Raw genomic sequence first — 57,671 nt, forward strand, 5'->3', positions numbered from 1 at the left:
CCGCCATAAAGCGAATCCGCGCCATCCCCGCCGCTCAGGTTGTCATTGCCCGCTGCCCCGTCCAGCCGGTCATTGCCACCGCCACCATAGGCCGTATCATTGCCGTCCAGCAGCCGGATGATATTGTTCTCGGTGCCCAGCGCACTGATCGAATATTCCTCGAACCCGGTGATCGTGCTGCCGCCCAGCAGGCTCACAACCTGCCCCGGCGCCTTGGCCACGAAATTGCCGGTGAGCCAGGTCATCTCCAGCCGGTCATAACCCACGCCACCGCGCAACGTGTCGCGGCCTTCGTTGAAGGTGAAGGACACGCTATCATTGCCCGTGCCGCCATCCATCAGGTCGCTGCCGGAAGTGTCACTGAGCCGGTCGTCGCCAACATTGCCAAACAGCTTGTCATTGCCCACCCCGCCGACCATCGAGTCGGTATGGATGCCGCCGTTGAGCACGTCGTTGCCTTCGCCGCCATCGGCATAGCCCATATAGTCGTTGGTCAGCGTGTCATTGCCGATGCCGCCGTAAAGCTGGTTATAGCCTTCATCGCCGAACAAGGCGTCATTGCCGTCTTCGCCCTGAAGGAAGTCGTGCCCCTTGCCGCCGCGCACCAGATCATCACCCGTGCCCGCCGCAACGGAATCGTTGCCGCCATTGCCCTGCAGCGTGTCATTGCCGTCGCGGCCCTGGAAATAGTCGTTGTTCATCCCGCCCAGGATGCGGTCGGCCAGTGTGGTTCCGGCGATGTTGAAATTCTCGATCAGCGTCACCGACACATTGCCGGTCAGCTTCTGGGTCACGATCCAGTCCCCGATCGAGATGTTCAGCCCCGCCGCCTGCGCCGCGTAATCCAGCGTCAGCGTATCGGTGCCCGACCCACCATTCATCACATCGCCGGTGAAGCTGCCTGCCGTGGTGCCATAGGCCCCGAACATGTCATTGCTCGAGCCGCCGGTCATCGTGTCCACGCCGTCGCCGCCATAGAAGTAGTCGCCGCCGCTGAACCCGTCCAGCACGTCATCCCCGGCCTCGCCGGTCAGGAAATCGCCCTGAAAGCCACCATAGACAGTATCGTCGCCCTCGCCCGCCAGGATGTTGTCGCCACCCATGTTGCCGTTGACCACGTCGTTCCCGGTCAATGCGGTGATGTAGTCCGAGAACTCGTCGGTGCCATTGATCGTGTCTGGGTCGATGGTGCCCGTGATGAAAGCCATGGCATCCTCCTGCATTGATTTTCTTTGCCCAGCTATGCCGCAAATCCCTGCCTCGCCCCATCACCCGAACAGGTGATACGCTGCATTTTAGGGCCGATTCGTGTCCTGCCGCTTGGGGTGGGCGGGCATGGGTCTTGTGTGGGGGATAACAGGGCGTCTTGGGAATGGGTGTGACGGATATGCGCAACGCCGCGCCTTCCGGCGGCGCGGCTGCGGGTGCGCGACGCCTGCCGGGTGTGTTCAACCCGGTGGTGCGGCTGTCTGTTGCCCTTCTGGCGGTACTGCTGGCCATGGGGCTGGTGTTCGTCCTGCGGCTTGCCCAGCCCGATCTGAGCGCCGGACAGATCGACATGGCGCGCCCCGGGCCGGTCACCCTGCAGCATGGCGGGCAAAGCCTGCGCCTCCTGTCCCTTGCCCCCGCCCTTGGCGGCAAGGGGGCCGGGGTGGCCATTCCCGCCGATCTGGCGATCGAAGACCCTGACATGCTGCCCTCTTACGCCGCGCGGCGGGCTTTTCTGCAGGCGCAGGCCATGGCCATGGCGCTGCTGCGCGATGCGGGCGCGCGCGGGATGCCACTGCGCGCCACGGTCCAGCCCGCCGAAGGTGGCCCCCCCTTCACCCTGCTGCTGCCGGTCGCGGCGCACAGCCGCCTTGCCGACCTGCCGCGCGATTTCTGGGTGCAGATCGGCTGCGGCCTGACCGTGCTGCTGATCGCCGCCTTCTTCTTTGCGCTGCGCCCGGGCACCGCCCGGCGCCGCAGCGCCCCCGAAGGGTTGAGCGGCTTCGTGCTTGCCGGTCTGGGCGTGGGGGGCGCGGGCTTTTGCGCCGCGATCTATTCCTCGCGCGCGCTGGTGATGGAACCGGGCCTGATCTTCGCCGCATCGCTCGGCAACCACGCCTTCACCTTCCTGTTCGGCTCGGGGATGATGGCACTGTTTGCGCGCTATCCCCGCCCGGTGCTGCGCTGGCGTTACGTCCTGCTGTCCAGTGCCGCATTGCTGGTGTCGATCCTGCTTTACCGGCTGGAACTGGCGCCACATAGCCTGATCCGCCCGCAAAACATCACCGGCGTCATCTTCCTGATCATTGTCGCGCTGATCCTGCTGCAACTGCGCGCCACCCGCCGCAACCCCGCTGACCGCGCCGCCCTGCGCTGGCTGGGCCTGTCGTTCCTGCTGGGCTCCGGCGTATTCGTGATGCTGGTGGCCCTGCCCGTCGTGTTCGAACAGGAAAGCATCCTGTCGCAAGGCATGTCGTTCATCCCACTTTGCGCGATTTATGTCGGCACCGCTTTGGCCTTCGCGCGCTACCGGCTGTTCGATCTGGATCGCTGGGCCTGGCGCATCCTGTTCCATATGGGGGTGATCTGCCTGCTGGTCTGCGTCGATCTGCTGGTGATGGTCACGCTCAGCCTGTCCAGCCCGGTGGCCATGGCCTTTGCGGTGCTGACGGTGGGCCTGCTGTATTTCCCGCTGCGCGACCATGTGTTCGAACGCTGGCTGGCGCCGCGCCGCCCCGATATGGCGGCGATCTATGCCGGCACCGTCTCCATCGCCTTCCAGATCGGCCCCGCCGCCAAGGCCGAGGCGTGGCGCAGCCTGCTCATGCGCCTGTTCGCGCCGCTGCAGATGGACCCCGTACCCGATGCCCCCCCCGCCCCCGTGCTGGGCGACGAAGGCCTGTCGCTGACCCTGCCCGCCCAGAACGGCGCCCCTGCGCTGCGTCTGGCCTTTGCAGGCGGCGGGCGGCGGCTGTTCAACGGCGCCGATCTGGCGCTGCTGACGCAGGTGCACGCCCTGCTGCGCGCCGCCGAGGCCGACCGCACGGCCTATGAGGCCGCGCTGCATCAGGAACGCCGCCGCATCGCCCGCGATCTGCATGACGATGTGGGGGCCAACCTTCTGTCGGCGCTACACAGCCGCGACGATGCCAAACGGCAGGATTTTCTGGTCGAGGCGCTGGCCGATCTGCGCCAGATCGCCTCGGGCCTTGCCGGGCGCCCCGTCACGCTGGAAAGCCAGATTGCCGAAATGCGCGCCGAGAGCCACAACCGGGCCGAAGCGCAGGGCCGCACCCTGATCTGGCCTCTGGGCAGCGCCGATGCCAGCGCCGACCAGCTGGGCTACGAAGTGCAGCGCAACCTGACCGCCCTCCACCGCGAGGCGTTGTCGAACGCGCTGGCGCATGGCGGGCCGGGGGCGATCACCATCCATGCCGATCTGGACGGGGACAGCCTGATCTACCGGATGGAAAACCCGCTGGGGCCAACCCCGCCCACCGCCGCCCCGCGTCGCGGCAATGGCCTTGGCAACATGGCCGCCCGCGCCGAGGCGCTGGGGGGCCGGGTCACCGCGCGCCGCGACGAAACAGCGCAGCGCCATATCCTGACGCTGCGGATACCCCTGCACGCGAGCCCCACCCCCACCATCGCCCCCGCGCCCTTCATCGCCGCTTGACCTGCCAGAACCGGACCCGCCCGTCAGATGACCAGCCCTCCCCCCCAAGCCCAGCCCCAGCCCGTCACCGCCCCCGTGCGCGACTGCGCCGCCCTGCGCGCGCTGATCCTTGACGACAACCGCGAAACCCGCAACTGGATCGCCGAAACGCTGGGCAGCGCACTGGCCGGGGCACAGATCGACACCGCCACCACTTGTGCCGAAGCGCGCGCCTTGCTGGCCGATCCCGCCCGCCATTATGACTTCGCGCTGATCGACCTCGATCTGCCCGATGGCAACGGGGTGGACATCATCCGCGCCCTTGTGCAGAACCGCCCCGATACCCTGCCCGTGGTCATCACCATCTTTGAAGACGACGCCTCGCTGTTCGAGGCCCTGGCCGCCGGGGCGATGGGCTATATCCTGAAAGGTGTGAAAACCGCGAACCTGATCGAACAGTTCCGCCGCATCGAACAGGGCGAGCCGCCCATCTCGCCGCGCATCGCGCAGCGGATCCTGGCGCATTTCAAGACACAGCCCCCCCGCCAGCCTCCCCTGGCAGAACCCTGCCTGACCCAGCGCGAGCTGGAAGTGCTGCGCCTGCTGGGCAAGGGCCTGACCGTGGCCGACATCGCGCAAAACCTTGGCATTTCCGCCAATACCTGCGCCACGCATACCAAGTCGATCTATCGCAAGCTCAATATCTCCACCCGCGCCGAGGCGGCGCTAGCCGCTGACCGCCGCGGGCTGATCTGACGGCTTGCCCTTCGCCGCAGCCTCCATCAAGCCGCGCCGGGCCGTGCTTTCCTCCACTGCGCGGCGCAGCGTCTCGTTGCCCTGCAACAGGTCCAGAAAGCGCTGCTCGTCCAGCCGCAACAGCGTGCAATGGGTGATCGCCGTCACCTGCGCCCGGCGTGGGCGGCGGGTCAGGATGCCAAGCTGGCCAAACAGTTCGCCCCGGCCCAACCGCTGCAACTGCCCGGCAAACTCCACCTCCACCGCGCCCGAGGCGAGGAAGAACACATGCCGCGCCGGGTCGCCCTTGCGGATCAGCACTTCGCCCGGCTGGGCATAGACCGTCGAAATCCGCCTCTGGACCATGCGCAACTGCCCGGCATCCAGCCCCGCCAGCGCCGGCATCTGCCGCAACATCTCGCTCTTCTGCACCGCCAGATCCAGCTTCGGGCGCTGTTCCAGCCGCCGCCGCGCCCCGGCCAGCGACTGGCGCAGGGTGACATGCAGTTCCTTGCCGATCAGCCCGTCGGCCAGCAGCGTGTCATATTCCCGTTCCTCGATGCGCAGCGCCAGACGGCGGATGAACCGGCGCTGCATCTCCTCGGCATAGCCCGGATATTGCAGCCGCAGCCCCTCGACCGCCTGTTCCACCTCGTTCTCGCGCACCGCCAGCACCTGATGCAGGATTTCGGCCACGCGGCGGCCATGGATGCGGCGGATCTTGCCGTCGATATGCGCGTGCAGATCGGCCAGGATCAGCCGCTGGTTCAGCAGGATTTCAAAGCGGTTGGCCGTCATCACCGACAGGGGCCGTGACAGGCGCAGCCGGTTGTGCAACGTCACCGCCACGCGGTAGAACCGCCCGTAGCCAAGGCTGCGGATCGCGCCGCGCCGATAGCCATGCCGCCCGCCCAGCCGCGTCGCTTCGACCAGCCGCCCGACATCTGTCAGCATCTGTTCCGCCCGCCCCGACGAGATCTGCTGTTCGCGGAACGCCTCCAACACCAGATCATGCTCGTGCCCGGCCAACGCCAGCAGGCCCAGCGTGATGCGGTCCTTCTCGCGGATGCCCTTGCCCTCGTCCGCCAGCGCCACCGCCTGATCCAGCCGCTGACCAAAGACCTTGGCCTCGGCGCGCACGATGTCATGGCTCAGCGCGTGGTCCTTCACCGCCTCGGCCACCTCTTCGCGCACATTCTGCAAAGCCACGGCGATCACTTGCCGCGACAGCGCCAGATCCAGCGGCGCCAGCCGGGTCAGCCCCAGCCGCCGGATCACCCAGCCCAGCGTCGTGCCCTGCGCGAACAGCGTGAACAGGGTGAACCCGGTCGCCAGAATCCCCACCTCGCGCTGCACATCCAGCGGCACGCGGTAGTTTTCCGTCACCGCCAGCGCCAGCGCCAGCGTCACCGCCCCGCGCAAGCCGCCCCACAGGATGGCGATCCGGTAAGGCCGCTCCACCCGCGGCGAGAGTTTCAGCGCCGACAGCAGCGGCAGCACCCCCCACAGCATGACCATCCGCGCGGCAAAGGCCGCCACGATCACCACCGCCACAAGGAAAATGTCCGACAGCCGCGCATTCTGCATCAGCCGGGGGATCAGCAACGAGGCCAGCACGAAGATCAGCGCTCCCGCCCAATGGGCCAGCAGTTCCCATACCTCGCGCAGGTTGGTCCATGTCGCCGGCGCCAGCTTGCCCGGCCCGACCCAGTTCAGCGTCATCCCCGCCACCACCACCGCCACCACGCCCGAGGCACCCAGCACATGATCGGCCAGCAGATACACCCCGTACGGCACCGCGATCGACAGCGACAGTTGCGCCAGCGGAAAGGCCGCCAGCATCACCATCGCCAGCAGCGCCAGCCGCGCCACGATCCAGCCGGTCAGCACCCCGCCCGCAATGGTGCTGGGCAGGCCGATGAACGCATCCTGCAAGGTCGGGTTGGGCACGCCCGCCATGACGAAGGTCAGGAAAAAGCCGAACAGCGCGATGGCGGCGGCGTCGTTCAGCAGGCTTTCGCCCTCGACGATCCGCGCCAGCCGCTGCGGCGTGGCCAGCCCGCGAAAGATCGACACCACCGCCGACGGGTCGGTGGTGGAGACAATGGCGCCCAGCAGGAAACAGGCCAGCAGCCCCATCTCGCTGAACGGCGCCAGCGCGCCCCCCACGAACAGCGTGGCCACCAGCACCGCCGCAACCGCCATGGCCAGGATCGGCACCCAGTCATCCAGCATCCGCCGCAGATCCAGCCCCAGCGCCACCTGAAACACCAGCGTCGGCAGGAAGACATGCAGGAACACCGCCGACCGGATCGGCAGCGACAGCAGCGTCTGCAGATCCTCGCTCAGACTGTCGCCCATGGTGGAGCGCACAACCACCGCCGCCACCCCCAGTGCCGCCCCGGCAACCGCCAGAACCACCGAATACGGCAGGCGCAGACGCTCGGCCACCGGCTCGGCGATGGCGATGAGAATGAACAGCAGGGCTGCGGCGGTGACGAAAAGAACGATATCCATTTCCATAGGATACGCGCCACGCCGCGCAGGCGAAAGACGGCGGGGGGCCGCGCTCACGCAGAATTATGGCCAGTGGGGGAATCTTGCTGGCCAGATCAACCTTCATATGTGATAATAACCCACATATGCAGAAAGAACCGCCCCCGATGGCCCCGCGCAACGCCTATGCCACCCGCCTGCCGGTCGATGACCAGCGCGACCACCTGATGGTTCAGGTGGCCAAGCTCTATTTCGACATGGATCGCACACAGGCGCAGATTGCCGCCGATCTGGGGCTGACGCGCTGGCAGGTCGCCCGCCTGCTGAGTGAGGCGCGCGAGGAAGGCATCGTGCGGATCGAGATCACCCCCCGCGCCGGGCGCCGCACCGGGCTGGAACTGGCGCTGCAACAGCGCTTTGCGCTGCACGAGGCCGTGGTGGTGCCGATGGGCGCCTCCCCCGATCCGGCCTTGCGGCTGGAGGCGGTGGCGCAGGCCGCCGCCAACCATCTGGCCGCGCTCAGCCCCCGCCCGGCGCTCGTCGGGCTCAGTTGGGGGCGCACCATGTCGGCGGTGGCGCGTGCCTTGCCCGCAGGCTGGGCGCCCGGCGCGCATTTCGTGCTGGTCAACGGCTCGATCACCCTGCACGCCACCTCGGCCCGCAATGCCGCCGTGGCCGAGGAATTCGCGCAATCGGCGGGCGGCAGCGCCTCACTGCTGCCGGTCCCCGCGATCCTTGGCCGCGCCGCAACCCGGCTGGCGCTGGAGGATGACCCGGTCGTCGCCCGCGTGCTGGCCCTTGCGCGCGAAGCGCCGGTGGCCTGTTTCGGCATGGGCGGCATGGGGGCCGGTTCGGCCTTCGTCACCTCTGGCTACCTGACCGAGGCGGAAATCGCCCGCTTGCGCGACCTTGGCGCCGTGGGCGACATTCTGGGCCGCTTCGTCGATGCGCAAGGCCGCATCGTCGATGCCGATCTGGATGCCCGCACCATCGGCCTGCCGCTGTCGGCCCTGCAGGCCAAGGCCCACCGCATCGGCATCACCACCGGCCCCGACAAATACGCCATCGCCGCCGCCGCCCTGCGCGCGGGTCTGCTCACCGCATTGGTGACGGACGAGGCGACCGCCCGCACCCTTCTCGATGCGCCCGAACCCGGCGCCAGACAGGACACCGCATGACCCATTCGTTCCCCCGCCCCACCGGCACCGCCTTCACCCCCGACGCGTTCGAGACGCAGACCGTCAACACCCCCGCCGCCGAACGCCGCGCCGCCAGCCTGCCCGCCCGCCGGTCGGTGAAGAAAGACTGGCAGGCCGCCTGGCTGCTGCGCGCCATCACCTGCATCGACCTGACAACCCTTGCGGGCGACGACACGGCGGGCCGGGTGCAGCGGCTGTGCGCCAAGGCCCGCAACCCGGTGCGCGCCGATCTGCTGGCGGCCCTTGGGGTCGAAGGCGTCACGGTGGGCGCCGTCTGCGTCTATCCGACCATGGTGCCCCATGCGGTCAAGGCGCTGGCCGGATCGGGCATCCCGGTCGCCTCGGTCGCCACCGGCTTTCCGGCGGGGCTGACGCCGCTGCCACTGCGGCTGGCGGAAATCAGCTATGCGGTGGATCAGGGCGCGGCGGAAATCGACATCGTGATCACCCGCGAACATGTGCTGACCGGCAACTGGGCCGCGCTTTATGACGAAATCGCCGCCATGCGTGCCGCCTGTGGTGAAGCCCATCTGAAGGCGATCCTCGCCACCGGCGACCTGAAAACCCTGACCAATGTCTACAAGGCCAGCATGGTCGCCATGCAGGCGGGCGCCGATTTCATCAAGACCTCCACCGGCAAGGAAGATGTGAACGCCACCCTGCCCGTCTCGCTCACCATGCTGCGCGCGCTGCGCGACTACCGCGACCGCACCGGCCAATGGGTGGGCTTCAAACCCGCAGGCGGATTGAAAACCGCGAAAGACGCGATGAACTGGCAGATCCTGATGAAAGAGGAACTGGGCACCCGCTGGCTGATGCCCGATCTGTTCCGCATCGGCGCCTCCTCGCTGCTGGGCGACATCGAACGCCAGCTTGAACACCATGTCACGGGCCGCTACTCGGCCGCCAACCGCCACGCGCTGGCCTGAGGACACGTCATGCCCACCATTCAGGACATCATGCAGACCATGGAATACGGCCCCGCCCCCGAAGGCACTGCCGAGGTCACGGCCTGGCTTGCCGCCCATCCGGTGATCCCCCATTACATCAACGGCAAATTCCCCAAACCCGAAGGCCCGCTGGCCGAGGTGCTGAACCCCGCCACCGATGCCGTTCTGGCCCAAGTCGCCCTCGGCACCGAGGCCGAGGTGGAGGCTGCAACCCGCGCCGCCCGCGCCGCCTTTCCCAAATGGTCCGCCCTGCCGGGGCACGCGCGGGCGCAATACCTCTACGCCCTCGCCCGCCACATCCAGAAGCGCGAACGCTTCCTGTCGGTGCTGGAAACCATGGACAACGGCAAGACGATCCGCGAAAGCCGCGACATCGACCTGCCGCTGGTCGCCCGCCACTTCTATCACCACGCCGGCTGGGCCGAACTGCTGGAGACCGAGTTTCCCGCCCATCAGCCGCTCGGCGTCTGCGGCCAGATCATCCCGTGGAACTTCCCGCTGCTGATGCTGGCGTGGAAACTGGCGCCTGCGCTGGCGGCAGGCAATACCGTGGTGCTGAAGCCCGCCGATCTGACCCCGCTTTCCGCCTTTGCCTTCGCGCAGATCTGCGTCGAAGTGGGCCTGCCCCCCGGCGTAGTGAACATCGTGCAGGGCGACGGCGCGACCGGCGCCCGGATCGCGGGCCATCCGCAGATCGACAAGCTGGCCTTCACCGGCTCGACCGAGGTCGGCCGTATCCTGCGCCGCCAGACCGCCGGGTCGGGCAAGAAACTGTCGCTGGAACTTGGCGGCAAATCCCCCTTCATCGTGTTTGAAGATGCCGATCTGGATGCCGCCGTCGAAGGCGTGGTCGATGCGATCTGGTTCAATCAGGGCGAAGTCTGCTGCGCCGGGTCGCGTATCCTCGTGCAAGAGGGCGTCGCCCCCCGCTTCTTCGCCAAGCTGACCGCGCGGATGCAAACCCTGCGCGTCGGCGATCCGCTGGACAAGACGATGGATGTCGGCGCCATCGTCTCGCGCAAGCAACTCGCCCGCATCGACGCCCTGCTGCAGCAGGGCGTGGCCGAGGGCGCGACCTTCCATCGCGCCCCCGCCGCGCTACCCGCGCAAGGCGCCTTCTGCACCCCCGGCTTCTTCACCGGCACCGCCCCCGCCCATACCGTCAGCCAGACCGAGATTTTCGGCCCCGTCGCCACCACGCTCACCTTCCGCACCCCGGACGAGGCGGTCACGCTGGCCAATGACAGCCGCTATGGCCTGTCCGCCTCGATCTGGTCGGAAAACGTCACCCGCGTGATCGACATCGCGGCCAAGGTGAAGGCGGGCGTCGTCTGGATCAACGCCACCAACCTGTTCGACGCAGGCGCCCCCTTCGGCGGCTTCCGCGAAAGCGGCTTCGGGCGCGAAGGCGGGCGCGCGGGGATGCTGGAATACCTCGCCCCCAAGGCCCGGCCCGGCAAACCTCGCCCCGCCCCCGCCCTGCCGCTGACCGTGGCGCCCTGCCCCGATGCAGCGACCCGGCCCGCCATCGACATCACCGCCAAGCTTTACATCGGCGGCAAACAGGCCCGCGCCGACAGTGGCCAAAGCTATACCGTGCTGGGCCGCGCCGGGGCCATCGGTCAGGCGGCCCTTGCCAACCGCAAGGATGCCCGCAACGCGGTGGAGGCTGCGGCCAAGGCCAGCGGCTGGGGCGGCATCACCGCGCATAACCGCGCGCAGGTGCTGTATTTCCTCGCTGAAAACCTCGCCCAGCGGCGCGACGAGGTCACCGCCGCCCTCGCCGCCACCGGCGCCAGCCCGAAGCCGGAGGCAGAGTTAGACGCCAGCCTGCGCCGCATCTTCTGGTATGCCGCACAGGCCGACAAATTCGACGGCGCAGTGACCGCCACCAAATCGAACCACGTCACCCTGACGGTGAACGAGCCCTTCGGCACCCTCGCCGTGATCTGCCCCGACGAAGCGCCGCTGCTCTCGCTGCTGTCGCTGATCCTGCCCGCCCTCGCCATGGGCAACCGCGTGGTGGCGGTGGCCGCGCAGTCCCATCCGCTGATCGCGGCAAAACTGTATCAGGTGCTGGAAACCTCTGATCTGCCTGCCGGTGTCGTCAACCTGCTGACCGGCGAGCGGGATGCCTTGGCGAAAACGCTGGCCGAGCATGATGACGTGGCCGCGCTCTGGTATCACGGCAGCCCTGACGGCGTGGCACTGGTGGAAAGCTCCAGCGCGGGCAACCTCAAACCCGTCTGGGCCGAAGGCACGCTGCGCGACTGGCTTGACCCTGCGCAGGGTCAGGGCGCAGATTTCCTGCGCCGCGCCACGCAGATCAAGACGATCTGGCTGCCCTACGGCGCCTGATCCGATTTTTCGCAGAAAAATCGCCCAAACCCGGCGGCAATTCTTCGCAGAAGGATTGCCGCCGCTCAGGCCGCCTGCTCCAGCACCGCAACCAGATCCGCCACGCCCAGCCCCACCGGATTGCCCTTCATCGACGATGACAGGGCCGAGGCTTCGGCCACCGCGCCAAACGACCCGCGCGCCAGCCCCTGCGCCTCCAGCCCAGGCAACCCTTGGCCCCGCGCCCAATCCGTCAGAACCTGCGGCGCCTCGTCGGCCGTCCCGCCAAACACCCCGGCAATCAGCCCGCACACCGCGTCGATCCGCGCCCGTGCGGCACCGTCCGTCCGGCTGCGGTTCATCGCCAGCACCGGCCCCAGCAGCGCCCCGCAGATCGCGCCATGCGCCGCCCCGGTCTGCCCGCCGATCACCCCCGCCAGCCCATGCACCGCGCCAAGCCCGGCATTGGCCAGCGCCACACCGCCCGTCACCGAACACCAGGCCAGCGCATCGCGCGCGCCCGCATCCTCGCCCGCCATCAGCACCTTCAGCGCCGCCAGCCCCGGCGCGATCACCGGCCAGGTGATTGCATCGGTGAACGGCGTCGCCTTGGCCGAGATATAGGGTTCAATCACCTGCGTCACCGCATCAAGGCCCGAGGCCAGCGTTACCGCCTTCGGGCAGCCATCGGTCAGCGCGGGGTCCACGATCGCCAGCCGCGCCAGCATCCGGTCATCGCGCAGGCTGACCTTGCGCCCTTGGTCCGGCACACCGATCACCGCATTCTTCGTGGCCTCGGCCCCGGTGCCTGCCGTGGTCGGCAGCGCGATGAAGGGCAGCGGCGGCGCGACCAGCGGCAGACCTTTGCCCACCACCTCCAGATGGTCCATCGGCCCGCCCGGCGCCGGGATCAGCGCCGCCAGCGCCTTGGCCAGATCCAGCGCCGCGCCACCGCCGCAGCCCACCACCCATTCCGGGCGCTGCCCCCGCGCCACGTCCAGCGCCGCTTCCAGATCGGCCAGCACCGGCTCGCCCGCGCAAGGCAGCCCGATCACCTCGCAGCCCTGCGCCCGCAACCCCGCCAGCAACCAGCCCGCCCGGGCCGCAGTGGCGCCATGCACCACCACGCCGCGCCCGCCATAGGCCGAAATCAGCCCCGGCGCCGTCAGCGCCTCGCCCCGGCCGAAGACGATCCGCCCCGGCATCGCAATCGAAAACGCCATTCCGCCCCCTAGAACATCATCGTGGCCGCAACGGCCCGCTGCCAGCGCGCATATTTCGCCGCCCGCTCCGCCGCACCCATCGCAGGCTCGAACCGCCGTTCCAAGGCCCATTGCGCGGCAAAGCCTGCAGGCCCCGGGCACAGCCCTGCCTTTTGCCCCGCCAGCCACGCCGCGCCCAACGCCGTGGTTTCCGTCACGCCGGGCCGATCCACCGGCGCACCCAGAATATCGGCCAGAAACTGCATCGCCCAGTCAGAGCGCGCCATGCCGCCATCCACCCGCAACACCGCCGCCCCTGCCGTCCCCCAGTCGGCCTGCATCGCCGCCAGCAGATCGCGGGTCTGATAGCCCACCGTTTCCAGCGCCGCCCGCGCCAGTTCCGCCGGGCCAGAGCCGCGCGTCAGCCCGAACACCGCCCCCCGGCAATCGGGCCGCCAATAGGGCGCGCCCAGCCCGGTAAAGGCGGGCACCAGCACCACGCCCTCCGCCGCCCGTTCGGCCAGCGCCTGCGTCTCGCCCGCCGCCCCGATCACCCCCAACCCGTCGCGCAGCCATTGCACCACCGCGCCCGCGACGAAGATCGCGCCTTCCAGCGCATAGGTCGGCACCCCGTCCAGCTGATAGGCAATCGTCGTCAGCATCCGATGGCTGGATCGCACCGGCGCCGCCCCGGTATTGAGCAGTGCAAAACAGCCCGTGCCATAGGTGGATTTCATCATCCCCGGCGCGAAACAGGCCTGCCCCACCGTCGCCGCCTGCTGATCGCCCGCCACACCAAGGATCGGCAGCGCCTGCCCGAACAGCGCCGCATCGGTCACCCCGAACTCTGCCGCGCAATCCTTCACCTCGGGCAGCACCGCCATCGGCACCCCGAACAGCGCACACAGATCGGCATCCCAGCGCCCGGCGCCGATGTCATACAGCATGGTGCGCGCCGCATTGGTGGCATCGGTCGCATGCACCCGCCCGCCGGTCAGCCGCCAGATCAGAAAACTGTCCACCGTGCCAAAGGCCAACGCGCCCCGTTCGGCCCGCGCCTTGGCGCCCGGCACAGTCTCCAGCAGCCAGCCGAGTTTGGAGGCCGAGAAATACGGGTCCAGCAACAGCCCGGTGCGGGCGGTCACCATCTCCTCCATCCCCTCCGCCTTCATCTGCGCACACCGCTCCGCCGTGCGCCGGTCCTGCCAGACAATCGCGCGGTGCAGCACCTCGCCGGTCGCCCGGTCCCACAGCAGGGTGGTTTCGCGCTGATTGGTGATGCCGATCGCCGCCACCGCCTGCCCGCCCGCCATCGCCTGCCGCCCGCAGGCCAGCACCGATTGCCAGATCTCTTCGGCGTCATGCTCCACCCAGCCCGAGGCCGGAAAGTGCTGCGTCAACTCTCGCTGCGCCACCGATACCACCCGCAGCGCCGCATCGAACAGGATCGCGCGGGTCGATGTCGTGCCCTGATCTATCGCCAGAATATGTGTCATGCCGTCCTCCCTGCCGGGAAGCCTAGTGCCCCGCCATGTAACCTTCCAGTGCCGCCGCCTGTTCCGCCGACACGCGCAGCCCCAGCTTGGACCGGCGCCACAGCACATCCGCCGCCGTCACCGCAAATTCCCGCGTCCTCAGCCAGTCCACCTCGCGCGCGGTCAGCGTCGCGCCGAAATCCGCCCCCAGATCGGCGGCTTGCGCCGCATCGCCCAGCATCTGCGCCGCCTGCGTGCCGTAAGCCCGCACCAGCCGCGCCGCCCAGGCCTCGGTCAGAAACGGATAGCGCGCCCGCAACCCCGCCCGCAGCGCCGCCACCCCGTCCACCGGAAAATCCCCGCCCGGCAGCGCCACCCGCGCCGTCCAATCCCCCTTGGCCTGCGGAAAATACGGCGCGAGCTTGGCCAGCGCGCTTTCCGCCAGCCGCCGATAGGTGGTGATCTTGCCGCCGAACACGTTCAGCAGCGGTGCCCCGCCGGTGTCCAGCCGCAGCACATAATCCCGCGTTGCCGCCGTCGCGGACGAGGCCCCGTCATCATACAGCGGCCGCACCCCCGAATAGGTCCAGACCACATCCGCCGCCGTCACCGGCCGCGCGAAATACTCCGACGCGAAGGCGCACAGGTAATCCCGCTCCTCCTCGGTGCAATAAGCCGTGCCGGGGCCGCCGCGATGGTCCTTGTCGGTGGTGCCGATCAGGGTGAAATCCTGCTCATAGGGAATGGCAAAGATGATCCGCCCATCCTTGCCCTGAAAGAAATAGCAGCGGTCATGGTCATACAGCTTGCGCGTCACGATATGGCTGCCGCGCACCAGCCGCACACCATCTGCCGTGGCGATATGCGCCACATCGCGGATCACCTCGGCCACCCATGGCCCGCCGGCATTGACCAGCGCGCGGGCAAACTGCACCGCCCGCCCCTCCGGCCCTTCGGTTTCCACCTGCCACATCGCCCCCACGCGCGCGGCCCGCACCACCCGCGTCCGGGTCAGGATGCGCGCGCCGCGATCTGCCGCATCGCGGGCATTCAGCGCCACCAGCCGCGCATCCTCCACCCAGCAATCGCTGTATTCAAACGCCTTGCGGAACTTCGGCTGCAACGCCCGCCCCGCCGCATCCTGCGTCAGATCCAGCGTGCGGGTGGCCGGCAGGATCTGGCGCCCGCCCAGCGTGTCATACAGAAACAGCCCCAGCCGGATCAGCCAGGCCGGGCGCCGCCCGCGCATCCACGGCATGCACAGCCCCAGCAGCCGCGACGTGGGCGTGGCGCCTTCAAACCGCATATCTGCATGATAAGGCAGCACAAACCGCATCGGCCAACTGATATGCGGCATGGCGGTCAGCAGGGTTTCGCGTTCCTCCAGCGCCTCGCGCACCAGCCGGAACTCGAAATATTCCAGATAGCGCAGCCCGCCATGAAACAGCTTGGTCGAGGCGGACGAGGTGCCCTGCGCCAGATCGCCCTGTTCCGCCAGCACGACCGACAGCCCCCGCCCCGCCGCATCGCGCGCGATGCCGCAGCCGTTGATCCCGCCGCCGATGATGAACAGATCGGCCACCGCCGCGCTTTCGCTGCCCGCCATGCCTGCACCCTCCACCTGAAGCTGCGGCGATTTTCGGCGTATATGCGCGAAAAGTCAAATTATGGTTTCGTAAATATTCGTTTTCCGTCAAACCAGCCGCTGCATCCAGCCCAGCAGCCGCCGCATCCGCGTGCCATAGGGGGCAAACAGCAGCGGCGCGGGCGACAGCCGGTTGCGCAACACCGCCTTGTCATGGCTGAAATCGCGGAACCCCGCCTCGCCATGCGTGGCGCCAATGCCCGACCCGTTCACCCCGCCGAACGGCAGGTTCGGATGCGCGCTGTGCAGCAGCGTCAGATTGACCCCCACCGCCCCCGAGGAGGTTTCGGCGATCACCCGCTCCACCAGCGCGCGGTCCCGCTCGAACACATACAGCGCCAGCGGCTTGGGCCGGGCATTGATCCGCGCGATCACCGCGCCCAGATCGTCATAGGCGATCAGCGGCAGGATCGGGCCAAAGATCTCTTCCCGGTCCAGCCCGCAATCCGGGGTCAGCGCCTCGATCACCGTCGGCGCGATGCGGCGCCCGCGCATCCCCCCGCCCGCCACGATCCGCGCGCCCTGCGCCAAAGCCTCGCCCAGCAGGCCCGACAGGCGCTGCGCATGGCGCGGGCTGATGACATCCGCCAGATCGGGCGAGGCCAGCCCCGCCGGATAGGCCCGCGCGATCGCCGCCCGCAGCGCCGCCTTGAACGGCGCGGCGACCGCGCTGTGGACAAACACATGGTCGGGCGCGACGCAGGTCTGCCCGGCATTGGTGAACTTGCCGAACACCACCCAGCGCGCCGCCCGCTCCAGATCGGCCCCCGGCCCGATGAGGCAGGGCGATTTGCCGCCCAGCTCCAGCGTGACCGAGGCCAGCACCTTTGCCCCCGCCGCCATGACCAGCCGCCCCACCTCGGGGCTGCCGGTGAAGAAGATATGGTCGAAGGGCAGCGCCAGCAGCCGTTCCGCCACCGTCTTGTCCCCTTCGATCACCGTCACCAGATCGGGCGCAAACACCTCCGCCACCAGATCCGCGATCAGCGCCGAGGTGGCGGGCGTCAGCTCCGACGGTTTCACGATGGCGCTGTTGCCCGCCGCCAGACAGCTGACCAGCGGCGACAGCGCCAGATTGAGCGGATAGTTCCACGGCGCGATGATCAGGCACACGCCCTTCGGCTCGGGCCGCAACTGGGCCGAGGTGCCAAAGGCCGCCAGCGCAGGCCGCACCCGGCGCGGCCGCATCCAGCGCGCCAGATGGCGGTTTGCATGGCTGATTTCCTGCAATACCGGCAGGATCTCGGTCAGCACGGTTTCCGCGGCGGGCTTGCCGAAATCGGCCTGCAACGCCGCGATGATCTGCGCCTCGCGCGCCCGCACCGCCGCCCCCAGCCGGGCCAGCGCCGCGCGCCGGGCCGCCAGCCCGAAGTCCTGCCGCCGCACCGCCTGCGCCGCCCGCTGCCGCGTGAAGGCCGAAAGTTCCAGATCCTGCCGCATCGCATCCTCCGTTTGGACCCGAGTCTAGCCGACCCCGCGCCGCAGCGGCACAAGACGCAACGTCACCCCGCGCCGCCCGGCGATTCTGCCCCACGCAAGCGGAATATTTCACGACAACGCCGCCCCCAGCCCGCTTCCGGGGCCGTCTTTTACAAAACTGTCACACGAATCTTACATAGGGTTCACAGCGCGCGGCTACCCCACCGCCAAGGACGCCCGACGCGTCCCGAAAACGGACTTTGCAGGAGCAACCCATGTCTGCCATGAAACTCACCGCGTCAGTGATCGCCATTGCCGCCGTCTCGGCCACCGCCGCGATGGCCCGCGACAACCTTCAGGTTGCCGGTTCCTCGACCGTGCTGCCCTATGCCACCATCGTGGCCGAAGCCTTCGGCGAAAACTTCGACTTCCCGACCCCGGTCGTGGAAGGTGGCGGTTCGGGCGCTGGCCGCAAGAAACTGTGCGAAGGCGTGGGCGAAAACACCATCGACATCGCCAACTCCTCCTCGCGCATCAAGCAGTCCGACATCGACCTGTGCAAGACCAACGGCGTCGAAGAGATCATGGAAGTCCGCTTCGGCTATGACGGCATCGTCTTCGCCTCGGATATCGCTGGCCCCGATTTCGCCCTGACCCCGGCTGACGTGTTCGGCGCGCTGGGTGCCACCGTTGCCAAGGACGGCGCGCTGGTTGCCAACGCCGCCAAGACCTGGGCCGATGTGAACGCCACCCTGCCCGCGCAGGATATCCTGGCCTTCATCCCGGGCACCAAGCACGGCACCCGCGAAGTGTTCGACGTCAAGCTGCTGGAAGAAGGCTGCAAGGCCACCGGCGCCTATGACCTGTTCCTCGCCGCCTCGACCGGCGCCGATGACGACGCCAAGAAAGAAGAAGCTGTCGACAACTGCCTGAAGGTCCGCACCGACGGCGCCTCGGTCGATATCGACGGTGACTATACCGAAACCCTGTCGCGCATCGCCGCCAACAAGAACGCCGTCGGCGTGTTCGGCCTGTCGTTCTACCAGAACAACACCGACAAGCTGAAGGTCGCCACCATCGACGGCATCGTCCCGACCACCGAAACCATCGCCGCCGGCGACTATCCGGTGTCGCGTCCGCTGTTCTTCTACGTCAAGAAAGCGCATATCGGCGTGATCCCCGGCCTGAAGGAATATATCGAGTTCTTCGTGTCCGACGATATGGCCGGCCCGGACGGCCCGCTGGCCGCCTATGGCCTCGTGTCCGACCCGGAACTGGCCGCGACGCAGGCTGCCGTGGCCGCCGAAACCCCGATGGCACCGCTGAAGTAACCTGACCCCCAGGGGTGGCGCAGCTCCCGCGCCACCCCTTCCCTTTCATACGGACGCGAACATATGAGCGTTGGTCTCCTTTCCCTGATCGTCTTGGGCCTTGCCGTCCTTGGCTACCTTCTCGGGCGCCAACGGGCGCTTTCCGCCGTGAAGGGCGATCCGCGCGCCCTGCATTCGCTGCCGTCCTATTATGGCGCCTCGGTGGCGCTGTTCACCGCCGTGCCCGCACTGCTGGTGATGGTCGTCTGGCTGTTCCTCCAGCCCACGATCCTTGAAACCCGCACCGCCGCGCTGATCCCGCAGGAAAACATCGCCGCTTCCGGTGGCAACATCAGCCTGGTGATGGCCGATGTGCGCCGCATCGCCGAAGGGCTGGATGCCGTCGCCGCCCGCGCCGGGCTGGACGAGGCAGGCATTCAGGCCATGCGCGCCGATCTGAGCGACATGCGCAGCCGTCTGGCCGAAGTGGGCGTGGCACTTGGCGCCAATGTCGATCCCGCCGTGTTCGAGGCGGCAAAGACCTATCGCAGCCTTGGCAACAGCCTGCACAGCGCCATGGCGCTGGTCGTGCTGCTGGCGGCGGCTTTGGGCTTTGCCTTCGCGCTGTGGCGCATTTCGCCGCAACTGCGCGCCCGCAATCTGGTGGAACAGTTCATTCAGGTGCTGCTGATCGCCTCGTCGCTGATCGCCGTCGCCACCACCTTCGGCATCATCGCCTCGCTGGTGGTCGAAAGCTGGCACTTCTTCCGCCTGTATCCCGCTGGCGACTTCTTCTTCTCCACCACCTGGAACCCGCAATTCCGCGGCGGCTCGTCGCTCGGGCTCTGGCCGCTGGTCTGGGGCACGCTGTATGTCAGCTTCATCGCCCTGCTGGTGGCAGCCCCCATTGGCCTGATGGCCGCGATCTACCTGTCGGAATATGCCGGCCCGAAGATGCGCGCCACGGCCAAGCCGCTGCTGGAAATCCTCGCCGGTATCCCCTCCATCGTCTACGGCCTGTTCGCCCTTGTCACCGTCGGCCCCCTGCTGCGCGACTACTTCGCCCAGCCGCTGGGTCTGGGCGACAGTTCGTCCTCGGTGATGACGGCGGGTGTGGTCATGGGCATCATGCTGATCCCCTATGTCTCGTCGCTGTCCGATGACATCATCAACGCCGTGCCGCAGGCCATGCGCGACGGCTCGTTCGGCCTTGGCGCCACGCAGTCGGAAACCGTGAAACGCGTGGTCCTGCCCGCCGCCCTGCCCGGCATCGTCGGCGCCGTGCTGCTGGCCGCCAGCCGCGCCATCGGCGAAACCATGATCGTCGTCATGGGCGCAGGCGCCGCCGCCAAGCTCAGCCTCAACCCGTTCGAGGCGATGACCACCGTCACCGTGAAGATCGTCAGCCAGCTGACCGGCGATACCGAATTCGCCAGCCCCGAAACGCTGGTCGCCTTCGCCCTTGGCCTGACGCTGTTCTGCTTCACCCTCGCCCTCAACGTCCTCGCGCTCGTCATCGTGCGCAAGTATCGGGAGCAATACGAATGACCGACGCGACGCTGCACGGGGGCCACGCCGCCCCAAGGTCGCTGCTGGCCACCGACGCCCGCACCCGCCGCCGCAAGGCCGCCGAAACCCGCTTCCGTCTCTATGGCCTCACCGCGGTCGGCCTCGGCCTCGTGGCGCTGGTCTTCCTGATGTGGTCGATCCTCGGCAACGGCATGGGCGCCTTCCGCCAGACCTATTTCGAGATCCCGGTCGAACTGTCCGAAGCCACGCTCGACAAATCCGGCACCCGCGACCCGGCGGTGATGAAGAAAGTCACCACTGTCGGCTATGGCAAGATCCTGCAAAAGGCGCTGGAGGCGGAACTCGCCGCCCGCAACATCGACACCGGCACGATGAAGGCCAAAGACGTGATGGGCCTGCTGTCCAAGGAAGCCCCCGCCGATCTGCGCAACATGGTGCTGGCCGATCCCGCGCTGGTGGGCCAGACCATCACCTTCGAAGCCTTCGCCACCAGCCGGGTGGACGGATACTTCAAGGGTCGCGTCACCATGGAAAGTGCGGCGCGCGACAGCAACATCTCGCCCGAGCAACTCGCCGTGGCGCAGAAGATGGCCGATGCCGGGCTGATCACCACCCAGTTCAACCTCGGCTTCCTGTCGATGCCCGACGCTTCGGAACTCCGCCCCGAGGCGGCCGGTCTGGGCGTGGCGATCCTCGGCTCGGCCTACATGATGTTCATCGTGCTGCTGCTCGCCCTGCCGATCGGCGTTGCCACCTCGATCTATCTCGAAGAACTGGCGCCGAAGAACAAATGGACCGACATGATCGAGGTGAACATCGCCAACCTCGCCGCCGTGCCCTCCATCGTCTACGGCATCCTCGCGCTGGCGCTGTTCATCAACTTCATGGGCCTGCCGCAATCGGCCCCCATCGTCGGCGGCCTCGTGCTGACGCTGATGACCCTGCCCACCATCATCATCGCCACCCGTGCGGCGCTGAAGGCGGTGCCGCCCTCGATACGCGATGCGGCACTCGGGGTGGGCGCGTCGAAGATGCAGGCGATCTTCCACCACGTCCTGCCGCTGGCCATGCCCGGCATCCTGACCGGCACCATCCTCGGTCTGGCCCGCGCCCTTGGCGAAAGCGCCCCCCTGCTGCTGATCGGCATGGTGGCCTTCGTGAAGGATTTCCCCGCCGCGCCGCCGGAAGGCCTGATGCAGCCCGCGACTGCCCTGCCCGTGCAGGTCTATCAATGGACGCAGCGCTCCGATCCGGCCTTTGTGGAACGGGCCTCCGGTGCCATCATCGTGCTGCTTGCCTTCCTTCTCATCATGAACGCGGTCGCCATCATCCTGCGCCGCCGCTTTGAACGCCGCTGGTAATGAGGCCCGCCATGAACGACATGCGTATTCTGGACCGTGACGTGTCCGCCAACACGACCAAGATCACCGCCCGTGGCGTGCAGGTCTATTACGGCGAAAACCACGCCCTGAAGGATGTCGATGTCGATATCCTCGCAGGGACCGTGACCGCCTTCATCGGCCCCTCGGGCTGCGGCAAATCCACCTTCCTGCGCTGCCTGAACCGCATGAACGACACCGTGGCCTCGGCCCGCGTGCTGGGCGAGATCAAGCTGGACGGCGAAGACATCTATGACAAGCGGGTGGACCCGGTGGTCCTGCGCGCCCGCATCGGCATGGTGTTCCAGAAGCCCAACCCCTTCCCCAAGTCGATCTATGAAAACGTGGCTTACGGCCCGCGCATCCATGGCCTGACCCGCTCGCGCAGCGAGCTGGACGAGGTGGTGGAAACCGCGCTGAAGAAAGCCGCCCTGTGGAACGAGGTGAAGGACCGCCTGCAATCCCCCGGCACCGGCCTGTCGGGCGGCCAGCAGCAGCGCCTCTGCATCGCCCGCGCCATCGCCACCTCGCCCGAGGTGCTGCTGATGGACGAACCCTGCTCGGCGCTCGATCCCATCGCCACCGCCCAGGTCGAAGAACTGATCGACGAGCTGCGCGCGCATTTCTCGGTGGTGATCGTCACCCACTCCATGCAGCAGGCCGCCCGCGTCTCGCAGCGCACTGCCTTCTTCCACCTTGGCCATCTCGTCGAATATGGCGAAACCGGCCAGATCTTCACCAATCCGCGCGACCCGCGCACCGAATCCTACATCACCGGCCGGATCGGCTGAGGAGAAGATGATGATGAATACCGACAAGCACATCGTTTCGTCCTTCGACCGCGATCTGGAAGGCGTGCAGGCGCTGGTGATGAAGATGGGCGGCCTGGTCGAGGCCGCCATGCTGGATGCCGCCCAGGCGCTCGACACCCGCGACGAGGAACTGGCGCAGCGCGTGCGCGCCGGTGACAAGGCCATCGACGCGCTGGAAGAACAGATCCATACCGAATGCGCCCGGCTGATCGCCCTGCGCAGCCCCACCGCCTCGGATCTGCGCACCGTGCTGACGGTGATGCGCATCGCGGGCAATCTGGAACGCTGCGGCGATTACGCCAAGAACCTCGCCAAGCGCGGCACCCTGCTGGCCCAGATGACGCCGATCGAAGGCGCCACCGGCTCGATCCGCCGCATGACCAAGGCGGTGGTGCTGATGCTGAAAGACGCGCTGGACGCCTATATCCAGCGCGATGCCAGCGTCGCCGCCGACGTGCGCCTGCGCGACCGCGAGGTGGACCAGATGTATAACGCGCTGTTCCGCGAATTCCTGACCCATATGCTGGAAGACCCGCGCAACATCACCCCCTGCATGCACCTGCATTTCATCGCCAAGAACATCGAACGCGTCGGCGACCATGCGACCGGCATCGCCGAACAGGTGGTCTATCTGGTGGAAGGCAAACTGCCCGAGGATGACCGCCCGAAGGATTCCGGCGTCACCGCCCTTGCCGCCGCCTCCACCACCGGCACCGGGGCCTGACCCATGGCCTCGCAGGAACAGCCGACCGTGCTGCTGGTGGAAGACGAACCCGCGCAGCGCGAGGTGCTTGCCTATAACCTTGAGGCCGAGGGCTTCGCCGTCACCACCGCAGGCGACGGCGAAGAGGCGTTGATGCTGATCGACGAGGCCGCACCCGACATCATCATCCTCGACTGGATGATGCCCAACCTCTCGGGGATCGAGGTCTGCCGCCGCCTGAAGATGCGCCCGGAAACCCGGGGCATCCCGATCATCCTGCTGTCGGCGCGGGCGGAAGAGGTGGACCGGGTGCGCGGGCTGGAAACCGGCGCGGATGACTATGTGGTCAAACCCTATTCCGTGCTGGAACTGATGGCCCGCGCCCGCGCGCAACTGCGCCGCGTGCGCCCCTCGACCGCAGGCGTGGTGCTGGAATTCAGCGACATCCGGCTGGACCCGGAAACCCACCGCGTCTACCGCGCCAACAATGTGCTGAAACTCGGCCCGACCGAGTTCCGGCTGCTGACCACCTTCATGGAAAAACCGGGCCGGGTGTGGAGCCGTGAGGCGCTGCTGGACCGGGTCTGGGGCCGCGACATCTATGTCGATACCCGCACGGTCGATGTGCATATCGGTCGGTTGCGCAAGGCGCTGTGCCAGTTCGGCGGCGACGACCCGCTGCGCACCGTGCGCGGCGCGGGCTACGCGCTCGGCTGAACCGCAAGGCCGCCCGATCCTTCTGCGAAGGATCGGCACCCCGCCCCGGCGGCAGTTCCCGATCCCCCCAGCCTTTCCCGATCCTGTCGTCGCCGGGGGCTGTCTGCCCCCGCCGCCCCGCCTGCGGCGCGGCGCCCCCGAGGATATTTGAAAACAGAAAATGAAGGGCAGACACGCCGTGCATTTTCTGTTCGGAAATATCCTCGGGGGGAGGCGCGCGCAGCGCGTCGGGGGGCAGACAGCCCCCCGCGACAGCGGCCACAGGGCGCGCCGCCCGGGCAGGGGTCACTGGTGGCGCAGCGCCTCGATCGGGTCCAGCCGGGCGGCGCGTCGGGCCGGGAAATAACCGAAGATCACCCCCACCACCGCCGAGAACAGGAAGGCCAGTGCCACCACGGCGGGTGAGGGGGCAAAGGGGATCGACATGAACCCCGAGGCCAGCGCCGCCAGCGCCAGCCCGACCACGATCCCCAGCACGCCGCCCGCCAGCGACAGCACCACCGCCTCGACCAGAAACTGCGTCAGCACCTGCCCGGAGGTGGCCCCCACCGACAGGCGGATGCCGATCTCGCGGGTGCGTTCGGTCACCGAGACCAGCATGATGTTCATGATGCCGATGCCGCCCACCAGCAGGCTGACCGCCGCGACGGAACTGAGCATCCCGGTCAGGATCGTGCTGATCCCCGACAGGGTGGCCGCGATCTGTTTCAGGTCGGTCACCTGAAAATCCTGTTCCGCCCCCGGCGCGATGCGGCGGCGTTCGCGCATCAGGCTTTCGATCTCTGCCACGCCGCGGGTGGTGGACACGCCATTGCGCAGCCCGATCGAGACGCTGTTCACATCCTGCGATCCGGCCAGCCGCCGCTGCACCGCGCGCACCGGCATCATCACCACATCATCCTGATCCTGCCCGAAGCTGGAGGCGCCCTTGGCCCCCAGCAGCCCGATCACCGTGCAAGAGACGTTCTTCACCCGCAGCGTCTCGCCCGTGGGGTCGGTATTGCCGAAGATCTTCTGCCGCACCGTCTCGCCCAGCAGGCAGACCGCCGATCCGCCGCGTTCCTCTGATTCCGTGAAGGCGCGGCCCTTGCGCAGGGTCCAGCCGCCGAGGCTCAGGTAATCGGCGCTGGTGCCGGTGACCGTGGTGGCGACGTTCAGGTTGCCCGCCACCACCGTCTGGCTGGTGGAAACGACCGGCGCCGCGACTTCGACCACCGGCAGCGCCTTGATCGCCGCCACATCGGTCAGCCGGAAGGCGGGTGCCGCCTCCCGCGTGCCCGGCCCCATGCTCTGCTTGCCGGGCCGCAGGATCAGCAGGTTGGTGCCCAGGCTTTCCACCTGCGCCGTCACCTGCGCCGATGAGCCCTGCCCCACCGTGACCATGGCGATCACCGCCGCCACGCCGATCACCACGCCCAGCACGGTCAGCAAGGACCGCATCACATTGCGCCGGATCGCCTGCACCGCCAGCCGGATGGTTTCCCACAGCATCAGGCCGCCCCCGCCTTGCGTTCATCTTTCGACACGCGCCCATCGACAAACACGATCAGCCGTGTGGCGAATTCGGCCATGTCTTCCTCATGCGTCACCATCACGATGGTGATCCCCTCGCGGTTCAGCGCCACCAGCAACTCCATGATCTCGCGCGAGCGGTGGGTGTCGAGGTTGCCCGTCGGCTCGTCCGCCAGAATGACCAGCGGATCGCCCGCCAGCGCACGGGCGATGGCCACGCGCTGCTGCTGGCCGCCCGACAGTTGCGAAGGTTGATGCGCCTCGCGCCCGGCCAGTCCCACCTTTTCCAGCGCCGCCCGCGCCCGCACCAGCCGTTCTGCCCGGGGCAAACCCTTGTAGATCATCGGCAATTCGACATTTTCCAGCGCCGAGGTGCGCGACAGCAGGTTGAACCCCTGAAACACGAAGCCCAGATAGTGGCGCCGCAGCAGCGCGCGGGCATCCTGCGACACCTGCCCCACCTCCACCCCGTTGAACAGATAGTCGCCCGCGCTCGGCCGATCCAGACAGCCGATGATGTTCATCGCGGTGGATTTGCCCGACCCGGACGGCCCCATGATCGCCACGAACTCGCCCTCGGCAATCGTCAGGCTCACCCCGTCCAGCGCCCGCACCTCGGCCTCGCCCTCGCCGTAAATGCGCGAGACGTTGCGGAATTCGATCAGCGGCGCATCCATCGCTCACTCCGCCCCGGTCTGATCGGTGATCACCAGATCGCCCTCGGCAATCTCGCCCTCGCGCAACTCGGTGCGCTTGCCGTCGCTGTCGCCTGCCACCACCGGCACTTCCACCGGCACGCCGCCGCGCAGCACCCAGACGCTGCTGCCCGCGCTGCCCGACGATTGCGCCCCCGCAGGCGCGCGGGGCATCAGCATCCCCAACAGCCCGCTGCCGGACCGCGATCCCGAGGTGCTGGCCGCCGTCTGCGGCGGCGTATAGCGCAGCGCGGCATTGGGCACGCTCAACGCCGCCTCAACCCGCTTCACGGTAATATCCGCCGTCGCCGTCATGCCGGGGCGCAGCAGGCCTTCCGAGTTGTCGACCCGCAGCACGCCCTTGTAGGTCACCACCCCGTCGGTTTCCTCGGGGGCATAGCGCAACTGGGTGATTTCGGCGGGGAACTTGCGGCCCTGATAGGCCTCGACCGTGAAGTCCGCCTGATTGCCCACCACCACCTGCCCGATATCGGCCTCGTCAATATCCACCTGCAATTCCATCCGGCTCAGATCCTCGGCCAGCGTGAACAGCACCGGCGCCGACAGCGACGAGGCGACGATCTGCCCCGGTTCCGCCGCCCGGTCCAGCACGATGCCACGGATGGGCGAGCGGATCGTGGCGGTTTCCAGATCGGCGCGCTGCAGCGAAAGATTGGCCTCGGCCAGCGTCAGATCGGCCTCGGCGCTTTGCAGCGCCGCCCTGGCCCGCGCATCCGTCGCCGACGCCGTATCAAGGCTGGTCTGGCTGGTGATGCCGCGCCGGTCCAGCTCCACCGCGCGCCGATATTCCGCCGCCGTTTCCTGCACCGTGGCCTGCGCCTGCGCCACCCGCGCCTTCGCCCCGGCCAAAGACGCTTCGGCATTGGCGACCTGCGCCTGCAGCTTGGTCGTATCCAGCTGCGCCAGAACCTGCCCCACCGCCACCGCGTCGTTGTAATCCACCTCTACCGAGGCCAGCGTGCCCGACAGTTCGGACGACACCTCGACCTCGGTCGTCGGCTGCACCGTGCCGGTGGCCGTGACAATCACCACCAGATCGCCCCGCTCCACCGCCTCGGTCGTATAGCTGACCGCGCTGTCCTGCCCGCCCAGCCACAGCCACAGGCCCAGCCCCGCCACCAGCACAAGGCCCAGCGCGGCGATCACCCAGCGGCGCCCGCGCTTCGGGGCAGCCCCCGCCAGCAGTTTCTTCATCGCTTCGGCCTGATCCGCCATGCCCTGCTCCTGTCCTGCGGCACCGGGTTGAATGCCGCGCCCTCTGCCGCCTCTGTCGAATTCTACGCAACCAGCGCGGGTTTCCGTCACCATAAGGCGCAGAAATGATTTGCCCATGACCAAAACCCCGCCCATGCTGCCACCCATTGCCGCAGCCAAAGGCCGGGCCCGCGCCCGATACCGCCATGACCATGGACCACGACCGCGCCTATGCCAATGGCGCCTTCATCGCCGGGGCCGACAGCTATCCACCCCGGTGGGAGGCCGCCGCGCGCGCCTTTCGCGCCGCCCTTGGCCCCTGCGCCCGGCTTGCCCTGCCCTATGGCCCGCAAGACCGCCAGCGGTTCGACCTGTTCCTGCCCGAAACCCAACCGCGCGGGCTGCTGGTCTTCGTCCATGGCGGCTACTGGATGGCCTTCGGGCGCGAAAGCTGGTCGCATCTGGCCGCCGGGGCACTGGCGCGCGGCTGGGCCTGCGCCATGCCCTCCTATACACTGGCCCCCGCCGCAACGATCCCGGCCATGACGCAGGAAATCGCCCACGCCCTTGCCACCGCCAGCGCGCAAATGCCCGGCCTGCCGCTGGTCGTCACCGGCCATTCCGCCGGCGGGCATCTGGCCGCCCGCATGGGCTGCACCGATCTGTCGCTTGCCATACAACCCGCCCGCGTCGTGCCGATCTCGCCCCTGGCCGATCTGACGCCGCTGCTGCACAGCCGGATGAACGACACGCTGGGCCTGACCCCGCAGGACGCCCGCGCCGAAAGCCCGGCGCTGCACGCCCTGCGCCCCGGCACATCCGCCCATATCTGGGTCGGCGGGCAGGAACGCCCCGCCTTTCTGTGGCAGGCCCGCGCCCTTTCGGAAGCGTGGGGCTGCCCGTGGACCGTCGCCCCCGGTCGCCACCATTTCGATGTGATCGACGGGCTGGCCGATCCCGCCTCACCACTCTGCGCCGCCTGTTTCGACGGCATCTGACGCAAAGGCAGATCGGGCGGCAGATTTTCCGCCCTGCCCTGTTGCCAGATCGCCCGCTTTATTATATTCCAAATTATGAATGTGAATGAATGAGGGTCCCATGCCGCTGCGCTCCCTGCTTTCCGCCTCTGTCCTTGCGGCGATCCTTGCCGCACCGCTGGCCGCCCCTTTGGCCGCTGAACCGCTGGCCTATACCGAAATCCGCGACTGGAAGCCGGTCTATGGCCGGATCGAGGCGCGCGATACCCTGCCCGCCCGCGCCCGCATCGGCGGCACACTGATCGCGTTGTCGGTGTCGGAAGGTGACAGCGTGCAGGCCGGGCAGGAACTGGGCCGCATCGTCGATGACAAGCTGGCCTTCCAGCTTTCGGCGGTTGATGCCCAGATCGCGGCCCTCACCTCCTCGCTGACCAATGCCCAGACCGAACTGAAACGCGGCGAGGATCTGCTGGCGCGCGGCGTCGCCACCAAGCAATCCGTCGATGCCCTGCGCACGCAGGCCGATGTGCTGACCGGCCAGATCGCCGCGCAAACCGCCCAGCGCCGCGTGCTGGAACAGCAAACCGCCGAAGGTGCCATCCTCGCCCCGATCACCGGGCGGGTGCTGGATGTGCCGCAAGCCATGGGCGGCGTGGTGATGCCGGGCGAAACCGTGGCCACCGTGGGCGGCGGTGGCTTCTTCCTGCGCCTCGCCGTGCCCGAACGCCATGCCACCCACCTTGAACAGGGCGCCACCATCCCGGTCGAAATGCCGGGGGGCGAGGTGTCTGGCACGCTGGAGCGCATCTATCCCGCCATCGAAAATGGCCGCGTCGTGGCCGATGTCACCGTGCCCGACCTGCCGGATGCCTTCGTCAACGCCCGCGTCGTCGTCCGCCTGCCCGTTGCCACCCGTCAGGCCCTTCTGGTGCCTGCAAGCGCCATCTCCACCCGCTCCGGCCTTGATTTCGTCACCGTCAAAGGGCCGGAAGGTGATACCGCCCGCCTCGTCGTGCCCGGCGCGCGAATGGAACTTGACGGCGTGGCCATGGTCGAAATCCTGTCGGGCCTGCAACCCGGCGATGATCTGGGGGCCGCGCAATGAGCGAAAAGCTGGGCATTGCCGGCGGGCTGACCCGCAGCTTCATTTCCTCGGCGCTGACGCCGCTGTTCATCCTTGCCGCATTGGCGATGGGCCTCGTGGCGCTGATCTCGCTCCCGCGCGAGGAAGAGCCGCAGATTTCCGTGCCGATGATCGACATTCTGATCACCGCACAGGGCTTGAAGGCCGAAGACGGGGTGAAACTGGTCACCGAACCCTTGGAAACCATCGTCAAGGCGATCAACGGCGTCGATCACGTCTATTCCCAGACGCAGGATGACGGCGCCATGGTCACCGCGCGCTTCCTCACCGGCACCTCTGCCGATGCGGCCATCCTGCGCGTGCACGAAAAGATCAACGCCAATCTCGACCAGATCCCGGTCGGCATCCCCGAACCCCTCATCGTCGGGCGCGGCATTGATGACGTGGCCATCGTCTCGCTCACTCTTTCGCCCGAACCCGGGACCGAGGTTTCCCCCGCCGATCTGACCCGCATCGCCCGCGAATTGCGGTCCGAGGTCGCCAAGACCGCCGATGTCGGCCTCACCTATCTGGTGGGCGAGGCGACCGAGGCGATCCGCATCGCCCCCGATCCCGACCGGCTGGCGCTCTATGGCGTGACCCTGCAACAGCTTGCGGGCAAGGTGCAGGACGCCAACCGCTCGCTCAACACCGGCAAGCTGCGCCACGGCGGGCAGGAAATCGCGCTGGTCGCCGGGGAAACCCTCACCGCCCCGGCCGAGGTGGCAAACTTGCTGCTGACCACCCGCGACGGCCGCCCCGTCTATGTCGCCGATGTGGCCGAGGTCAGCTATACCGGCAACACCTCTGACACCATCGTCTCGCACATCACCCGCGCCGAAGACGGCACGCTCAACCGCGCCCCCGCCGTCACGCTGGCCGTCGCCAAACGCGCCGGCGCCAATGCCGTGGTGGTGGCCGAGGCGATCCTGCACAAGGTCGAAAGCCTCGAAGGTCGGCTGATCCCCGAAGGCATCAAGGTCACCGTCACCCGCGACTATGGCGAAACCGCCAATGAAAAGGCCAACGAGCTGCTGTTCCACCTTGGCCTCGCCACCATCTCGATCATCGGGCTGGTGCTGCTGGCGATCGGCTGGCGCGAATCCATCGTGGTGGCGATCGTGATCCCGGTCACCATCCTGCTCACGCTCTTCGCCTCCTGGGTCATGGGCTATACGCTCAACCGCGTCTCGCTGTTCGCGCTGATCTTCTCCATCGGCATCCTGGTCGATGACGCCATCGTGGTGATCGAGAATATCGCCCGCCACTGGGCGCTGGATGCCAAGCGCAGCCGGATGCAGGCCGCCATCGACGCCGTGGCCGAGGTGGGTAACCCCACCATCGTCGCCACGCTGACCGTGGTCGCAGCCCTGCTGCCCATGCTGTTCGTGTCGGGCATGATGGGCCCCTACATGTCGCCGATCCCGGCCAATGCCTCGGCGGCGATGATCTTTTCCTTCTTCGTCGCGGTGATCATCACCCCCTGGCTGATGCTGAAAATCGCGGGCAAGGCCCCCGCCCATGCCCATGATGCCCCCGGCACCATGCCCGGCGGCAGGCTGGGCGCCGGTTTCGCCCGCGTGGCCCGCCCGCTTCTGGCCACCAAGCGCCGCAGCCTGACCTTCCTTCTGGTCACCGCTGCCCTCTCCTTCGGCTCGCTGGGGCTGCTGTATACAAAGCACGTCACCGTCAAACTGCTGCCCTTCGACAACAAGTCGGAACTCTCGGTCACCATTGATCTGGCCGAGGGCGCCAGCCACGAAGCCACCGACCGCGTGGCGCAGGATGTGGCGCGCATCGTCATGGGCCTGCCCGAGGTTCTGTCGGTCGAAACCCATGCCGGGGCGGCGGCGCCGTTCAACTTCAACGGCCTCGTGCGCCACGCCTATATGCGCTCCGAACCGCATATGGGCGAGGTGCAGATCATGCTCGCCCCCAAGGCCGACCGCGACCGCGCCAGCCATGACATCGCGCTGGATATCCGCCAGCGCCTTGCCGCCCTGCCCCTGCCCGCAGGCACCGTGCTGAAAACCGTCGAACCGCCGCCCGGCCCCCCGGTCATGGCCACCCTTCTGGCCGAGGTGTACGGCCCCACCCCCGAAATCCGCCGCGAGGCCGCCACCAAGATCCGGCAGGCATTCAGCCAGATCCCCTATATCGTCGATGTCGATGACAGTTTCGGCGAACAGGCCAACCGCCTGCGCGCCACCATCTCCACCGATGATCTGGAGTTCTTCTCGGTGCAGGAATCCGATGTGTTCGACACGCTGGCCCTGCTCAATGCCGGGCAGACCGTCGGCTATTCGCATCGCGGTGACGGGCGGCAGGCGCTGCCCATCCTGATCCAGCGCCCGAAATCCGACCGCGTGCTGGATGAACGCTTCCTCTCCACCCCCATTCCCGCCAATGTCCTGCCCGGCGCGCGCGGCGTGGTGGAACTGGGCGATGTGGTGCAGGTCGCCGCCGAAAAGGCCTCCTTCCCGATCTTCCGCCACAATGGCCGCGCCGCCGAAATGGTCACCGCCGAACTGGCCGGGGCCTTCGAGGCGCCGCTGTATGGCATGTTCGCCGTGGCCGACCAGATCGAACAAATGGACTGGCCCGAAGGCCAGAAACCCACCATCGCCTTCCATGGCCAGCCCGAGGATGAATCCGCCGTCACCCTGCTCTGGGATGGCGAATGGGAGGTGACCTTCGTCACCTTCCGCGACATGGGCGCCGCCTTCGGCGTGGCCCTGCTGGGCATCTACATCCTTGTCGTGGCGCAATTCGGCAGCTTCCGCCTGCCGCTGGTGATCCTGACGCCGATCCCGCTCACCTTCCTCGGCATCATGCTGGGGCACTGGATCTTCGACGCGCCCTTCTCGGCCACCTCGATGATCGGCTTCATCGCGCTGGCCGGGATCATCGTGCGCAACTCGATCCTGCTGGTGGATTTCATCCGCCACACGCCCAGCGATCACGGCCCGGTGGAACTGCTGATCGAGGCCGGGGCGATCCGCTTCAAGCCGATCCTGCTGACCGCCGTCGCGGCGATGATCGGCGCGGTGGTGATTCTGGCCGACCCGATCTTCCAGGGCCTCGCCATTTCGCTGCTGTTCGGGCTGCTCAGCTCTACCCTGCTCACCGTGCTGGTGATCCCGGCGATCTACCGCGTGTTCAAGACCTGAACCGCAACCGCGCTGCGGCAAAGGGCGGGCCATGGGCCCGCCCTTTGCCTTTGCCCCGCAAGGCCCTGCACCCTTTCCAGTTGTGCCGCGCAATGCTAGCCATCAGGCAGTCCCCCTGTTCAGGTTCCGCGTCCCATGTGCACCCTCTGCTCAGCCCTGCGCCCCGATGATCTTGCCGCCGCCAGCGATCTGCACACCGGGGCAGGCACGGGTGCCGCCCTGCCCGTCTACTCGCTGGGCCAGATCGCCAGACAGTTGACCGAAGGGTATTGGGCCTATACCGGCCGCGACATGCGCGCCTTCGCGGTGGAAAACGGCGATACGCTGACCGTCGATTTCGGCCCGCTGTCGCAGGCCGAACGCGCCATCGCCACCGCCGCCCTGCAAGCCTGGACCGATGTCACCGGCATCACCTTCACCGCTTACACCGGCGACGATCCGACCGTGATCGCCGAAACCACCGATGCCGCCACCGGCACCGCCACCACCGCCACCCTTCCGGTGAACGGCGTGTTTTCCGGCGAGATCGACAGCACCGGCGATGCCGATTGGATCAAGGTCACGCTGCAAAAGGGCCAGACCTACCGCATCCTGCTGGAAAGCGCCGAGGATGCCGATGCGCTGGCCGATCCGCTGCTGGCGCTGCACGATGCCACGGGCGCGGTGATCGCCACCAGCGATGACCGCAGCCGCGGCGATCTGAACAGCTTCCTGTCCTTCACCGCCGCCGAAACCGGCACCTATTACCTCTCTGCCGAAAGCGCCACCTCGGGCAGCGGCACCTATTACATGGGGCTGGTGACCGAAGCCGCCCACGGCGCCGACATCAGCTTCGACAACCGCGATTCCGGCGCCTATGCCTATTCCGACGTGGCCGGAACCCGCATCCTCTATTCCTATGTGAACATCGCCAGGAACTGGGACGCGTCGGACCTGTCGCTCAACAGCTACTGGCTGCAGACCTATATCCACGAGATCGGCCACGCGCTCGGCCTCGGCCATGCCGGAAACTACAACACCACCGCCAGTTTCCCCACAGATGCCCATTACGCCAATGACTCGGTCACCAACTCGATCATGTCCTATTTCTTCCAGGGCGAGAATCCGAACATCGAGGCCGATTTCGGCTTCCTCGCCACCGTCATGCCCGCCGACATCCTGGCCATTCAGGACCTGTACGGCAGCGATGTCACCACCCACGCGGGCGATACCACCTATGGGGCGAACAGCAACGTGGATGGCTATCTCGGCGCCATGTTCGCCCAGATCTTCGCCGAGGCGCCCGCCGATCCCGCCGTCTATCAGGGCGAAAACATGGTGCTGACCCTGTATGATACCGGCGGCCATGACCTGCTGGACCTCAGCCCCAGCCGTGGCCCGCAGGTGATCTCGCTGCTGGCCGAAACCTTCTCCTCCATCGGCGGCTACCTCAGCAACCTGACCATCGCGCGCGGCACGGTGATCGAGGATGTCATCGCAGGCGCTGGCGCCGATACCGTGCTGGGCAATGCCGCCGCCAACATGCTCGACGGTGCGGCGGGCAGCGACTGGCTGATCGGCGGCGCAGGCGCCGATACGCTGGCGGGCGGGCTGGGCAACGATCTGCTCAAGGGCGGCGCCGGGCGCGATACCGCCAGCTTCGCCACCGCCACCCGGGGCGTGATCGTCGATCTGGCGCTGACCACCGCCCAATCCACCGGCGCGGGCCAGGACCGCCTCACCGGCGTCGAGAACCTGACCGGCAGCGCCTTCAATGACGGGCTGGGCGGCAACGGCGCCGCCAATGTGCTGGATGGGGTCGCCGGGCGCGACCTGCTGGTCGGGCGCGGCGGCAACGACTGGCTGCTCGGCGGCGCGGGGGCCGATACGCTGTCGGGCGGCCTTGGCCGGGATGCCTTCGTCTTTGCCGCAGGCGCCGATGTGGTGCTCGATTTCACCGATGATGAAGACAGTCTGGTCTTCAGCACCGCCCTGTTCCCCGGCGGCACCACCACCGCCGAAGAGCTTCTGGCCCGCGCCGCCGTTGTGTCGGGCGATACCGTCTTCACCTTCGCCCCCGGCATCCGCCTTATCCTGTCGGGCTTTACCGACATTGCGGCGCTGGCCGATGACCTGCTGCTGATCTGACGCCCTAGAAGATCGCGATCCCCGCCGCCAGTTCGGCGAGGCTCGCGATATCCTCGATCACCAGCCGCCCCGCCGCGCCGAAATCCAGCGCCACCTGCCCGCCCAGATCGACGCCCCAGCGCGCCACGATCCCCGCCGCATCCATCCCGGCGATCTGGCGCAGCACCGCATCGTCCAGCGCGATGCGATCGCCCGCGCCGAAATCGCCGATCCGGTCGCGCCCGCCGTCAAACACGAACAGATCCGCCCCCGCCCCGCCAAACAGCGTATCCTCCCCCGCCCCGCCCACCAGCACATCCGCGCCAGACCCGCCCACCAGCAAATCCGCCCCGGCATCGCCGCGCAGCGTATCCGCCCCGCCACCCCCGCGCAGCGCATCATTGCCACCGCCGCCCGCCAGCCGGTTGGCCCCTGCATTGCCCGCCAGCCGGTCATTGCCGCCGCCGCTTTCAATCGCCTCGATCCCGCGCAGCACATCCGCCCCGAACGGCGTATCCTGCGGCCCAAGGATCGACAGCGACAGCGTGAGCGCCCGGTCCCCGCCATAGACCACCGTATCAAACCCCTTGCCGCCGACCAGCCGGTCGTCGCCCATCCCGCCGATCAGCCGGTCATCGTCGCGCCCCCCCGCCAGCGTGTCGTCGCCCGCGCGCCCCTCCAGCCGGTCCGCCCCCGCCCGGCCCTTCAGCCGGTTGCCCAGCGCCGATCCCGCCAGCACATCCGCGCCAGCCCCCGCCACCACCCCCTCGATGCCGCCCAGCACATCGCGGCCCCAGCCCGTCTGCTGCGCCCCGTGCAGCGCCAGATCGACCCGCACCGCCACCGTGCCGCGAAACAGCACCATGTCGAACCCCGCGCCGCCCGCGATCACATCATCGCCCAGCCCGCCCTCCAGCACATCGCGCCCGCCGCGCCCGCCCAGCCGGTCATCCCCCTCGCCGCCGTTGATCCGGTTCGCCCCCGCATCGCCCAGCAAGGTATCGCCCTGCCATCCCCCCAGCAGGTTCTCGATCGAAACCAGCGTATCCACACCCCGCCCGCCGGTGTCCTGCACGCCCGCCAGCGCCAGATCGACCCGCACCCCCACCCGCCCCTCATACGAGGCCCAATCGCGCCCCGCGCCGCCCAGCAGCAGGTCGTCGCCATTGCCGCCCTGCAATACATCGCCGCCGCTGCCGCCGCTCAGCCGGTCATCGCCATCGCTGCCCTCCAGCCGGTCGGCCCCGCCGCCGCCCGCCAGACCGTTGTCGCCCGCATCGCCGCGCAGCAGATCGCGGAACCGGCTGCCCTGCACCGCCTCGATCCCGCTCAGCCGGTCGCCCAAAGCCTCACCCGCCAGCCCCAACCCCTGCGCCAGATCCACCTCCACCCGCCCGCTTGCCTGCGCATAGCTGGCCCAATCGCGCCCCGTGCCCCCAATCAGCCTATCTGCCCCCGCGCCACCCAGCAGCCTGTCGTCCCCCGCGCCGCCGTCCAACCGATCATCGCCGCCCCGCCCCGCCAGCCCATCGCCGCCACCCCGCCCCTCCAGCCGGTTCGCCCCCGCGTCGCCGCGCAGCGCGTCGCCAAAGCGCCCGCCCGCCAGCCCCTCGATCCCGTCATAGCGATCCCCCGCCGCCAGCCCGGCATTGGCCGCAGGCTCCGCCAGATCGGCCACCACCCGCCCGGTCGCCGCGCCATAATCCACCATGTCGAAGCCGCCGCCGCCCTCCAGCAGATCGTCGCCCGCCGATCCCAGCAGCGTATCGTCGCCACTGCCGCCGCTTTGCGTCTCGCGCTGCGGCGTGCCCTCCACCTGCCGACCCGCCTCCACCGCAGGCGCCACCACATGCCACAGCCCGAAGAAATCCGCCGACTGGAACACATCCGGGTCGATATTGCGCCCGTCCGCCGTATAGACATACAGCGCCTCGTCGCCCCAGCGGATCACCACACAGCCGCTTCGCTCTGCCATCGGCAGCACCTCCACCGCATAGATCCGCCCCCAGCCCGACAGATCCAGCCGGTCCTTGCCCAGCTCAAAATCCAGAATCACATCGGTTTCCTGATCACCCGCCAGCACGAACACATCGGCGCCCAGCCCGCCGCGCAGCGTATCGGCGCCGCTGCCGTCGAACAGGATGTCCGCCCCCGCGCCGCCGTCGATGCTGTCATTGCCGCCCCACCCGGCGATCAGATCATCGCGCGCATCGCCCGCCAGCGTGTCATCGCTGCTGCGCCCGGTGATCTGCGGCGCCGGGTCGCCCGGGTCATAGCGCAGGCGGATCACGCCTTCCCCCTCGCAGCCCAGGATCAGCTCGATCCGCCCGCCGCGCACCACCGCTTCCAGCGCGGTGACATTGTCCAGCGCCAGCGCCCCGGTGGCCAGTTGCAGCCCCGCCGCCACCAGCCGCCCGTCGGGCATCAGCACAAAGGCCTGCACCCCCTGATCGCCCCCCGCCGCAAAGACGAAGACCCGATCCCCCACCACCGCCGTTGCCAGCGCGCTGATGCCCTGAAACCGCGTGTCCAGCGTGTCGATCACATGGTCGGTCAGCCGCAGCCCGCCCTTGTCATCCAGCGCCAGCACCGAGATCGAGGATGACCCCGCCCCCGCCACCAGCACCCAGGTCAGGCCCTGCACCTGCACCACCTCCAGCGCCGAAGGCGCCGCGATCCCCAACCCGCCCGAGGCGCCGATCTTCGCCGTCACCTCCAGCCCGCCATCGCCTCGCAAGCGGCCCACCGTCAGCGCATCCTCCGCCGCCGAAAGCGCCAGCACGAAAGACGCGCCGCCCAGCCGCACCACCTCCAGCGCCGCCACGTCAAAGCCCTGCCCGGCGCTGCCCAGCAGCAGATCATCGGCCAGCGCCATCCGCCCCGCCTCGTCAACGCGCCAGACCTGCACCACCCCGCCCGAGGCCGGGGCCAGCAGCACGAACTGCGTGCCGCCCACCGTCGCCACCGCCTGCGCCGTCATCACCCCCGACGGCCCGCCGCCCAGCGTCACCACCGCGCCGATCCGCCCCTGATCGTCCAGCGCGTAACCGCCCGGGCTGCTCGCCCAGCCCCCGGTCCAGATCAGCACCGGCCCCCGGTCCAGCTCCAGCACCGCCACGCGCCCCGGCGCCGACAGCACCGCCCCCGCCGCGATCCCCTGCTGGTCGATCAGCGCCAGCCCGTCGCCGTCGCCCTCAAGCTCAAGCGCCACCAGCCCCCCCCCGGCCCGCGTCGCCGTATACACCTGCACCACGCCCCCCACGACGCGCGTGCAGATATCGGTAATGCCCGCCAGCATCTGCCCGGCGGCCCCCCGAAACGTCCCCAAGACCTCGAAGCCCACAACCCCGATCCCCCAAGATACCCAATGTCACCCGGGTTCAGGATCGGCGCGCGTGCTTTGCAGGCCCTTAACGAAGCATGGCAAGACCCCCGCAAGACCTGCGGCAAGATCAAGGCATTTCCCGCCAATCGGCGCGACTGCCCCGCTTGACGCCCTGCAATTGTCATCGAATCAGAAACAGAACGGGAATCAGAAACAGCGGAAGGTCAGTCCCCTGTGGCACCCGCAGCCGGAGTCACCACCCCGCGCTTCAACCGCGCCTCGCGCCAGGTGATATAGCTGATCGCGCCGATGATTACCCCGCCGCCCAGCAGCACGAACCCGTCCACGCCCTCGCCGAACACCAGCGCCCCCAGCAGCGTCGCCCAGACGAGTTGCAGAAACGTCACCGGCTGCGTCACCGTCAGCGGCGCCACCGCGAAGGCCCGGCTCATGCAGTAATGCGCCACCGTGGCAAACACCGCCACCAAGGCCAGCGCCGCCAGTTGCACCGGCGTCACCGGCACCCAGACCAGCAGCGCCAGCGGCAACAGGCCCAGCGTCACGAACAGGCTCATCATCGCCACCACCATGGCCGCGCCCTCGGTCTGGCTCAGCCGCTTGGCGAACAGATACGACCCGGCGAAACAGAAGGCCGCCCCCAACTGCGCCAACTGCCCCGACCCAAGCTCGCGCAGCCCCGGCCGCAGCACGATCAGCGCACCACAGATCGCCACGCCCACCGCCAGCACCCGCCGCAGCGCCAGCCGCTCGCCAAAGAACACCACCGCGCCCAGCGTCACCAGCACCGGGTTCAGATAGCCGATCGCCGTCACCTCGGCCACCGGCAGCCGCGCCATGGCATAGAACCACAGCACCACCGCCACCGTATGCACCGCCCCCCGCCCGGCATAAAGCGGCAGCGTGCCCGGCGTGACCCCCCGCCGCACCCCCTGCCAGACCGAGGGCAGCAGGAACAGCAAGCCGAAGCCGAACCGCAGAAATGCCGCCTGCGGCGCCGGCAGATCGGTGCCCAGCCAGCGCACCAACCCGTTGACGCCAACAAAGCTCGCGCCCGAGGCCAGCATCCACAAAACGCCCTGCACGGGCCGCAGTTCAGATCGCATCTCGCTCATGCCGCGCAGCCAAACCCAAGCGCCCGCCCGCCGCAAGCCCGGCTTTGTGCCCCGCACAATCCGGGCCCTGCAACCTCACCCGCCCAGCGCCAAGCCCAGCGCCAGCGCCCACATCACGCAGCCCACCGCCACCTCCAGCCAGACCCAGGCCACCGGCCGTGCAAACACCGGCGCCAGCAAGCGCGCCCCGAACCCCAGCGCACTGAAGAAGCTCAGCGAGGCCAGCGACGCCGCCGCCCCGAACACCACCCCATGCGGCGCATATTGCGCCGAGATCGACCCGATCAGCACCACCGTATCCAAGTACACATGCGGGTTGGCCCAGGTGAACAGCAGACACATCGCCACCACCCGCCGCAACGGCGCGGGCGCGCTGGCCGTCGGCAACAGCGCCTCGCCACCCTTCAGCGCCGCGCGAAAGCGCAACGCGCCATACACCGCCAGAAACCCCACCCCCAGCCAGCGCATCGCCACCGCGAACCACGGCGCCGCCGCACTGATCGCGCCAAAACCCGCGACCCCCGCCGCAATCAGCACCGCATCCGACCCGGCGCAAACCGCCACCACCACCGCCACATGCTCGCGCCGCAACCCCTGCCGCAACACAAAGGCATTCTGCGCGCCGATGGCCGCAATCAGGCTCAGCGCCACGAAATACCCCGCCACCGCCGCCTCAACCATGGCGCAGCGCCTCCAGCACCGCCAGCGCCCGCACGGCATCGGCGGAGGCCAGCAGGATATGGTCGTGATGGTAGCCCGCCACCATATTGGCACTGATCCCCGCCTGCGCCAGCGCCGCCGATACCGCCGCCGTCAACCCCACCGCCGCCAGAGACGAATGGATGCGCAGCGTGATGCGGGCAAACGGCCCCTGCACGTCGATCCCCGCCGCCTGCAATGCCGCAAAGGGCGCAATCACCGTCAGCCCCTCCGCCTCGCGGATCAACGCAAAGGGCACGATCCCGCCCGGCAGGTCCGCCACACAGGCATAGCCCCAGCTTTCCCCGTCCAGCTCGGGCGCCATGCCCTCCAGCAACCGCCCCAGATCCGTTTCGCCCACCATGCCCGCCTCCTGCTTTGGGCTTGACATAAACGCGCGGCGCCGGATCAATCCAATTAATCTTTCTTTCTCCGATGAAGCACAGCTAATGCTCGATTATGCCCATCTGCAAACCCTCGCCGCCATCCACCGCCGCGGCAGCTTCGATCTCGCCGCCGCGCAACTGGGCCTCACCCCCTCCGCCGTCTCGCAACGGCTGAAGGCGCTGGAGGATCGGATGGGCAGCCTGCTGATCCGCCGCGGCGCGCCCTGCACCGCCACAGAACCCGGCCTGCGCCTGATCCGCCATTTCGACGAGGTGACCCTGCTCGAAGCCGCCCTCGCGCAAGACCTGCCGCTGCCCGACAGCGGCCCGACCCCGATCCGCCTCGCCGTCAATGCCGACAGCCTCGCCACATGGATCATCCCGGCGCTGGCCGCCTGCGAGGGGATGCTGTTCGATCTGGTGATCGACGATCAGGAATACAGCCAGGACTGGCTGCGCCGGGGCGAGGTGGCGGGCGCCATCACCGCCCATCCCGGCCCGCTGCAAGGCTGCGACACGCTGCCGCTCGGCCGCCTGCGCTATCACGCCACCGCCAGCCCCGAATACATGGCGCGCTGGCTGCCGCAGGGCACCAGTGCCGCCGCCCTGTCCCGCGCCCCGGCGCTGACCTATTCCGACAAGGACCGCCTGCAAGCCGACTGGCTCTCCCGCGCCTGCGGCCCGGCCTTCCCCTTCCCGACGCATCGCATGGCTTCCAGCCAGGCCTTCGTCGATGCCGCCCTTGCGGGCCTCGGCTGGGGTATGAACCCCGCGCCGCTGATCGCCCCGCACCTCGCCTCCGGCGCGCTGGTCGAACTGATCCCCGACACCCCGCTCGACGTGGCGCTGCACTGGCAATTCACCCGCCGCGCCGCCCCCGTCCTCGCCCCGCTGACCCGCGCCCTGCGCGACGCCGCCCGCGCCACCCTGCTCTGACGTCCGCCCCTTCATCCTGGCAAAAATACTCATCTTCTGCCTTGCGCCAAGCCGCAGACGAAGATGGGTATTTAAGCAAAGAAGAAGGGAAAGACCGGCGCCCGGCATGAAAAAGGGCCCCGCAAGGGGCCCCGATCCTGTGGCACAAGGGGTGAACGGCAGGTGCACCGGGGGTGTACCGATGTCACCCCCCCCCTTTTGGCTCAGCCAAGCTGCGCCGCAACCTCGTCCGACATGTCGAAATTATGCGTCACGGTCTGCACGTCGTCATCTTCTTCCAGCATGTCGATCAGCCGCATCAGCTTTTGCGCGGTGTCCAGATCGACCTCGGTGCGCGATTGCGGCTTCCAGATCAGCTTGGATTCGGTGCTTTCGCCCAGCGCCTTTTCCAGCGCTTCCGACACTTCCGACAGCGCCTCGACCGGGCAATAGATCCAGTGGCCCTCCTCGTCGGATTCCACGTCGTCCGCGCCCGCCTCCAGCGCCGCCATCATCACCGTATCGGCATCGCCCGCGCTGGCCGGATAGGAAATTTCCCCAACGCGATCAAAGCTGTGCGCCACCGATCCGGTCTGGCCAAGATTGCCGCCGCATTTGGTGAAATAGCTGCGCACGTTTGATGCGGTGCGGTTCAGGTTGTCGGTCATCGCCTCGACAATGATCGCGATGCCATTGGCGCCATACCCTTCATAGCGGATTTCCGTGTAATCCGCCGCATCACCGCCCAGCGATTTCTTGATCGCCCGTTCAATGACATCCTTCGGCATCGACACCGCCTTGGAGGCTTTCACCGCCAGACGCAGACGCGGGTTCTTGTCGGGATCGGGGTCGCCCATCTTGGCGGCGACGGTGATCTCCTTCGCCAGCTTCGAAAACATCTTGGAGCGCAGCTTGTCCTGCTTGCCCTTCCGATGCTGGATGTTCGCCCATTTAGAATGGCCTGCCATGGCCTCACTCCAGTCCCAATTGCGGTAATGGGCCCCTCTACACCACCGGGGCCGCCTGCGGCAAGCCCCGTCACCCGTTACGGGGCGACGGCGGTCAGCGGCCAGAAGATCGGGATCAGCGCCGAACAGACCAGCCAGCAGATGATGTTCAGCGGCAGACCGATCCGGGTGAAATCGAGAAACTTGTAGCCGCCCGGCCCGTAGACCATCATGTTGGTCTGATACCCCACCGGCGTGGCGAAGGCGAGCGTGGCCGAGAACATCACCGCCACCACAAAGGGCCGCGGATCAACGCCCAACTGCCGCGCCAGTTCGATGGCGATCGGCGTATACAGCACCGCCACGGCATTGTTCGACAGGAATTCCGTCATCACCATGCCCAGCAGATAGATCACGAGGATCACGCCAAAGGGTGGCAGTCCGCGCATCAAGGGCTCGACATGCGACACGATCATCGCCACCGCGCCCGATTGGTCCAGCCCCTCGCCCACCGCGATCATGGCAAAGATCATCGCCAGCAGCCGCCCGTCCACAAAGCCCAGCGCCTCGTCACTGTCGATGCAGCGGGTCAGCAGGATCAGGGCCACGGCAAAGAAGCCGAGCAGAAAGATCGGCGCCAGATCGAAGGACGACAGCGCCACAACGGCAACCAGCGCCCCGATGGCAATCGGCGCCTTGCCGCGGCGATAGGCGCGCTGCTTGGGCTTGGAGACATCGACCATGTCCATGTCATCGGCCAGCCGCTTGATATCCGCCGCAGCCCCTTCCAGCAGCAGCGTATCGCCCACCTGCACCACCAGCTCGTCCAACTGCCGCCCGATATTCTGGCTTTTGCGATGTGCCGCAAGAACATAGACACCATACCGCCGCCGCAGACGCATCTCGCCCAGCGACCGGCCGATCATCCGGCAGCCGGGGGTGATCAGCACTTCCACCGTTTCGGTTTCCACCGAGGACAGCTTGTCCACGATCCGCATGTCGGTGCGGTTCTGCATCCCCAAGAGTTCCGACATTTCGGTGCGCAGCACCACGCGGTCGCCCGATTCCAGCACCGCCGCCTGCAGATCGCGGCGCAGCGACAGATCGCCGCGCAGCACGTCCACCACCCGCACGCCGCTGCGCTTGAACTGCTGCACCTCAAGGACCGGAGTGCCGATCAGCACGGAATCCTCGGGGATCGCAACTTCGGTGAAGTATTTCATGCGCTTGCGATCACCCAGCATCGAGGCCATCGACTGGCGGTCGGGCAGCAGGCGGCGGGCGAACAACGCCATATACAGGCCGCCGACAAGGGTGATCGCAATGCCCAGAGGCGCGATTTCAAACAGCGAGAAATGCTCCATCCCCGCATCATGCGCCGCGCCATCCACCAGCAGGTTGGTCGAGGTGCCGATCAGCGAGATCATCCCCCCCAGCACAGTCATATGGCTCAGCGGGATCAGCAGCTTGGACGGGGCGGAACCGATCCGCGCCGCGATCTGGATCACCACCGGGATCATCACCGCCACCAGCGGCGTGTTGTTCATCACCGAAGAGGCGATCGCGACGAAGGCGAACAGCACGAAAACCGTCAGCTTGGGCCGGTTTCCCGCATGTTCCTCGGCATAGCCGATCAGCAACTCGACCGAGCCGGTCCGCACCAGCCCCCCCATCACCATGAACATCAGCGCGATGGTCCAGGGCGCGGTGTTCGACAGCGCCGAGATCGCCTCTTTCTGCGGCAGGATGCCCAGCAGGATCATCACCGCCGCCCCGCCGATGGCCGTCACCTCGACCGGAAAAGACTCTTTCACGAAGAGCACGAACATCACCAGCAAGATGCCGATGGCCACAAAGGGCTGGATGGATTGCGCCAGTTCGATCCCGAGCATGATGTCTCCGCAAATAAACTCGACCCATCTGGTAGATTATTATTCCACCCAAGGCAAAGGATTCCTGCAGTTTCTTCTCTTCAGCGCGCAAACGATGCAAAATTGGGCGGATCGACCGGCGATCCTGCCCGCCATCAGGGGCGCGATTCTTCCAGCCGCCCGCCAATGCGGATCATCCGCACCCGCAGCGCCTTGCCTGTACGGTCATCCGTCTCGACATAAACCCCCGACAGGGTGGCGGGGCCATTTGCGGGCTGGAACCGCTCTTTCGGCATCCCGGTGATGAAGCGGCGCATCGGCTCCAGCGTCTCCATCCCGATGACCGAGTTGTAGTCGCCGCACATGCCGGCATCGGTCAGATAGGCGGTGCCGCCGTTCAGGATCTGCGCATCGCCCGTGGGCACATGGGTATGGGTGCCGACGACAAGGCTCGCCCGCCCGTCGCACCAATGGCCCATCGCCATTTTCTCCGACGTGGCCTCGCAATGCATGTCCACCACAATGGCCTGCGCCAGCCCGCCCAGCGGATGGGTTTTCAGCGCCGCATCAATGGCCGAGAACGGGTCGTCGAAGGGGCGCTTCATGAAGACCTGCCCCAGAACCTGACAGACCAGCACCTTGCGCCCGCGCGCATCCGAGAACAGCCGCGCCCCGCGCCCCGGTGCCAGCTTGGCAAAGTTCAGCGGGCGGATGATGCGGTTTTCCTGCTCGATGAAGGACAGCATGTCCTTCTGATCAAAGGCATGATCGCCCAACGTCAGGCAATCGACCCCGGCCTTGAGCAGCAGTTTCGCGTGCTCGCCCGTCAACCCCGCGCCAGACGAGGCATTCTCGCCATTGACCACAACGAAATCGAGGCCCCACTCGGCCCTCAGGCCCGGCAGCCGCTCCAGGATGGCCGCGCGCCCGGCACGCCCCATCACATCGCCAAGAAAAAGCAGTTTCATGCCCCAGCACTAGGCAGCCACCGCCGCCGCTGCAAGAGGAAGAATACCACCCGCCTTCATCTTGGCCTAAATATCCTGGGGGTCCGGGGGCGAGCCCCCGGATGCCAGCCGCCGCCCCAAGCGGCACCTGTGGACCGGGGCGCTGCCCCGGACCCCGGGATATTTATACCAAGATGAAAAGGCCGGGCCTTTCCCGGGGCGGGATTGTGGCTATCTTTGCGGGATGAGTGCCCTGCCCCCTTCGTTGTCCGACTGGTTTGCCGCGCAGGGCTGGCAATTGCATCCGCATCAACAGGCCATGCTGGCGCGCGCGGCGGCACGTTCGACCTTGCTGATCGCGCCGACCGGGGGCGGCAAGACGCTGGCGGGGTTTCTGCCCAGTCTGGCAGAACTTGGGGCTGCTCCGAAGGCGGGGCTGCATACGCTCTATATCTCACCCCTGAAGGCACTGGCCGCTGACATCCGGCGCAATCTGCGGCGGCCGGTCGAAGGCGCCGGGCTGGCGATCCGAATCGAGGATCGCACCGGCGATACAACCTATACCCAGCGGCGGCGGCAGCGGGCCGACCCGCCCCATATCCTGCTGACCACGCCGGAAAGCCTGGCGCTGCTGCTGAGCTATGAGGATGCGCCGCGCGTCTTTGCCGGCTTGCAGCGGGTGGTGGTGGACGAGATCCACGCGCTGGCCGAAAGCAAGCGCGGCGATCAATTGATGCTGGCGCTGGCGCGGCTGGAGGCGCTAGCGCCGGGGCTGCGGCGGGTCGGACTGTCGGCGACAGTGGAAGACCCACCCGCGCTGGCGCGATTTCTGGCGCCGGGCACCGAGGTGCTGGAGGCCGATCCGGGGCCTGACCCCGACATCCGCATGTTGCTGACCGAGGCCGCGCCCCCCTGGGCGGGCGGCGGCGGGCGCTATGCCATTCCGGCGATTCTGGACGCGGTGCGCCGCCATCGCACCACGCTGATCTTTCACAACACCCGGGCGCAGGCCGAGATCTTCTTCCGCGATCTGTGGCTGGCCAATACCGATGATCTGCCGATCGGCATCCATCACGGCAGTCTGTCGCGCGAGGCGCGCGAACGGGTGGAACAGGCGATGACCGAGGGGCGGTTGCGGGCGGTGGTCTGCACCGGCACGCTCGATCTGGGGATCGACTGGGGCGATGTGGATCTGGTGATCCAAGTCGGCGCACCGAAGAACGTCAAGCGGCTGGTGCAGCGCATCGGGCGGGCCAATCACCGCTACAACGCGCCGTCAAAGGCACTGCTGGTGCCCGCCAACCGCTGGGAGGTGGTGGAGTGTCACGCCGCCCTGCAGGCCGTCCGCGCCCGGGCGCTGGATGGCGAGCCGCGCGGGCCGGGGCCGCGCGATGTGCTGTGCCAGCATATCCTCGCCACCGCCTGCGCCGGGCCATTCGAGGCGGCGGCGCTGTATGACGAGGTGACAAGCGCCGGGCCCTATACCGGGTTGAGCCGGGCGGAATTCGACGCCTGTCTGGATTTCGCGGCAACCGGCGGCTATGCGCTGCGCGCCTATGACCGCTGGCAGCGGCTGATGCTGCGCGACGGGCGCTGGCAATTGCGCGACCCGCGCGCGGCGGCGGTGATCCGGCAGAATCTGGGCACGATCATCGGCACCGAAACGCTGAAGGTGCGGCTGCGCGGCCGGATGGGTGGGGCGCCGCTGGGCGAGGTGGAGGAAGGCTTTGCCGCCACGCTGACGCAGGGCGATACCTTCCTGATCGGCGGCGAGGTGGTGCGCTATGAAGGGCTGAACGAGTTGACGGTGGAGGTGACACGCCAACCGGGGCGCGAGCCTAAAGTGGCAGTGTTCGGCGGCACCAAATTCGCCACTTCCACCCAATTGTCGGACCGGATTCTGGACCTTCTGCAGCAAGATCGCTGGCCCGACCTGCCCGACCACACCGCGCGCTGGCTGGCCCTGCAGCGCGAAGTGTCCGCCCTGCCCCGCCCCGACCGCCTGCTGTGCGAAAGCTTTCCGCATGAGGGGCGCGAGCATCTGTGCATCTATGGTTTCGCCGGGCGCAATGCGCAGCAGACGCTGGGCCTGCTGGTGACCAAGCGGATGGAGGAAACCGGGCTGGCGCCGCTGGGTTTCGTCTGCACCGATTACGCCACGCTGATCTGGGGGCTGGAGCCGGTGCTGGACATCGGGCCGCTGTTCGACATTGCGGCGCTGCGGGCTGGGTTGGAGACCTGGCTGGCGGGCAATGCGGTGATGAAGCGCACCTTCCGCGATGTGGCGATCATCGCCGGGCTGATCGAGCGGCAGCATCAGGGACGGCGCAAATCCGGGCGGCAGGCGACGTTCTCGTCGGATATCCTGTATGACACGCTGCGCCGTTTTGACCCCGACCATCTGATGCTGCAGATCACCCGCGACGCAGCGATGCGTGGCATGGTGGATTTCGGGCGCATCGAAGAGCGGCTGGCGGCAGTGGCCGGGCGGATCGAGCTGCGGCGGTTACGCAGCGTCACACCTTTGGCCGCGCCGCTGCTGCTTGAGCCGGGGCGCATCCCTGTGCAGGGTGCGGGACGCGAGCGACTGGCCGAGGCTGCGGCAGCGCGGTTGATGGCGGCTGCGGGGCTCGGCTGAGGGAGGGAACCATGGACGCGCGTATCCGCGACAGTTTCGGGCGGCAAAGCCTGATGCAGACCTTTGGCGCCGAAATCACCGGGATCGGCGCCGGAACCGTGACGATCGAGGCGCCGATCCTGCCCGGATCGTGCCAGCAGCATGGCGCGGGCCATGCCGGGCTGACCTTCGCGCTGGCCGACAGTGCAGCGGGCTATGCGGCGCTGACGCTGATGCCCGAGGGCTGCGAGGTGATGACGGTGGAAGCGAAGATCAACCTTCTGGCCCCTGCCATCGGCGAGAAACTGATCGCGCGCGGCGAGGTGGCCAAGGCGGGGCGGCGGCTGACGGTGTGCCGGGCCGAGGTTCACGCGTTGCGCGCGGGCAAAGAGGTCTGCGTGGCGCTGCTGCAGGCGACCATGATCCCGGTCGAGCCCTGACCCGCCCGATTTTTCTGCGAAAAATCGCTGCGGATCGCCCGTTGCCCTTGCCCACCGGCTCGGGCACATCTGGCGCATGAGCGCCTATCGTTTCACCCTTGCCGGATGCGATCTGACCGCCCTGCCCTCGGGCGGGCTGTTCTGGGCCGAGGCCGGGCTGCTTGTGGTGTCGGACCTGCATTTCGGCAAATCGACGCGGCTGGCGCGACGCGGCGGGGCCTTGCTGCCGCCCTATGAAACCCGCGACACCTTGCTGCGGCTGGACGCGGATCTGACGCAGACCGGCGCGACCGAGGTGATCTGTCTGGGCGACAGTTTCGACGACGTGGCGGCGGCGGACGAAATGGAGGCGGCGGACCGGCAGGCGCTGGCGCGGCTGCTGGAGGGGCGGCGCTGGACATGGATCGCGGGGAACCATGATCCGGCACCGGGCGGTCTGGGCGGCCACCATGCGGCAGAGCATCGGCAAGGCGCGCTGACCTTTCGCCATATCGCGGAACCGGGGGCTGTGGGCGAGGTGTCCGGCCATTTCCACCCCAAAGCGCGGCTGGCCGGGCAAAGCCGCCCGTGTTTCCTGCTGTCGCCCGGCGCACGGCTGATCCTGCCCGCTTATGGCTGCTATACCGGCGGGCTGTTCTGCGCAGCACCTGAACTGGCCGCGCTGATGGGTCCGGGGGCGCTGGCGATCCTCACCGGACGGGTGGCGCGGGCGATCCCCTATGCGGCGGCGGCTCAGACCAGCCCGCGCGCCTCGACGGTGGGGCGATAGGTGCGGCTGACCGGCACCGGGGCTGCGCCCTGCAGATGCAGCAGCACCTTGCCACCCGCTTTCTCGGCCCGTTCCACCGCCCACCACGCCACCCAATGCGACCGATGCACCTGCGCGCCCGGCTCGTCTTCCGCCTCGACCATGGCATCGGCAAAACGGATCAGCACGCTGCCCCGCCCCGCCGTGGTGATAACATCGACATAGTGGTCGCGCACTGTCATCGAGATCAGGCGCCCCTGCATGCCGGGGTCGAGCCGCTGCACGATGCGGGGGTGCAGGGGGGCAGGATCCTCCGCCTCCGCCGCAGGGTTGGGTTCGCCTTGTTGGCTTTGGGGGGGATCGAACGAGGCGTAGAAGGCCCCTGTGGCCAGCGAGGTGGCGAAGATGAACACCGCGACCTCGAACAGCGCGGGATGTGTCGTCGGCGCCGAGATCTGGTTGGTCAACGCCTGCAACGGCCAGCTGAGGATCAGCGCCGTGCAGAAAGCGGTCAGAAAAACCGTGCGGCGAGTCTCGCTCAGATCCGGGTGGCGCCGCAGCGCGCCGCGCAAGACCATGGCCAACAGCGTCGCCACCGCTGTTACCGCCCCCCAGAGCACCAGACGACGGGGGAAACCCAGTGCTTCATAGCTGCCGAACGGCCCTGACAAGGCGAAGACCAGGCTCAGCACAGACCATGACACAAACGGAAAGGCCACGCGGACATCGACCCCGAGCCTTTGAAGAAACTGACGCATAAGCTTCGGATACCGTTACCAACCAATATCTTAGGCATAGTCAGAAAGCTCGGGGCGTGCAATCGGCCATTGCTGTGCAACCGCAAATATTGCTGCGGCTGCACTGGATCTCAGGCGGTCAGGCCCTTCGGCTCGGGCAGGCCATGGCTGCGGCAGCAGGCGGTCAGCGTATTGGCCAGCAGGCAGGCGATGGTCATCGGCCCCACGCCACCCGGCACCGGCGTGATGGCGCCGGCCACGGTGCTGGCCGAAGCGAATTCCACATCGCCTACCAGCTTGGTCTTGCCGTCGCGTTCGATCCGGTTGATGCCCACGTCGATCACGGTGGCACCGGGTTTCACGAAATCGCCGGTGATCATCTCGGGCCGACCCACGGCGGCGACGAGGATGTCGGCCCCCCGGCAGACAGCGGCCAGATCGCGGGTGCGGCTATGCGCGATGGTCACGGTGCAGCTGTCGCCCAGCAGCAGTTGTGCCATCGGCTTGCCCACGATGTTGCTGCGCCCCACCACCACGGCATTCAGCCCCGACAGGCTGCCGTGATGGTCGCGCAGCATCATCAGACAGCCCAGCGGCGTGCAGGGCACCATGCTTTTCTGCCCGGTGCCCAGAAGGCCGACGTTGGAAATGTGGAACCCGTCCACATCCTTGGCCGGGTCGATCGAATTGATCACCAGTTCCGAGTTCAGATGCCCCGGCAGCGGCAGTTGCACAAGGATACCGTGGATCGAGGGGTCCGTGTTCAGCCCGGCGATCAGCGCCAGCAGATCGGCTTCCGACGTATCGGCGGGCAGCTTGTGTTCCACCGATTTCATGCCGACCTCGACGGTCTGCTTGCCCTTGGCACCGACATAGACCTGGCTCGCAGGGTCTTCGCCCACCAGCACCACCGCAAGGCCGGGCTGCAGCCCCTGTTCCTCTTTCAGCCGTGCCACATGGGCGGCGACTTCGCTGCGCACCTTGGCCGCAAAGGCCTTGCCGTCGATGATCGTGGCGGTCATGTCGTCTCTCTTTTCAAGGGTTTCAGCGTTCCACCGCAAAGGCGGCAGCGTAATGATCCATCTGCATCCGCGTGGCCAGCACGGCGTTTTTCAACAGCGTGGCCACCGTCACCGGGCCGACACCGCCCGGAACCGGGGTGATCCAGCCCGCCACCTCGGCGCAGCTGGCAAAATCGGCATCGCCCACGGTGCGGCCATCCACGCGGTTGATGCCGATGTCGATCAGCGCGGCGCCGGGTTTCAGCATCTCGCCGGTCACGAGTCCGGGCCTGCCCACGGCGACAAAGACCGCATCGGCGCGGCGCGAATGCACGGCCACCTGGCGGGTCATGTGGTGGCACACCGTCACCGTCGCCCCCAGCCCCATCATCAGGAAGGCGATGGGCTTGCCGACGATCTCGCTATGGCCGATCACGCAGACATCCAGCCCCTCGATGGTCAGCGGCAGGGTTTTCAGAATCTCCACCGCCGCCACGGCGGTACAGGGGCCAAGCGCCAGATCGTTATAGACGATATTGCCGATGCTGGCCGGGTGCATCCCTTCGACATCCTTCAGCGGATGCACGGCTTTTTGCAGTGCCTTCACCGGGATATGGGCGGGCAAGGGGCGCTGGATGATGATGCCGTTCACCCGCGGATCGGCGTTCAGACCCAGCAGAACGCCGGTCAACTGCTCCAGACTGATCTCGGCAGGATAATTGCGCGCCTCGAAGGCCACGCCTGCCGATTCCGCCTGTTTCTGTTGATTGCGCACATAAAGCTCGGCTGCGGCCACGTCGCCGACCGAGATCGACACCAGCCGCGGCTGCCAGCCCTTGGCGGCAAGCACCCCGGCTTCGGCCCTGATTTCTTCGCGCATCCGGGCGGCAATGGCGCGCCCGTCGATTTCCGTTGCCGTCATGCCATTCCCCCGCCGGGGTCAGGCCCCCAGCACCTTTTCTTCGCGGTCGATCGACCAATCGACTATCCGCCGCCACAAAGCCTCGACCAGATCGGCATCCAGACTTGCGGCCACCGCCTTGGCCCGCACATTGGCGACCACGGCTTCCACCCGGTCGTCGATGCGGGCCGGCAGGCCCTCGGCCGGTTTCAACTCGGCGGCACGGTCGATATACCGCACACGTCGTGCCAGAAGGGCGACGATTTCGCCATCCAGCGCGTCAATCTCGACACGCAGCTCAGCCATGTTGCGGCAATCGGCGGGGAGCTTCATTGCAAATCTCCTTGAACCCTGCCCGCGAGGTAGCCGCTTGGAAGCGCAAGTTCAAGCCGTTGCCGCGCTGCGGCGCCAGGGTGCCCGGCGCCGCAGGATTGCTCAGAACAACCCTTCGACGAAACCCTGATCGTTCAGCCGGATCACCTCGGCACTGGGAACCTTGGGCAGGCCCGGCATCGTCATGATCTCGCCGCAGATCACCACGACAAACCCCGCCCCGGCCGAAAGCCGCACCTCGCGCACCGGCACCGAATGGCCGGTGGGTGCGCCGCGCAGGTTGGGATCGGTCGAGAAACTGTATTGCGTCTTGGCCATGCAGACCGGCAAATGGCCATAGCCCGCCAGTTCCCAAGCCTTCAACTGGTCACGGATCGCCTTGTCGGCCAAGACGGCATCGGCGTGATAGATGCGCTTGGCGATGGTTTCGATCTTCTGGAACAGCGGCATGTCATCGGGATACAGCGGCGCAAAATGCGCGGCGCCACTTTCGGCCAGACTGACCACCTTGCGCGCCAGATCCTCGATCCCTTCCGAGCCTTTGGCCCAGTGCTGGCACAGGATCGCCTCGGCCCCCTGCCCCGCGACGTAATCCTTCACCGCCTGCACCTCGGCCTCGGTATCGCTGAAGAAATGGTTGATCGCCACGACCACCGGCACGCCAAAGCCCTTCACATTGCCGATATGGCGGCCAAGGTTGGGGCAGCCTTTTTTCACCGCCTCGACATTCTCGGCCCCCAGATCGGCCTTGGCCACGCCGCCATTCATCTTCATGGCGCGCACCGTGGCCACAATCACCGCCGCCGCCGGTTTCAGCCCTGCCTTGCGGCATTTGATGTCAAAGAACTTCTCGGCGCCAAGGTCGGCACCGAAACCTGCCTCAGTCACCACATAGTCGCCCAGCTTCAGCGCGGTCTGGGTGGCGATGACCGAGTTGCAGCCATGGGCGATATTGGCAAACGGCCCGCCATGCACGAAGGCAGGGTTATTCTCCAGCGTCTGCACGAGGTTGGGCTGCATTGCATCCTTCAACAGCACGGTCATCGCGCCATCGGCCTTGAGATCGCGGCAATAGATCGGCTGCTTGTCGCGGGTGTAGGCCACCACGATGTCGCCCAGCCGCTTTTGCAGATCTTCCAGATCTTTCGACAGGCACAGGATCGCCATGACCTCGGACGCCACGGTGATGTCGAACCCGGTCTGCCGCGGAAAGCCGTTCGACACGCCGCCAAGGCTGACCACAATGTCACGCAGCGCGCGGTCGTTCATGTCCATCACCCGGCGCCACATCACGCGGCGTTCGTCGATGCCAAGGGTGTTGCCCCAGTAGATATGGTTGTCGATCAGCGCCGACAGCAGGTTATGGGCGCTGGTGATAGCGTGGAAATCGCCGGTGAAGTGAAGGTTCATCTCCTCCATCGGCACCACCTGCGCCATGCCACCGCCTGCCGCGCCGCCCTTCATGCCGAAGTTCGGGCCAAGCGAGGCCTCGCGGATACAGATCACCGCCTTCTTGCCGATGCGGTTCAGCCCGTCGCCAAGGCCCACGGTCGTGGTGGTCTTGCCCTCGCCCGCAGGGGTCGGGTTGATCGCGGTCACCAGGATCAGCTTGCCGTCAGGGCGATCCGCCAGCGAGCGGATGAAGCTCTGGCTGACCTTGGCCTTGTCATGGCCGTAGGGCAGCAGATGTTCCGCCGGAATTCCCAGCGCGGCGCCGATTTCCATGATCGGCTTTTTCCGCGCATCGCGGGCGATTTCGATATCCGTCCTGAAGGCCATGTCTCTCTCCCTTGGGTGTGGCACCCATCTTTTGTTTTGCTGAGACGATAGCCGCGGTTTTGCCCGCTGCGAGGCGCATTTCCGACTCCGGTGGTGAAAATTTTGCCAGTGTTTGTTTCCAATCGGAAAAAATGGAATGCATTGGTAGAATTTTTCCACTTATGGAATTTTAATTCCAATGCTTGCGCTGGCCTGCGCGAATCAATCAGACCGCCGCAGCAGCAGAAACAGGCGGCGAAAGGGCATCAGCGCGCCACCATCGGCCAGACGGGGATAGGCCTGTTCCAGCGCCGCGTCATAGGCGGCGCGAAACCGGGTCTGCTCGTCCGCATCCATCTGCGCCAGAAATGGCCGCATCGCGGTGCTTTCGGTGAAGGCGCGCACGGGATGGCCCTCTGCCACCGGGCCAAGGTGTTGCAGGTATTCGCTCTCCCACAGGGTCACATCGCCCAAGGGCGCGAGGCGCTGCCAATAGGCGGCAGGCGACGCGACCGGCGGCACATAGGCCGAAAAATCGAACCGGTCGGGAAACAGCCGCTGCGCAAGTTGCCGCAACAGCAGATGAGAGGGCGCGTCGAACTGCCGGGGCATCTGCACCGCCAACGTGCCGCCCGCAGCAAGGCAGCCCACAAGTTGCGGCAACAGCGCGGTGTGATGCCCCAGCCAATGAAGGGCCGCGTTGGAAAAGATCAGTGCGGGCGGGGCCTCGGGCTGCCACGCGGCGATTTCGGCCAGTGTGGTGGCGTCATAGCCCTGCGCCTCGGCCAGCATGGCGGGCGAATTGTCCACCCCGATCAGGCACCGATAGGGGAAACGGGTGCGCAAGGCGCCCGCTACCGCGCCATTGCCACAACCAAGGTCGATCACATCCCCGGCAGGCAGATCACCAACCTGCGCCAGAAGATCCAGCGCCGGGCGCAAACGCAAACCCCGGAACCTTGCATAGGCCCCGGGGTTCCAATCTGTTGCAGGGCCGGCCAAGGGTCAGGCCATCGGTTCGGGCTCAAGCCCGCCTTCAGGCTTGGCCACCTTCGGCTTGGTCTTGGGGATCGAGATCACCGACCCCCCGTCGCCCGACGATCCGCTGTTGTCATCGCCGCCCAGAACCTCGCCCGCGATCACCCGGCGGATTTCATCGCCGGTCAGCGTTTCGTATTCCAGCAGGCCCTTGGCGAGCCGTTCGAACTCTTCCGCCTTGTCCAGCAGCACCTGACGCGCGGTGTCATAGCCTTCGTCGATCAGGCGCTTCACCTCGGATTCGATCAGCTTCTTGGTTTCCGCCGACACCGAGAAACCGCCGGTATTGCCCTGATAGCCCTCATGCGCTTCGGCATAGTCGATATTGCCGACCAGATCCGACATGCCCCAGCGCATCACCATGGCGCGCGCAAGGCTGGAGGCTTGCTGAATATCGCCCGCCGGGCCGGAGGACACGCCTTCCTCACCATATTTGATGATCTCGGCCGCCTTGCCCGCCATGGTCATGGCGATCTTCTGCTTGCCTTCGTCCTTGTGCATGTTCAGCCGGTCCATCTCGGGCAGGCTGACGACCATGCCAAGCGCGCCGCCGCGCGGGATGATGGTTGCTTTATACACCGGGTCGCATTTCGGCATGTTCATACCGACGATCGCATGGCCCGCCTCGTGATAGGCGGTCTTTTCCTTCTGGTCCTGCGTCAGCACCATCGACCGGCGCTGTGCCCCCATCATCACCTTGTCCTTCGCATTTTCGAAGTCTTCCATGGTGACGAACCGGCGGCCCACGCGGGCGGCCATCAGCGCCGCCTCGTTGACAAGGTTCATCAGATCGGCGCCCGAAAAGCCCGGGGTGCCGCGCGCGATGGTGCGCAGATCGACATCTGGGCCAACCGGCACCTTGCGGGCGTGCACGGTCAGGATCTTCTCACGCCCCTTGATGTCGGGGTTCGGCACATGGATCTGGCGGTCAAAGCGGCCGGGGCGCAGCAGCGCCGGGTCCAGCACGTCCTTGCGGTTGGTGGCGGCGACGATGATCACACCCTCGTTCGCCTCGAACCCGTCCATTTCGACCAGAAGCTGGTTCAGCGTCTGTTCGCGTTCGTCATTGCCGCCACCGATGCCCACGCCACGGGCGCGGCCCACGGCGTCGATCTCGTCGATGAAGACGATGCAGGGGGCGTTTTTCTTGGCCTGTTCGAACATGTCGCGCACGCGAGATGCACCCACACCCACGAACATTTCCACGAAGTCAGAGCCGGAGATGGTGAAGAACGGCACCCCGGCCTCGCCTGCGATGGCGCGGGCCAGCAGGGTTTTACCCGTGCCGGGCGGGCCGACCAGCAGCGCGCCTTTCGGGATCTTGCCGCCCAGACGGCTGAACTTCTGCGGATTGCGCAGGAATTCAACGATCTCTTCCAGCTCTTCCTTGGCCTCGTCGATCCCGGCCACGTCATCAAACGTCACGCGGCCATGCTTTTCCGTCAGCAGCTTGGCGCGCGATTTGCCAAAGCCCATGGCGCCGCCTTTGCCGCCGCCCTGCATCCGGTTCATGAAGAAGATCCAGACGCCGATCAGCACAAGGAACGGCAGCCACAGCGAGATCAGCGACAGGAAGCCCGATTGTTCCTGCGGTTCGACCCGCACTTCCACGCCCTTGCCGATCAGGCGGGTGGCGATCTCTTCGCCCTCGGGCTTCACCGTGGCGTAGGTATTGCCATCCTTGCCACGCACCAGAACACGTTCGCCATCCAGTGTGACGCTGGCCACCTGGCCCTCGTCGACCCGCGAGACGAAATCGGAATAGGACAGGTTGCGCGAGGCGGAGGTGGTGGTCCCGCCGCTGAACATGTTGAACAGGGCAAGGATCAACAGGAACAGAACGACCCAGAAAGCGATATTTCGTGCGTTACCCACGCGGGAACTCCTTGGCAGCAGGCGCGCACCCTCTGGACACGCGGCGTTGCGCTTAAAATAGACATTAGCGGCTCGGGTTCAATGCGATAAGATGAACATTCCGAACGAGGGGCTGAGTGTTGCCTGCCATTCTGCGCCCTTGCCTGCAAGTGGCGCGGCAATCAGCCGCTGCCCCTGCCAGATTGCGGGGGTGGCCAGCAGGGTTTCGTGCCCCAGTCCGGTGGCCCGCCAGTCCGGGCAGGCGGCAAGTCCGCCAGCCCCCAGCGCGCCGATCCGCAGGTCTGGTGCGTGCGGGCCGTGCAGGCGCCAGCGGTGATCCCAAAGGTCGGTGGACGCGACAGGTGGCATGACGGCACGCGGCTCGCGCTGGATCAGCAGGGCATCACCCTGCGGGCGAAAGCGCAGCCCGGCCAGCGTCGCCGCACGGCCTTCGGCCAAGGCCAGGCCCAACCGCGCCACCTGCGTCGCGCGGGGGGGGTAGTCGGCACCGCCGAACCACAGAAGGGCCGCGAGCAGCAGGCGGCGGCGCAACTCGTCCGGCAGGGCGAAAAACCGCGCCGGATCAAGACGCAGCGCCCCGTCCTGTTCCGTGACACAGACCTCGGCGGCCTGCGCCGTGGCCAGCACCAACGCGTCCCGTGCCGCCGTCAGATTCCGGGCCGAGGCCGCAATGCTTTCCGCCGTGATGCCCAAAGGCGCCAGCGCTTGCAGCGCCCGGCGGGCCTTCACACGGGTGAAGCGGGGGTTTTCATTGCTGGGATCGTCAATCCAGCCGATACCTTGGGCGCGCAGATAATCGCGCAGCGCTGCGCGGCTGTGCCCCAGCAGCGGGCGCGCCCAACGAATACCCTGATCCGTCCAGGCCAGACGCATCGCCGACAGCCCGTCGAGCCCGGCCGCCCGGCCCAGATTCATCAGAAAACTTTCCGCCTGATCATCCGCCGTATGCCCCAGCGCAACATGGCCGATTCCCCGCGCCCGCGCCCAATCGGCGATCAGCTGGGCCCGGGCACGGCGGGCCTGATCCATCAGGTTGCCTGCACCTTCAGGCCGGTGCCAGTGCAGGGTAGAATGGGGAATACCATGCATTGCGCAGAAATCAGCCACAAACAGGGCCTCATCTGCCGCCTCGGGGCGCAATCCGTGATCCACCGTCACCGCCTCGACCACCCAGCCGGCCCATGGCGCCACGGCGCCCAGCAGATGCAGCAGCGCCATGGAATCGCCGCCGCCGGACACCGCAACACCGATCCGATGCGGAGTATCCGGCGCGAAGGCGGCCCGCGCATCCTGCGACAGCCGATCTCCCGCAGCAGCCGTCACGCGGTCACTGGCACGCAAGCCCGGCCAGCACCGTGCCTGCCTCGGTCGCCGCTGCCGTGCCGGGAAAACGCGTGCCGACCTCTTGCAGCGTAATGCAGGCCTCGCTGACCTGTTGCAGGTCGGCCAGAGCGCGGCCCAGCTTCATCAGCGCATCGCCTGCCATACTGCCCTCGGGCTGCCCCGAAAACGCATCAAGATAGGACCGCGCCGCATTCGCCGTGTCGCCGGTCTGTTTCAGCGCGTCGCCGCGCAGAACCAGCGCCTCCTGCATCAGGGGGCTGCCCGGGTAGGACGTGGCAAAGGTCGCAAACTTTTCCGCGGCGGTTC

General features: G+C 67.4%; 44 protein-coding genes (2 of these 44 cut by a window edge). 19 read left to right on the top strand and 25 right to left on the bottom strand.

Annotated elements, in window-relative coordinates; translation table 11 throughout:
* Nucleotides 1-1,208, bottom strand: partial view of a calcium-binding protein gene (locus BMX43_RS07445; protein WP_175482049.1) — the start only. It extends 1,879 nt beyond the left edge of the window; 1,208 of the gene's 3,087 nt are visible here — the first part of the coding sequence; it begins with the start codon at nucleotides 1,206-1,208; the stop codon falls past the left edge of the window.
* A 164-nt stretch (nucleotides 1,209-1,372) separates the two neighbouring features.
* Between BMX43_RS07445 and BMX43_RS07450 the strand changes: the two genes are divergently transcribed.
* Nucleotides 1,373-3,664, top strand: coding sequence for a sensor histidine kinase (locus BMX43_RS07450; protein WP_091299515.1), 2,292 nt, complete (start codon nucleotides 1,373-1,375; stop codon nucleotides 3,662-3,664).
* A gap of 27 nt (nucleotides 3,665-3,691) precedes the next feature.
* Nucleotides 3,692-4,399, top strand: coding sequence for a response regulator (locus BMX43_RS07455; RefSeq protein ID WP_091299517.1), 708 nt, complete (start codon nucleotides 3,692-3,694; stop codon nucleotides 4,397-4,399).
* On the opposite strand, the gene BMX43_RS07460 is transcribed toward BMX43_RS07455, so the two are convergent.
* Nucleotides 4,370-6,895 (bottom strand): cation:proton antiporter, encoded by a 2,526-nt coding sequence (locus tag BMX43_RS07460; protein WP_091300156.1) that lies wholly within the window; start codon nucleotides 6,893-6,895, stop codon nucleotides 4,370-4,372. The two genes, BMX43_RS07455 and BMX43_RS07460, sit on opposite strands and share 30 nt — an antisense overlap.
* A 146-nt stretch (nucleotides 6,896-7,041) precedes the next feature.
* Between BMX43_RS07460 and BMX43_RS07465 the strand changes: the two genes are divergently transcribed.
* Genes BMX43_RS07465 through BMX43_RS07475 form a run of 3 tightly spaced genes read left to right on the top strand, consistent with a single transcriptional unit; the run spans nucleotide 7,042 to nucleotide 11,381 of the window.
* On the top strand, nucleotides 7,042-8,052 hold the full coding sequence (locus BMX43_RS07465; RefSeq protein ID WP_091300160.1) for a sugar-binding transcriptional regulator: 1,011 nt from the start codon (nucleotides 7,042-7,044) through the stop codon (nucleotides 8,050-8,052).
* Complete coding sequence (gene deoC / locus BMX43_RS07470; protein ID WP_091299520.1) at nucleotides 8,049-9,002, top strand: deoxyribose-phosphate aldolase; 954 nt, start codon at nucleotides 8,049-8,051, stop codon at nucleotides 9,000-9,002. Before BMX43_RS07465 ends, deoC begins: the two co-directional genes overlap by 4 nt.
* Nucleotides 9,003-9,011: 9 nt before the next feature.
* On the top strand, nucleotides 9,012-11,381 hold the full coding sequence (locus BMX43_RS07475) for an aldehyde dehydrogenase family protein (protein ID WP_091299523.1): 2,370 nt from the start codon (nucleotides 9,012-9,014) through the stop codon (nucleotides 11,379-11,381).
* Nucleotides 11,382-11,446: 65 nt separating this feature from the next.
* On the opposite strand, the gene BMX43_RS07480 is transcribed toward BMX43_RS07475, so the two are convergent.
* The 4 genes from BMX43_RS07480 to BMX43_RS07495 all read right to left on the bottom strand — a co-directional run bounded on the left by BMX43_RS07480 (nucleotide 11,447) and on the right by BMX43_RS07495 (nucleotide 17,122).
* A complete protein-coding gene (locus BMX43_RS07480; RefSeq protein WP_091299526.1) occupies nucleotides 11,447-12,583 on the bottom strand; it encodes an iron-containing alcohol dehydrogenase in 1,137 nt (378 codons plus the stop codon).
* Between the two features lie 8 nt (nucleotides 12,584-12,591).
* On the bottom strand, nucleotides 12,592-14,058 hold the full coding sequence (gene glpK / locus BMX43_RS07485) for a glycerol kinase GlpK (protein ID WP_091299529.1): 1,467 nt from the start codon (nucleotides 14,056-14,058) through the stop codon (nucleotides 12,592-12,594).
* A gap of 22 nt (nucleotides 14,059-14,080) precedes the next feature.
* Nucleotides 14,081-15,643, bottom strand: coding sequence for a glycerol-3-phosphate dehydrogenase (glpD, locus tag BMX43_RS07490; protein WP_091299531.1), 1,563 nt, complete (start codon nucleotides 15,641-15,643; stop codon nucleotides 14,081-14,083).
* Between the two features lie 87 nt (nucleotides 15,644-15,730).
* Nucleotides 15,731-17,122, bottom strand: a complete 1,392-nt coding sequence (locus tag BMX43_RS07495) for an aldehyde dehydrogenase family protein (RefSeq protein WP_091299534.1) — start codon at nucleotides 17,120-17,122, stop codon at nucleotides 15,731-15,733.
* A 254-nt stretch (nucleotides 17,123-17,376) separates the two neighbouring features.
* On the opposite strand from BMX43_RS07495, the gene BMX43_RS07500 reads away from it, so the two are divergent.
* The 6 genes from BMX43_RS07500 (at nucleotide 17,377) to phoB (ending at nucleotide 23,552) form a co-directional block, all read left to right on the top strand.
* Nucleotides 17,377-18,432 (top strand): PstS family phosphate ABC transporter substrate-binding protein, encoded by a 1,056-nt coding sequence (locus BMX43_RS07500; protein ID WP_091299537.1) that lies wholly within the window; start codon nucleotides 17,377-17,379, stop codon nucleotides 18,430-18,432.
* A gap of 63 nt (nucleotides 18,433-18,495) precedes the next feature.
* Nucleotides 18,496-19,959: a phosphate ABC transporter permease subunit PstC gene (gene pstC / locus BMX43_RS07505; RefSeq protein ID WP_091299541.1), complete on the top strand. Its 1,464-nt coding sequence runs from the start codon at nucleotides 18,496-18,498 to the stop codon at nucleotides 19,957-19,959.
* A complete protein-coding gene (gene pstA, locus BMX43_RS07510; protein ID WP_091299543.1) occupies nucleotides 19,956-21,302 on the top strand; it encodes a phosphate ABC transporter permease PstA in 1,347 nt (448 codons plus the stop codon). The genes pstC and pstA overlap by 4 nt, the downstream gene beginning before the upstream one ends.
* A gap of 11 nt (nucleotides 21,303-21,313) precedes the next feature.
* Nucleotides 21,314-22,111: a phosphate ABC transporter ATP-binding protein PstB gene (gene pstB / locus BMX43_RS07515; protein ID WP_091299546.1), complete on the top strand. Its 798-nt coding sequence runs from the start codon at nucleotides 21,314-21,316 to the stop codon at nucleotides 22,109-22,111.
* A 13-nt stretch (nucleotides 22,112-22,124) separates the two neighbouring features.
* On the top strand, nucleotides 22,125-22,856 hold the full coding sequence (gene phoU, locus BMX43_RS07520) for a phosphate signaling complex protein PhoU (protein ID WP_091300165.1): 732 nt from the start codon (nucleotides 22,125-22,127) through the stop codon (nucleotides 22,854-22,856).
* A 3-nt stretch (nucleotides 22,857-22,859) separates the two neighbouring features.
* Entirely contained in the window at nucleotides 22,860-23,552 is a 693-nt protein-coding gene (gene phoB, locus BMX43_RS07525) for a phosphate regulon transcriptional regulator PhoB (RefSeq protein WP_091299549.1), read from the top strand.
* Nucleotides 23,553-23,837: 285 nt separating this feature from the next.
* On the opposite strand, the gene BMX43_RS07530 is transcribed toward phoB, so the two are convergent.
* The 3 genes from BMX43_RS07530 to BMX43_RS07540 are packed head-to-tail and all read right to left on the bottom strand — an operon-like array spanning nucleotide 23,838 to nucleotide 26,995.
* Entirely contained in the window at nucleotides 23,838-25,043 is a 1,206-nt protein-coding gene (locus BMX43_RS07530; protein WP_091299553.1) for an ABC transporter permease, read from the bottom strand.
* Complete coding sequence (locus BMX43_RS07535) at nucleotides 25,043-25,741, bottom strand: ABC transporter ATP-binding protein (protein WP_091299556.1); 699 nt, start codon at nucleotides 25,739-25,741, stop codon at nucleotides 25,043-25,045. Before BMX43_RS07535 ends, BMX43_RS07530 begins: the two co-directional genes overlap by 1 nt.
* 3 nt (nucleotides 25,742-25,744) lie before the next feature.
* Nucleotides 25,745-26,995 carry an efflux RND transporter periplasmic adaptor subunit gene (locus BMX43_RS07540; protein WP_091299560.1) on the bottom strand — a complete coding sequence of 417 codons (1,251 nt, stop codon included), beginning with the start codon at nucleotides 26,993-26,995 and terminating at the stop codon, nucleotides 25,745-25,747.
* Nucleotides 26,996-27,186: 191 nt separating this feature from the next.
* Here BMX43_RS07540 and BMX43_RS07545 point away from each other — a divergent pair, with 191 nt between their 5' ends.
* The 4 genes from BMX43_RS07545 to BMX43_RS07560 all read left to right on the top strand — a co-directional run bounded on the left by BMX43_RS07545 (nucleotide 27,187) and on the right by BMX43_RS07560 (nucleotide 34,371).
* Entirely contained in the window at nucleotides 27,187-27,972 is a 786-nt protein-coding gene (locus tag BMX43_RS07545) for an alpha/beta hydrolase (RefSeq protein WP_091300169.1), read from the top strand.
* Nucleotides 27,973-28,072: 100 nt separating this feature from the next.
* Nucleotides 28,073-29,056 (top strand): efflux RND transporter periplasmic adaptor subunit, encoded by a 984-nt coding sequence (locus BMX43_RS07550; RefSeq protein WP_091299564.1) that lies wholly within the window; start codon nucleotides 28,073-28,075, stop codon nucleotides 29,054-29,056.
* Complete coding sequence (locus tag BMX43_RS07555; RefSeq protein WP_091299566.1) at nucleotides 29,053-32,244, top strand: efflux RND transporter permease subunit; 3,192 nt, start codon at nucleotides 29,053-29,055, stop codon at nucleotides 32,242-32,244. The genes BMX43_RS07550 and BMX43_RS07555 overlap by 4 nt, the downstream gene beginning before the upstream one ends.
* Nucleotides 32,245-32,379: 135 nt before the next feature.
* Nucleotides 32,380-34,371, top strand: coding sequence for a M10 family metallopeptidase C-terminal domain-containing protein (locus BMX43_RS07560; protein WP_091299569.1), 1,992 nt, complete (start codon nucleotides 32,380-32,382; stop codon nucleotides 34,369-34,371).
* A 4-nt stretch (nucleotides 34,372-34,375) separates the two neighbouring features.
* On the opposite strand, the gene BMX43_RS07565 is transcribed toward BMX43_RS07560, so the two are convergent.
* The 4 genes from BMX43_RS07565 to BMX43_RS07580 all read right to left on the bottom strand — a co-directional run bounded on the left by BMX43_RS07565 (nucleotide 34,376) and on the right by BMX43_RS07580 (nucleotide 39,871).
* Nucleotides 34,376-37,693, bottom strand: a complete 3,318-nt coding sequence (locus BMX43_RS07565) for a calcium-binding protein (RefSeq protein ID WP_139201546.1) — start codon at nucleotides 37,691-37,693, stop codon at nucleotides 34,376-34,378.
* 206 nt (nucleotides 37,694-37,899) lie between these two features.
* A complete protein-coding gene (locus tag BMX43_RS07570) occupies nucleotides 37,900-38,808 on the bottom strand; it encodes a DMT family transporter (RefSeq protein WP_245749409.1) in 909 nt (302 codons plus the stop codon).
* Between the two features lie 75 nt (nucleotides 38,809-38,883).
* Nucleotides 38,884-39,489 (bottom strand): LysE/ArgO family amino acid transporter, encoded by a 606-nt coding sequence (locus tag BMX43_RS07575; RefSeq protein ID WP_091299574.1) that lies wholly within the window; start codon nucleotides 39,487-39,489, stop codon nucleotides 38,884-38,886.
* Entirely contained in the window at nucleotides 39,482-39,871 is a 390-nt protein-coding gene (locus BMX43_RS07580; RefSeq protein ID WP_091300175.1) for an ACT domain-containing protein, read from the bottom strand. Before BMX43_RS07580 ends, BMX43_RS07575 begins: the two co-directional genes overlap by 8 nt.
* An 85-nt stretch (nucleotides 39,872-39,956) precedes the next feature.
* On the opposite strand from BMX43_RS07580, the gene BMX43_RS07585 reads away from it, so the two are divergent.
* Complete coding sequence (locus tag BMX43_RS07585) at nucleotides 39,957-40,829, top strand: LysR family transcriptional regulator ArgP (RefSeq protein ID WP_091299578.1); 873 nt, start codon at nucleotides 39,957-39,959, stop codon at nucleotides 40,827-40,829.
* 203 nt (nucleotides 40,830-41,032) lie between these two features.
* On the opposite strand, the gene BMX43_RS07590 is transcribed toward BMX43_RS07585, so the two are convergent.
* From BMX43_RS07590 to BMX43_RS07600, 3 genes are all read right to left on the bottom strand, one after another.
* Nucleotides 41,033-41,776 carry a YebC/PmpR family DNA-binding transcriptional regulator gene (locus BMX43_RS07590; RefSeq protein ID WP_091299582.1) on the bottom strand — a complete coding sequence of 248 codons (744 nt, stop codon included), beginning with the start codon at nucleotides 41,774-41,776 and terminating at the stop codon, nucleotides 41,033-41,035.
* A 77-nt stretch (nucleotides 41,777-41,853) separates the two neighbouring features.
* Nucleotides 41,854-43,647 (bottom strand): SLC13 family permease, encoded by a 1,794-nt coding sequence (locus tag BMX43_RS07595; protein WP_091299586.1) that lies wholly within the window; start codon nucleotides 43,645-43,647, stop codon nucleotides 41,854-41,856.
* A 134-nt stretch (nucleotides 43,648-43,781) separates the two neighbouring features.
* Nucleotides 43,782-44,594: a TIGR00282 family metallophosphoesterase gene (locus BMX43_RS07600; protein ID WP_091299589.1), complete on the bottom strand. Its 813-nt coding sequence runs from the start codon at nucleotides 44,592-44,594 to the stop codon at nucleotides 43,782-43,784.
* A gap of 223 nt (nucleotides 44,595-44,817) precedes the next feature.
* Here BMX43_RS07600 and BMX43_RS07605 point away from each other — a divergent pair, with 223 nt between their 5' ends.
* The 3 genes from BMX43_RS07605 (at nucleotide 44,818) to pdeM (ending at nucleotide 48,399) form a co-directional block, all read left to right on the top strand.
* Nucleotides 44,818-47,211: a ligase-associated DNA damage response DEXH box helicase gene (locus BMX43_RS07605; RefSeq protein ID WP_091299593.1), complete on the top strand. Its 2,394-nt coding sequence runs from the start codon at nucleotides 44,818-44,820 to the stop codon at nucleotides 47,209-47,211.
* An 11-nt stretch (nucleotides 47,212-47,222) separates the two neighbouring features.
* On the top strand, nucleotides 47,223-47,630 hold the full coding sequence (locus tag BMX43_RS07610) for a PaaI family thioesterase (RefSeq protein WP_091299597.1): 408 nt from the start codon (nucleotides 47,223-47,225) through the stop codon (nucleotides 47,628-47,630).
* 76 nt (nucleotides 47,631-47,706) lie between these two features.
* Nucleotides 47,707-48,399 (top strand): ligase-associated DNA damage response endonuclease PdeM, encoded by a 693-nt coding sequence (pdeM, locus tag BMX43_RS07615; RefSeq protein WP_091299601.1) that lies wholly within the window; start codon nucleotides 47,707-47,709, stop codon nucleotides 48,397-48,399.
* Here the strand turns inward: pdeM and BMX43_RS07620 are convergent.
* From BMX43_RS07620 to ybgF, 9 genes are all read right to left on the bottom strand, one after another.
* Nucleotides 48,363-49,097 (bottom strand): LytTR family DNA-binding domain-containing protein, encoded by a 735-nt coding sequence (locus tag BMX43_RS07620; RefSeq protein ID WP_217643941.1) that lies wholly within the window; start codon nucleotides 49,095-49,097, stop codon nucleotides 48,363-48,365. The genes pdeM and BMX43_RS07620 overlap by 37 nt on opposite strands.
* A 149-nt stretch (nucleotides 49,098-49,246) precedes the next feature.
* Nucleotides 49,247-50,137, bottom strand: a complete 891-nt coding sequence (folD, locus tag BMX43_RS07625; RefSeq protein ID WP_091299608.1) for a bifunctional methylenetetrahydrofolate dehydrogenase/methenyltetrahydrofolate cyclohydrolase FolD — start codon at nucleotides 50,135-50,137, stop codon at nucleotides 49,247-49,249.
* A 22-nt stretch (nucleotides 50,138-50,159) separates the two neighbouring features.
* Nucleotides 50,160-51,038 carry a bifunctional 5,10-methylenetetrahydrofolate dehydrogenase/5,10-methenyltetrahydrofolate cyclohydrolase gene (locus BMX43_RS07630; RefSeq protein ID WP_091299612.1) on the bottom strand — a complete coding sequence of 293 codons (879 nt, stop codon included), beginning with the start codon at nucleotides 51,036-51,038 and terminating at the stop codon, nucleotides 50,160-50,162.
* An 18-nt stretch (nucleotides 51,039-51,056) separates the two neighbouring features.
* Nucleotides 51,057-51,350, bottom strand: a complete 294-nt coding sequence (locus BMX43_RS07635) for a chorismate mutase (protein WP_091299615.1) — start codon at nucleotides 51,348-51,350, stop codon at nucleotides 51,057-51,059.
* A 102-nt stretch (nucleotides 51,351-51,452) separates the two neighbouring features.
* Nucleotides 51,453-53,129 (bottom strand): formate--tetrahydrofolate ligase, encoded by a 1,677-nt coding sequence (locus BMX43_RS07640; protein ID WP_091299619.1) that lies wholly within the window; start codon nucleotides 53,127-53,129, stop codon nucleotides 51,453-51,455.
* Between the two features lie 201 nt (nucleotides 53,130-53,330).
* On the bottom strand, nucleotides 53,331-54,110 hold the full coding sequence (locus tag BMX43_RS07645) for a methyltransferase domain-containing protein (protein ID WP_091299622.1): 780 nt from the start codon (nucleotides 54,108-54,110) through the stop codon (nucleotides 53,331-53,333).
* A 3-nt stretch (nucleotides 54,111-54,113) separates the two neighbouring features.
* The gene (ftsH, locus tag BMX43_RS07650) at nucleotides 54,114-56,021 is read right to left on the bottom strand and encodes an ATP-dependent zinc metalloprotease FtsH (RefSeq protein WP_091299625.1); all 1,908 of its coding nucleotides are present in this window, start codon (nucleotides 56,019-56,021) and stop codon (nucleotides 54,114-54,116) included.
* 78 nt (nucleotides 56,022-56,099) lie between these two features.
* Nucleotides 56,100-57,362: a tRNA lysidine(34) synthetase TilS gene (gene tilS / locus BMX43_RS07655; RefSeq protein WP_139201547.1), complete on the bottom strand. Its 1,263-nt coding sequence runs from the start codon at nucleotides 57,360-57,362 to the stop codon at nucleotides 56,100-56,102.
* Nucleotides 57,349-57,671 carry the end of a tol-pal system protein YbgF gene (gene ybgF / locus BMX43_RS07660; RefSeq protein WP_091299631.1) on the bottom strand. Its footprint extends 502 nt past the window's final position, so the window shows 323 of its 825 coding nt (coding positions 503-825); its start codon lies off the right edge, out of view; it ends in the stop codon at nucleotides 57,349-57,351. Before ybgF ends, tilS begins: the two co-directional genes overlap by 14 nt.

The sequence above is a fragment of the Gemmobacter aquatilis genome (genome assembly GCF_900110025.1).
Classification (GTDB): domain Bacteria; phylum Pseudomonadota; class Alphaproteobacteria; order Rhodobacterales; family Rhodobacteraceae; genus Gemmobacter; species Gemmobacter aquatilis.

What these genes read in the sequence shown, in the direction of transcription:
- BMX43_RS07570 (WP_245749409.1), bottom strand. Translation starts at nt 38,808, where the DNA reads ATGAGCGAGATGCGATCTGAACTGCGGCCCGTGCAGGGCGTTTTGTGG.
- BMX43_RS07480 (WP_091299526.1), bottom strand. Translation starts at nt 12,583, where the DNA reads ATGGCGTTTTCGATTGCGATGCCGGGGCGGATCGTCTTCGGCCGGGGC.
- glpD (WP_091299531.1), bottom strand. Translation starts at nt 15,643, where the DNA reads ATGGCGGGCAGCGAAAGCGCGGCGGTGGCCGATCTGTTCATCATCGGC.
- BMX43_RS07465 (WP_091300160.1), top strand. Translation starts at nt 7,042, where the DNA reads ATGGCCCCGCGCAACGCCTATGCCACCCGCCTGCCGGTCGATGACCAG.
- BMX43_RS07550 (WP_091299564.1), top strand. Translation starts at nt 28,073, where the DNA reads ATGCCGCTGCGCTCCCTGCTTTCCGCCTCTGTCCTTGCGGCGATCCTT.
- BMX43_RS07610 (WP_091299597.1), top strand. Translation starts at nt 47,223, where the DNA reads ATGGACGCGCGTATCCGCGACAGTTTCGGGCGGCAAAGCCTGATGCAG.
- BMX43_RS07630 (WP_091299612.1), bottom strand. Translation starts at nt 51,038, where the DNA reads ATGACGGCAACGGAAATCGACGGGCGCGCCATTGCCGCCCGGATGCGC.
- BMX43_RS07495 (WP_091299534.1), bottom strand. Translation starts at nt 17,122, where the DNA reads ATGCGGCAGGATCTGGAACTTTCGGCCTTCACGCGGCAGCGGGCGGCG.
- BMX43_RS07595 (WP_091299586.1), bottom strand. Translation starts at nt 43,647, where the DNA reads ATGCTCGGGATCGAACTGGCGCAATCCATCCAGCCCTTTGTGGCCATC.
- BMX43_RS07460 (WP_091300156.1), bottom strand. Translation starts at nt 6,895, where the DNA reads ATGGATATCGTTCTTTTCGTCACCGCCGCAGCCCTGCTGTTCATTCTC.
- BMX43_RS07590 (WP_091299582.1), bottom strand. Translation starts at nt 41,776, where the DNA reads ATGGCAGGCCATTCTAAATGGGCGAACATCCAGCATCGGAAGGGCAAG.
- BMX43_RS07600 (WP_091299589.1), bottom strand. Translation starts at nt 44,594, where the DNA reads ATGAAACTGCTTTTTCTTGGCGATGTGATGGGGCGTGCCGGGCGCGCG.
- pstC (WP_091299541.1), top strand. Translation starts at nt 18,496, where the DNA reads ATGAGCGTTGGTCTCCTTTCCCTGATCGTCTTGGGCCTTGCCGTCCTT.
- phoU (WP_091300165.1), top strand. Translation starts at nt 22,125, where the DNA reads ATGAATACCGACAAGCACATCGTTTCGTCCTTCGACCGCGATCTGGAA.
- BMX43_RS07580 (WP_091300175.1), bottom strand. Translation starts at nt 39,871, where the DNA reads ATGGTGGGCGAAACGGATCTGGGGCGGTTGCTGGAGGGCATGGCGCCC.
- BMX43_RS07605 (WP_091299593.1), top strand. Translation starts at nt 44,818, where the DNA reads ATGAGTGCCCTGCCCCCTTCGTTGTCCGACTGGTTTGCCGCGCAGGGC.
- BMX43_RS07450 (WP_091299515.1), top strand. Translation starts at nt 1,373, where the DNA reads ATGGGTGTGACGGATATGCGCAACGCCGCGCCTTCCGGCGGCGCGGCT.
- BMX43_RS07560 (WP_091299569.1), top strand. Translation starts at nt 32,380, where the DNA reads ATGTGCACCCTCTGCTCAGCCCTGCGCCCCGATGATCTTGCCGCCGCC.
- glpK (WP_091299529.1), bottom strand. Translation starts at nt 14,058, where the DNA reads ATGACACATATTCTGGCGATAGATCAGGGCACGACATCGACCCGCGCG.
- BMX43_RS07530 (WP_091299553.1), bottom strand. Translation starts at nt 25,043, where the DNA reads ATGCTGTGGGAAACCATCCGGCTGGCGGTGCAGGCGATCCGGCGCAAT.
- BMX43_RS07640 (WP_091299619.1), bottom strand. Translation starts at nt 53,129, where the DNA reads ATGGCCTTCAGGACGGATATCGAAATCGCCCGCGATGCGCGGAAAAAG.
- folD (WP_091299608.1), bottom strand. Translation starts at nt 50,137, where the DNA reads ATGACCGCCACGATCATCGACGGCAAGGCCTTTGCGGCCAAGGTGCGC.
- BMX43_RS07555 (WP_091299566.1), top strand. Translation starts at nt 29,053, where the DNA reads ATGAGCGAAAAGCTGGGCATTGCCGGCGGGCTGACCCGCAGCTTCATT.
- BMX43_RS07545 (WP_091300169.1), top strand. Translation starts at nt 27,187, where the DNA reads ATGGACCACGACCGCGCCTATGCCAATGGCGCCTTCATCGCCGGGGCC.
- BMX43_RS07635 (WP_091299615.1), bottom strand. Translation starts at nt 51,350, where the DNA reads ATGAAGCTCCCCGCCGATTGCCGCAACATGGCTGAGCTGCGTGTCGAG.
- BMX43_RS07585 (WP_091299578.1), top strand. Translation starts at nt 39,957, where the DNA reads ATGCTCGATTATGCCCATCTGCAAACCCTCGCCGCCATCCACCGCCGC.
- pstA (WP_091299543.1), top strand. Translation starts at nt 19,956, where the DNA reads ATGACCGACGCGACGCTGCACGGGGGCCACGCCGCCCCAAGGTCGCTG.
- BMX43_RS07575 (WP_091299574.1), bottom strand. Translation starts at nt 39,489, where the DNA reads ATGGTTGAGGCGGCGGTGGCGGGGTATTTCGTGGCGCTGAGCCTGATT.
- pdeM (WP_091299601.1), top strand. Translation starts at nt 47,707, where the DNA reads ATGAGCGCCTATCGTTTCACCCTTGCCGGATGCGATCTGACCGCCCTG.
- deoC (WP_091299520.1), top strand. Translation starts at nt 8,049, where the DNA reads ATGACCCATTCGTTCCCCCGCCCCACCGGCACCGCCTTCACCCCCGAC.
- BMX43_RS07475 (WP_091299523.1), top strand. Translation starts at nt 9,012, where the DNA reads ATGCCCACCATTCAGGACATCATGCAGACCATGGAATACGGCCCCGCC.
- BMX43_RS07535 (WP_091299556.1), bottom strand. Translation starts at nt 25,741, where the DNA reads ATGGATGCGCCGCTGATCGAATTCCGCAACGTCTCGCGCATTTACGGC.
- phoB (WP_091299549.1), top strand. Translation starts at nt 22,860, where the DNA reads ATGGCCTCGCAGGAACAGCCGACCGTGCTGCTGGTGGAAGACGAACCC.
- BMX43_RS07455 (WP_091299517.1), top strand. Translation starts at nt 3,692, where the DNA reads ATGACCAGCCCTCCCCCCCAAGCCCAGCCCCAGCCCGTCACCGCCCCC.
- BMX43_RS07500 (WP_091299537.1), top strand. Translation starts at nt 17,377, where the DNA reads ATGTCTGCCATGAAACTCACCGCGTCAGTGATCGCCATTGCCGCCGTC.
- pstB (WP_091299546.1), top strand. Translation starts at nt 21,314, where the DNA reads ATGAACGACATGCGTATTCTGGACCGTGACGTGTCCGCCAACACGACC.
- BMX43_RS07540 (WP_091299560.1), bottom strand. Translation starts at nt 26,995, where the DNA reads ATGGCGGATCAGGCCGAAGCGATGAAGAAACTGCTGGCGGGGGCTGCC.